Raw genomic sequence first — 57,671 nt, forward strand, 5'->3', positions numbered from 1 at the left:
AATTTCGTAGTAGCTGATAAACCAACTGGTGAAAGCAATAGCTCACCTAATACTAACAGGAAGATTGAGAATACAACCCAAAGTGGGTTTACTAACGTATCTTCTGGAGTTAAAACGATTGCTGCGATCATTACGAAGAATGAAATACCTGCAAAGAATAAAGATAAAGCAAATTTCTTCGGAGTTGATGGTCCGCGATCCGCTAATTTCGTCCACATAAGCGCAAACATTGGCGCTAAAACGATGATGAATAACGGGTTAAATGACTGGAACCATGCAGCCGGAATTTCAAAGCCCCATAAATTTAAGTTTGTACGAGTATCAATGAACGTTGCAATGACTGTTGAAGATTGTTCAGCAATTGCCCAGAACATTACCGCACAAATGAATAATGGGATATATGCTAATAGACGAGATTTTTCGTCTGCATTTGTTTTTGGACTACGATACATATAAATAATAAATAACGTAGGAATCATTACACCTAAGAATGTAATTAATAATGAGAAGTTTTCAATGCTTGCGTTACCTGTTTGGTAAGCTACAAAACCTAAAATTACAATAATTAAACCACCAATTGTGAAGTTACGTGTTGTCGTTTTCTTCTCTTTATCTGATAGTGGGTTAGGTGCTACAGAACCTGCTAAACCAAGGCTCTTTTGTGACATTAAGTAAACAACTAAACCGATGAACATACCTACCGCAGCGACACTGAATCCTGCATGGAAGCCCCAGTTTTTTTGGAATAAACCAACTAATAAAGGTGCCAGGAAACCACCCATGTTGATACCCATATAGAAAATAGAGAATCCTGAATCACGACGTGCATCATTTTCTGCATACAAGTCACCAACTACTGATGAAACATTTGGCTTTAATAAACCAGTACCAATGATGATAAAGAACATCGATAAGTATAATGCTGATACACCAAGCGGCAAGGCCAATAATATATGACCAATCATAATTAATATTCCGCCATAGAATATCGCTTTACGCATACCAGTAATACGGTCAGCGATCCACCCGCCGATAATACCTGACATGTAGATTAATGAACCGTAAATCGACATGATGATGTTAGCTTGCGTACGATCTAGTCCTAATCCACCATCTTTAACTGCATAGTACATGTAGAATAGTAGAATGGCACGCATACCATAATATGAAAAACGTTCCCAAAACTCTGTAAAGAATAGTGTAAACAACCCTTTAGGTTGACCGACAAAACCAGTTTGAGGAACGGACTTCACAATTTCTTCTTTTGAATACATTTGAAATCCTCCCGATTAATAAATATTCTGACAATAAACTCCGTCGTCTGTTGTCTGACATTTGAAATAATATACTTGAACACTTTAGCCTAATAGTTGATTAAAATCAACAAATAATCAAAATGTTATAATTTTATGTTTTTTCATTATTTTCAGATAAATAGAACAAATTACCACAACAGGATTTTTGTATTATAAAACAATTAATTCAGTAAAGAAATTATTTTGACTTTTCAACTAGATAAAGATTTAATAAAAAAAGCTAGAGTACGATGCAACCACAACGTACTTTAGCTTGTTATCTCCATTATTACTTTACCACATAAATTTCATACTTCTGATAATCCGCCTCTTTAAGTTCAAGCGTTAATAATGTACCCTCTTCTTCATATTCCGTTTCTAAAACAGTTGCCTGCTCATTTAAATAGGAAACAATTCCACCCTGATTATATGGAATAAGCATTTGACATGTAACATAATTAGCAAAAATTTGTTGTTTGATTTGTTGAAGCAACTCTTCCAGTCCTACATCTTCCTTCGCAGAAAGCCAAATATTGTCCCCGCTAACTAATGGATATTCCACATCAGCCAAGTCGGATTTATTGTATACATATATAGTAGGAATATTTTCAACATCAATCGCTTTTAATGTTTCATTCGTTACTTCCATCATAAAACGGTATTCTTCATTTGATACATCTACAACATGCAGCAGCAGGTCGGATTCTCGTGCTTCTTCCAATGTCGATCGGAATGCTTTTACTAAGTGATGTGGCAGTTTGCTAACAAAACCAACCGTATCAGTCAGTAAAAAGGATTTATTATCTTCCAGTTCAATATTACGGACTGAAGTTTCAAGTGTCGCGAACAACATATCCTTTTCAAACACTTGCTTTGTATCATCTTGCCCCGCCTTCGCAAGTAACTGGTTCATAATCGTGGACTTTCCTGCATTTGTATAACCTACAATTGATACGACAGGTACTGCATTTTTACGGCGTTGCTTGCGCTGTGTTTCACGCTGTTCTTTAACGGATTCAAGTTCTTTCTTGATTTTCGAAATCTGATCTTCAATTTTACGACGGTCAAGTTCAAGTTTTGTTTCCCCTGCACCACGGTTTTTAAAGCCGCCGCCTGTTCCTCCCCCTTGACGGGATAGTGAAGCATGGAGCCCAACTAGACGCGGAAGCATATACTGTAATTGAGCGAGCTCTACTTGTAATTGCGCTTCACGTGTTTTTGCACGGCGGCTGAAAATATCTAAAATCAGCATTGTACGGTCAATTACTTTACATTGTAAATCACGCTCTAAATTACGGATTTGTGACGGTGAGAGTTCATCATTAAAAATAATAATGTTGGCATCTGTTTCATCAAAGAACGCCTTAATTTCTTCAATTTTCCCTGTACCTACATAATGTGAAGGTGTCACACGTTCTAGATTTTGCGTCACCATGCCGACAACTTTTACATCTAAAGCTTGTGCTAAATTTTCCAACTCTTCCATTGAGTAATCAAAATGCTCATCCTTTTGTAAATTGACGCCAACTAATACACCGCGTTCAATTAATACTTCAACATCTTTCAAATTTTTGCCTCCTTGCTACCATCTATAGTTTTTCCCCATCGTAACATACAATTCAAAAGCCTGTACAATGACAACATATAAGCGCATTATGATACTATAGGGAAACAATATTTTGAAAAAAGAAAAGGCGGTTTTTATGGAATTCGAACAAATGAAAGTGCGGCTTCATGCACTCATTTCTAATAAAACACTACTTCAAGCAACTATTAGCCAGCCACGTCAAAAATCCAGTGACTTAAAACGGGTCAAACTCAAGCCCGTAGAAATTCGCGGAGAATATATGATCCAACTGGAATATCAATATGAGCGCATTTTAAAGCATGAAAATATAACAGTTGAAGATTTAGCCGCGAAGCTCGATGCTCTTTTTGAACAGTTCCGGCAAGTACATGCTGAGTTTCAGGAGCAGACTGTACAAGTGCAACTCTCGAAGAAAAATAAAGTGCTTTGGAAATCTGATCAAAATGCGACAACTAAACAAGTGAACTTATCCCATAACCGAAAAAAACAATATCTATTGGATGATTCCCGTATTCACCCGTTTTTAGTCCGTTTAGGAGTGCAGTCAGAGGATGGGAAAATAAAGAAACAGAAATACGATAAGTTTAAACAAATCAATCGCTTTGTTGAGTTTATCGATGATTCTTTAGCCCATTTGCCGAAAGATAAAACTATTCAAATACTAGATTTCGGTTCTGGTAAGTCCTATTTAACATTCGCTTTGTATCATTACTTAAAAATTGAAAAGGGTCTTGATATACATGTCACAGGCCTTGACCTCAAAAAGGAAGTGATTGAGGAATGTAACCGGATTGCAGCAGATTTACAATATGAAGATCTACAGTTTTTAGTTGGGGATATTAATGACTTCAATGAAGAAACTTCTGTAGATATGGTCGTAACCCTTCATGCTTGTGATGTTGCGACAGATATGGCATTAGCCCGTGCTGTAAAATGGGGCGCAAAAGTTATTTTAAGTGTTCCTTGCTGTCAACATGAATTGAACCGTCAGCTGCAGGCACCTGCATTATCGATTATGACACAGCATGGCTTAGTGAAGGAGCGCTTTGCCGCATTGGCTACGGATTCAATTCGCGCTGAACTTTTATCACTTGTCGGCTATGATACACAGTTATTGGAATTTATCGATATGGAAAATACTCCAAAGAATATTTTAATACGTGCTTATTTCACCGGGAAGAAGCCAACAAGTGAGCAGCGATTAAAATATAACGAATTTGTACGCTTTTTGAATGCGAAGCCATTTTTGGAAAATGAGCTACAAAATTTACTATAATACCAAAACAGTTTACTCGTTTAGTTGTATTTTTTCTATCTTTCGACTAAAAATAATTACTTATTCACCTTTTCCTTTTGTTACAGAATTGTAAAGATTGATAAGGTTAGAGTAAAATTTGTATAGATTTTTTTAAGTTTTTGTTATGATAATTGAGGTTAATTTTTAAAATTATTTTAATTATATATATCCAGGAGGCATTCCATGTTTAGTTCAAAGAAGCAAGATCCGTTTTTTTCAGCCTTATTGAAAATTGCTGAAAATATGCGTGAAGGTATCCATTATGCAAATGATTTCCGCATTGAAACGGTTGCAGACTTAAAGGAAATTAGCATTCGTATGAAGCAATACGAAACAGCAGGTGATAAATTAATTCATGAATTAATTGTCATGCTTAATAAATCATTTATGACGCCAATTGAGCGTGAAGATATTTTATCATTAGCAATTCGTATGGATGATGTGTTAGATGGTGCAGAAGGTACGATTGCACATTTCGAAATGTTTTCATTAACAGAAATCGATGAATCGATGCGCGATTTCCTAGCATATATTGCCAAATCTACTGATGAAATCGTTAAAGCGATGGAATTATTAAACAAAAAAGATCTTGTTGGGATGCGTCAACACGCAATTTTAATTAAAGATTATGAGCGTGAATGTGATGAAGTTTTACGTTCTTCTATTAAAAAGCTGTTTTTAAACGAAAAAGATCCTATTCGTCTAATTAAATTCAAAGATATTTATGAACAGTTAGAAGAAATTGCCGACTACTGTCAAACAGTTGCTAATACAATCGAAACAATTATTATGCGTAATGCGTAATTAATGAGGAGTCCTTTTAATGAATACACTACTTATCATTACTGTCCTAGTAGTCTTTTTTGCACTTGCATTTGACTTCATTAATGGTTTTCATGACACGGCAAATGCGATAGCAACATCCGTTTCAACACGTGCGCTACCTCCTCGAGTAGCGGTAGTCATGGCAGCGTTTATGAATTTCTTGGGTGCCATTACATTCGTAGGTGTTGCAAAGGCGATTGCGTCAGATATTGTTGACCCTTTTACATTATCTACACCTGATGCACCATTAATCGGTACTGTTGTTATTTTGGCCGCTCTATTATCAGCGATCACTTGGAACTTAGTCACTTGGTATTTTGGAATTCCATCAAGTTCGTCTCATACATTGATCGGTTCGATTGCAGGTGCTGCCATTGCAGCATCTGGAGTCGGGGTTTTAAACTATAGCGGATTCACAAAAATCATCATTGCTTTATTAGCATCACCAATCATTGCGATTTGTGCTGGTTATATAATGATGACAATAATGAAATTCATTTTTAAGAATATGAACCTATATAAAACAAATAAAGGTTTCCGTATTATGCAAATTTTCACTGCTGCCATTCAATCATTTACCCACGGGACAAACGATGCTCAAAAGGCGATGGGTATTATTACGATGGCACTGATTGCAGCGAATTTGCAAACAACGGATGATGTACAGGGTTGGGTACGTTTTGCCTGTGCTTTAGCAATGGGTCTTGGTACATCAATCGGCGGTTATAAAATCATTAAAACAGTTGGCGGCAAAATTATGAAAATCCGTCCTGTAAATGGTGCTGCTGCAGACCTTGCTTCCGCATCCATCATTTTCGGTGCAACATTAATTCACTTGCCTGTATCAACAACACATGTTATTTCTTCTGCAATTATGGGTGTTGGTTCAGCTCAAAATGTAAAAGGCGTAAACTGGGGTATGGCTCGTAAAATTGTCACAACATGGATTATTACAATGCCTATTTCTGCTGTAATGGCAGCGATTATTTATACAGTATTAAATCTATTCTTTTAGTAAAGAGGAGAGGTATGTTTCGAAATTTTTTTTCGGACAAACCTCCCTCTTTTCTTTTTTTCTATGAATCCATTACACTGTATTTATGGAAAAAGAAAGGCGGTAATTTATGAAACAGTTCGCAGCATTCATTACAAAATTTGCAAAACCGATCGTTCTACTATGGTGTGCAATTTTAGTTGTTCTAGCATTTTTTGCGCTTCAACTCCCTTCTAAACTGCAAGGGGATGGGTTTTTCTATGATGGCGACCACTCGTATGTAACGCACGAGTTATCGGATACATTCAATTTACCCGCAAAAACGATTTTTGTGCTGTTTGAAAATAAAACAGATGAGGAAATTTCGTCTGCCCTTGAAAGATTAGAAACAATTGAAGAAATTCAAACAATAACATCTCCTGTAGGTGTCGAAGAATTAAATAAAGACGGCTATGCCTATGGAATGCTGGAGTTTGATAATTCGGTAGATGATTACTTCCCTATTATTGACGAGTTGCGTGAAAAGCTCGGCGAAGTTAACGGTATTTCCATTACAGGTGAACCGGTTATTTCAAAGGATATTAATGTAGCAAGTCAAAATGATTTAATTAAAGCTGAAACGATTGGTCTTCCGATTGCTTTAATCGTTTTATTGTTAGCATTCGGTACGATTGTAGCTTCTTTACTGCCTATTTTAGTTGGCGGTGCCACGGTTGTCATCACACTTGGTCTATTGGCTCTTTTAGGCGATAGTGTGAACTTATCGATTTTCGTTTTAAATATCGTCCCAATGCTCGGGTTAGCTTTAAGTATTGATTTTGCTTTGCTGCTTATTAACCGTTACCGTGAAGAACGCAACACACAATCCATTGAGCAGTCAGTTCAAATTGCTATCCAAACAGCAGGACGATCGATTATCTTCTCAGCGCTTTGTGTCATGATTGGTCTTGGTGCAATGATCGTCATTGATGTGGAAATTTTCATGAACATCGCGCTTGGCGGATCAATTGTCGTGTTGCTGGCTGTCTTAACTGGTATTACACTTTTACCGGCAACATTGATGCTTCTTGGTGACCGTTTAAATAAAGGCCGTGTTTTCCGAATAAAAGCGACTGCCTCTCGTTGGCAGAAGTTCGCCGCCTTTGTCATGAAACGACCTGTCACAATTATTGTTGTGGCCATCATTCTGTTATGTGTTGCAATGGTGCCGATCAAAGATATCGAGTTAACGATCCCTTCTACGGAATCATTGCCGGAATCATATGAATCGCGCCAAACCTTTGATACGCTCGATGAACAGTTTGGGCTTGCCGATAATACACCGGTATTCCTTCTGGCAGAAAATGAAGATGCCGCTGCTTGGGATACGAAAGAAGGACGCGAAAAAATATTCGATATTCAGCAGCAGCTGTTGGATGACCCTCTTGTCGGTCGTGTAACATCGATGTTTACTGTAGCCAATATTGAGTCCGTTGAAATGTGGGAAATGGCGAACAGCAACCCACAAGCTCCCGGTGCACTGGATGAAGTGGCGGAAAACTTTATTCAGGAAGACAAAATGTATATGGTCGCTTATTTAAATGCTGAAGGTTCTTCATTTGAAGCTCAGGATTTTGTACGCGACTGGAGTGAAAAAGACTTAGGCGTCGATTTCGCTTTGTCCGGTCAAGCGAAATTCAATCAGGAAATCTTTGATGAGATTGCCGGCAAAGTACTTATTGCCATTGCGATTATCATTGTATCTACCTTCTTCATTTTAATGATTGCATTCCGTTCGATTTTAATTCCGTTGAAAGCAATCTTAATGAATATCCTTGGCTTAGGTGCGACATTCGGTATTCTTGTATACATTTTCCAATATGGCCATTTCGGTTTGGAAGCAACGACAATTGTATTGATTATTCCGGTGTTGACCTTCTGCTTAGTGTTCGGCTTAAGTATGGACTATGAAGTATTTTTAATTTCCCGTATTCAGGAAGAATATTTAAAAGGGGCAACTAATACGAAGGCAACGGTCGATGGACTTGTCTCGACAAGTAAAATCATTACATCGGCAGCGCTTATTATGATTGTCATTACAGGAGCATTCGCATTTACGGATGTCATGCCCGTGAAGCAAATCGGAGTCGGTATTGCGATCGCTATTGCTATTGACGCAACAGTCATCCGCCTGATGCTTGTCCCAAGCTTCATGAAACTGTTTGGCGACTGGAACTGGTGGCTGCCGTTTAAGAAGAATACGAGATAATGTTAATAAATAGTCGTCCGGCCTGTTGTAAGTGGGCTGGGCGGCTTTTTTTGTTTCTGTTATTAGAACATTTGTCGGGGGAATTAAAAATTCCGTTGCTTTTATTAGAAGACTGGGTGAAACTGGTGACTTTTCTTTTATTTATAGGGGGCCGGCTAACCGGGTTTGAGTTTATTAGAACAATTGGTGAAGATATTAGAAGAAATAGTGTGGATATTAATACTTCCGTTGCCTTTATTAGAAAACCAACACCACCGCCCCGCACCTCAAACAAAAAAATCCCCCCGCCGCTATACCGACGAAAAGGATTTTAGAAATTGAAGCAATCTGCCTAACCTAAATACAGCTGCTCCTCAAACGGAAGCATAACTGAACTTACATTGCTCGACTCTTCACTTTTGTTCAACTCGATTTGTTTCGGGTCTTTAGGTTCCCACAACATGTAAAATGCTTGAATTGCAATGACAATCACAATGGATGCTACTAAAATTGTACCGACGATAATTTTGACCATTTTATTTCCGGACATTTCTTTCGATGAATTCTGTTGTGTCATTCTTCAATTCCCTCACTTATCTATTTTGAAAGTCGGAAACCTTCCTCACGTAAATAAGCGACAGCGTCTTCACGCGTACCGAAAGATTCCTCTAAATTTCCTTGATGGTAAATATTCCAAGAACGATCATTAAACTCCAGCTCTAGTTTTGTTCCTTCACGCGATGTCCATGTCTCGACAATCGGTAAAATCTCTTCTTCTTCCTCAGATAAATAGTTAATCGAGTCGCGCACTATTTCACGTAACGCTTCTTCACTATAGTCGCGAATATTAACAAGCCCGTTATCGCCAGCTTCTTTTTCATATTTCAATAAGTCGCCTACGAAAACAAAGCCATTGCCGTTTGGATGCAACTTTTCTACAACAATCGATTTTTCGTAAAGACTTTCTTCAAAGTGGTAGTTCACACGTTTTAATGAAATTTCCTTTTTAGTCAACTGAGGAAATGATTCGATAATTTCTTGTTTTTGTTCAAATGTTAGCATTGTCTGCTCCTTTTAAATGTCTTTTCAATTATTAAGTATACAGTGTCCGGCGAAAATTAAAAAGCGAAGCATATGCTTATCACATATGCTCCGCAACTTAGCCATATAAACTAGGTTATATCGTCTTATTGGCAGTCTCTTTAATCTGTTTTCGTTCTTCATAAATATTTTGAACGATTACTTTAATGACACAGTACGTAGGGATCGCAATCAGAATTCCGATAAACCCGGCAATATTACCTGCTGCCAATACGATTGAAATGACTGTCAACGGGTGAATATCCAAAGATCGTCCCATAACATTTGGTGTGATTAAGTTACTTTCTACTTGCTGTGCGACAAGCGTTACAACACCAACCCAAATAACGTCAAACGGATTATTCAGAAGTGCTACAATCACTGCCGGTACAAGGGAAAGCCACGGACCGATAAATGGAATCATATTCATAAAAAATGCAAATAAGGCAAGTAATAATGAATATTCCAAACCAATGATTAAATAGCCAATATACATCATGATTGCGAGTAAAAAGCTGACCAATACTTGTCCTTGTACATAGCTTCTTAATACGTTATCAATTTCTTCTAATGTTTTTTTCACCCATGTGCGGCGTTCCCCAGAAAAGATACCATAAATCTGAGGAGCGAATTTTTCATGGTCTTTCAACATGAAAATGAAGAAAAATGGTGCTAATACTAATGTTAATGTGACGGTTACCGCCCCACTTAAGAAAGAAACAAGATATTTACTACTTGCGACAGCAATGTCTTGTATCGAATTGGTTACAGATGCTATAAACTCTTCTACTTGCGGAGGTAACATCGGAATATTTTCCTTATTATCTAAAATAAAATCAGCTGCTTCTTCAATATCCTTAGCGATCGTCGGTGCATTTTCAACAAGTCTGTTTACTTGGTTTGCAATTGGAGTACCAACCAAAATCAAAAAACTTGCGAATAAACCCGCAATTATAAGAACAATCGTTATTAAACTACCCCATCTCGGCATTCCCCGTTTTTCCAATATACGCTGTAACGGCTCTGAAATATAATAGAGCACCCCACCGAGTAATAACGGTACAAGTATTGTCGTAAAAATGATGATAATCGGATTAAATATCGAATGAATTTCAATAAAGTATTTAATAATTAATAATGTTAATAAAATACCTACGCCAACTTGGAACCACAGTTTTCTTGTCATCGGCTCACTCTCTTTCCCAAACTTTCTTTTACTTTATATTTTTACTATAACTATGTACGTTTTAGCATGCCATAAAGGTTCATAAAATACAAAAAATAAAAAAGGTTTCTTCCGCAAAGGAGTCTTTGCGGAACAAACCTCTTAACTTTTATAGCCTTTTATCGTCAATTGAATTTAAATAGTCTTCGATTGTACCTACAACCGACTCCACACAGCCTTCGTCAAATGGCGAGATTAAGCCCGCTTCTTCAACAAGTTTTGTGAAAGCAAATGACCCGCCAAGACTGCATAAATGCAGATAGTCTTTCCAAGCACCATCAAAGTCTTCGCGTGAACGTTTCCAAAACTGGAATGCACAAATTTGCGCTAACGTGTAGTCAATATAATAGAATGGGCTTGAATAAATATGACCTTGTCGTTGCCAAAAAGCTCCTGATTCTAAATAGTCATGACCGTCATAATCGCGATGCGGTAAATACTTCGCTTCGATTTCTTTCCATGCAGCATTGCGCTCTGCTGGTGTCATTTGTGGATTTTCATACACGACATGCTGGAATTCATCTACTGCTACACCGTATGGTAAGAATAGTAACCCGCTGCTTAAATGCGAGAATTTATACTTATCTGTTTGGTGCTTGAAGAATAGCTCCATCCAAGGCCATGTAAAGAATTCCATACTCATAGAATGAATTTCTGCTGATTCATATGTCGGCCATAAGTATTCCGGAATTCCAATATTTCGGCTTGAATACACTTGGAATGCATGTCCTGCCTCATGTGTCAGTACATCAATATCTCCGGATGTGCCGTTAAAGTTCGAGAAGATGTACGGTGATTCGTAGTCTTCGATAAACGTACAGTATCCTCCGCTTTCCTTACCTTTTTTCGCAACTAAATCCATCAGGTCATGCTCGATCATATAGTTGAAGAACTCGCCTGTTTCCTTAGATAGTTCTTCGTACATTTTTTTACCGTTATCGATAATCCATTGCGGGTCACCTTGAGGTACGGCATTTCCTGTTAAGAATGTTAAGCCTTCATCATAGAATTTAAAGTCTTCCACACCGATGCGTTCTGCTTGGCGCTCATACAGTTTTGTTGCAAGCGGTACGATACTTTCACGCACTTGCTCGCGGAATTTGGCAACCATCTCTGCATTGTAGTCAACACGGTTCATATTGACATAGCCAAGTTCTACATAGTTTTTGAAGCCTAATTTTGTCGCAATTTCATGGCGAAGCTTCACTAAATCATCATAAATCTGATTGAACTTTTCTTTGTTTGAAGCATAGAAATCTGCACTCGCTTCACGTGCTGCTTTACGAACATCACGCTCTGTAGATTCTGCATATGGCCCAAGCTGTGCCAATGTCAAAGTTTTGCCATCAAATTCAATTTGAGCAGAAGCAACTAGCTTGCTGTATTCAGACGTTAATCTGTTTTCCTTTTGCATAAGCTCGATTACTGCAGGCGAGAAACCTTTTAATAAGTTCTCAGCTAATGCAAATAGTTGCGTACCCCATTTTTCTTCCAGTTGAGCACGGAATGGCGATTTTACTAGTTCCGTATAGTAATTAAATACAAGCTCATCTGCCATTGGGCTTACTTCATCGAAATGGTCACGCTCTTTTTGGTAATACTCATCGTTTGTATCAATTGATGCACGTACATAGACGATATTAGCCATTGTAGAAAATGTGTTGCGAATCGCATTTAATTTTTCAATAACTTCGCTTTGTTCATCTACAGTAGTTGCAGCTTTAAATTCCTCTAATAATGCTGCTGTCTGTTCTTTCATTTGTTCTAAATCCGGTCGTTTATAATCAAAGTCTTTAAATGTTACCAAACTCATTCACCCCATCTGTTCACTTCATTCGGAATTCGAAATTCCCTCTTTTATTATTTATGATTATGGCATAAATTGCAATTATTTTCAGAATATTTATCTAGCTTTATTTTAGGCTAATAGACATAAAAAATAAGCAGCCGAGAAAAGGTCTCAGCTGCTTATGCCAGTCATTATATTTTGAACTTATTCATTTCCAATACAACTTGTTGTGAATGGTTATCCAATTCTTCAACCGCTTTTGTTAAATCATCGACTACGAGTGTTTGTTCATCAGAAGCAAGAGCCAAATGTTTTGCATAGTCGGATGTATCATTTACTAAACGACTCATTTCTTCAGTCGAAGCTAAAATTTGTTCTGCACCTGCTGACATTTGCTCAACAACTGCTGAATCGTCCTGAATTCGATTATTGACATTCAATACAGAATTTAAAATTTGATCTAAGCGTTGACCAATTTCACCTACTGCCATCGTTCCTTCTTTAACATCTGTTGTTGTCATATCAATCTCAACTAGTAATCGATCCGTAATATGCGAGAATTTTTGGAGATGACCCGAAATTTCCTCCGCAGATGTACGGGACATTTCAGCCAGCTTCTTCACTTCATCAGCTACAACCGCAAATCCTTTTCCTGCCTCTCCGGCACGTGCTGCTTCAATTGCTGCATTAAGCGCCAGTAAATTCGTCTGATCCGAAATATTCGTAATGACTGTTACCATTTCTTTAATTGAGTGGAAGTTTTCTCCCATTTCTTTTACTAGCTTAGCCGTATTTTCTACCGATTTTTCTACCCCTTGAATCTGGCCAACTACCTTACCGGAACTTTGTGCACCATCTTCAACAAGGCTCGTCATATCGGAAGAAATCTCAGCAATCTCATTAAATGTATCGGCCAGTTTCTGAATGCCGATTGCCATTTCATTCATCGCAGCATTTACTTCATTATTGCTTACTTGCTGTAATGTCCCGCTGTGTGATATCGTGGCGATATTTTCCACCATTTTTTCATTTGATGTGTTCACACGTTCCGTAGATGTTTCGATTAGATCGACTACTTCTCCCAGCCCATCTGTACGTTCCTTCAATACTTGGAATGTGACTGATAACTCGACAAGCGAGCTTTGGAAGTTTTTTGCGAATGCTGTAATTTCATTATTCGTTTTAAAATTCAGCTTATCCAACATAGCCTGTGATTCAACAATATCACCTGAAGCTAGATTTTCTGCTGCTTTATTTAATGTTTGTAATGGCGATAACGCTCGACGGATATAAGTATAAATACCGATTAAAGCTACTATAAAAATAATAATGAAAATGAGCGCAATAATTGGGACAATCTCTTTTGCTACATTTTTTGTTAACGATGAAACATACGATGCATCGATATCAACACCTAAATAGGCAATCGTTTTCCCTGCATCATTTTTAATCGGAACAATACCGGTAATATATTCACCAAAATCACTGCTTAAAAGGTCTGATGCAAATTGGCCGTCTTCGATAACGCGCTCAATATGCTCGTACTTTGTAGAACCCGATGCGTCACCCAGCTTCCCGGCATTTTCAGTATCATCTGCCGGCATGCCATCAACTAAAAATGTAACTTCCCCATTTTCTTCTGGTACAAAATAGGTATAGGCATACATGACACCATTGTATTCGCGTAATTCATTCAACTGTTCACGTAATGCCCAATATGTTGCATTTTCTTCTGGTTCTTCAATAAGCTGCTCATACTTTTGTACATCTATGTAATTTACAATATTACTAGCTACTTCTATCGTACGTTCCTTCACTGATGACTGAACTGAACGTGCTGAATTAAACTGAAGCATAATAACTGTTAATAGTAAAATAACGGTGAAAATAATGCCAATCATCAATATGATTCTACTACCTAATTTATCCATTCTTTTCATAGCCTATTTAATCTCCTAATATAATATTTAATTGTTAAATTTATTTTGAATTAAAGATTAATTAAAAGCAATGTCTTTTAATGAATACTATATGTTATTAATGAATAATAAGAAAATAGAACTATCAATTTCCCGTTAGTTTCCAGAATTGATGAAAGCACAAAAAAAGCCCAAAGAATCATCTTTGGGCTTACATTTTTTATTCTCCTAAATCAGCATTGTGGTACACGCGTTGCACGTCTTCCAAATCTTCCAATGCATCAATCATTTTTTCGAATTTCACTAAATCATCACCAGTTAAAGCAACATCTGTCATTGGCAGCATCGTTAACTCTGCTACAGTAAATTCTTCAATGCCTGCACCCTTAAATGCTTCTTGTGTAGCATGGAATTGTTCCGGCTCAACATAAACGATAATTGTGCCTTCTTCATCCATAATGTCACGCATATCTAAATCCGCTTCCATTAAAATTTCAAGAATCTCATCTTCTGATTTATCTTCAATTCCGAATACAGCTGTATTTTGGAACATATGCGCCGCTGAACCAGATACGCCCATGTTACCGCCATTCTTACCGAATGCTGCACGTACTTCAGAAGCTGTACGGTTTACGTTGTTTGTTAATGCATCAACGATTACCATTGTACCAGCGACACCGAAACCTTCATAGCGTAACTCATCGAATTGCTCATCGCCGCCACCTTTTGCTTTGTCGATTGCTTTTTCAATAATATGTTTTGGTACAGAATAAGTTTTTGCACGTTCTAAAACCGTTTTCAGTGCACGGTTAGATTCCGGGTTTGGTTCACCTGATTTTGCTGCTACGTAAATTTCACGACCGAATTTAGCGTAAATACGGCTATTTGCTGCGTCTTTCCCAGCCTTTTTATCTTTAATGTTATTCCACTTACGACCCATTTTGTTCACTCTCTTTCATACTCTATTAGTAACGTTATTTAAAAACGAAAAAATATATTTAACTTATTTATTATACATAAACTTGAAATAATTTTAAATTACTCTGCATAAAAAAATGTTAAAACCTATAGCATTTTTTCTATGCTATAGGTCACGTTTATAATTGGGAAGCCTCTAAGCTAAATGTATCCCCGCCTTGAAGTGTACCGGCATTATAGCCTTTTTTGAACCAGCGCATCCGCTGCTCGCTTGTACCATGTGTAAAGCTTTCCGGGACAACATATCCTTGCGCTTCCATCTGTAATGTATCGTCGCCAATGGCATTTGCTGCCGTTAACGCCTCTTCAAAGTCGCCTTCTTCCAAATAGCCCTTGTCCTGAACATGGTGTGCCCATACACCTGAATAATAATCCGCCTGAAGTTCCAGACGTTTCACGGCTTCATTGTACTTGGCTTGTGATACTTTTCCGTTTAGCGCGTGTACTTGTTCGGATGTGCCCAATAATGTTTGGACATGGTGACCAACTTCATGTGCAACTACATAAGCCATCGCAAAATCACCCGGTGCATCAAACCGGTTTCTTAATTCTTTGTAGAAACTTAAGTCAATATATAGCTTATAATCTGCCGGACAGTAAAATGGTCCAACCGCAGCACTTTGCATCCCGCACCCAGAGCTTACACTATCCGTAAATAATACGAGCGTCGGGTTTTCGTAAGTCATCCCATTATCAGTAAACAATTGTTGCCATATATCTTCTGTATCCGCGAGTACTACAGAAACGAATTCCGCAAGTTCCTCTTCTTCAGCGGTCGGTTCATAGTTTTCAGAAGATGCACCGTTTTGTGTAATGCTCTTTGATACTTCCGAAACAACATCCCCTGCATCTCCGCCATTAAGTAATGTGAAAATAATGGCAATAATTATCCCGACTCCGCCAAGACCTCCGCCGATTTTCCCGGCACTCATCCCCCGACGATCTTCCACATTACTGCTTTTTCGTCTTCCTTTCACATCCATAGCTATTCCCTCCATATGAATCTTTACATACTTTGCCATATAATTACCCTTAACTGTGCTTCTTATAACAGACAGTAGAAAATAACATTAGTTAACCAACCAAAGAATAATAAAAAACGAAGCGGATGATGCCCACTTCGCTTTTCCTTATAAATCCGCTTCAATTTTTTCCATCAATGCCTCGCAGCCTTCTAAACATAGGTCGTACGTTTCCTGGAAATCTCCCGTATACCAAGGATCGGGAACATCTTTTTGATGTGTCGTCAAATCAAGGAAACGGAACACTTTTGCATCTGCTTCTGCACGCAGCATTTCAATCGTATTTTTCACGTTGCTTTCATCCATACAGACAATATAGTCAAAGCTGTCTAAATCGGAAGTGCGTAACTGTCTTGCAAGCATACCGGTTGTCATAATTCCGTATTCCTGTAATTTCGCCGTTGTCCCTTTATGCGGGGGTTCCCCAATATGGTAATTGCTCGTGCCTGCTGAGTCGACTGTAATTTTATCCGTTAAACCGCGTTTAGCGATTAAATCACGCATAACAGCTTCTGCCATAGGAGAACGGCAAATATTGCCCAAACATACGAATAGTACTTGCTTCATCTCTTTTCCACTCCTAATAAAGAAGCCGCACGAAAGTTTCCGCGCAGCTTCTGTTATTTTACTTCTGGGTGCATTTCTTTCAAATGCTCTGTTAATCGGTTCAGCTCATCTTCCAAAAATTGAACGGATTGTTCACGGCCTTCTTTTCCTGCGCCAACCGTAAATGGCTTACCGTAAATTAAATAGCCTTTTTGACGTTTGAATACACCTTTCGCATCTTTCGGACCGATATAAGCAGCCGGCAAAATTTCTGACTTCGCCAACTGGGCAATCGTCACTGCACCGGCTTTTAATTCCGAGTTTTCCGAGCTTCTCGTTCCACTCGGGAAGATTCCGACTACTTTTCCTTCTTTGATAAGCTGACGAGGGATTTTAATAACACTTGGTCCCGGATTGTCACGATCCACCGGGAATGCATTCAATCTCGTAATTAGCCAGCCTAACCCTTTTACATCAAACAGTTGTTTCTTAGCCATAAAATGTACTTCTTTTGGCAGCATCGATATCCCCAGGTTCAAAATATCGATATAGCCATTATGAGTACAGGCAACGACAAAGCCGCCTTCTTTCGGTATATTTTCTTTTCCATATACCTTTGCCTTGGACCCGTTAACCCCTAATATTCCATATACAACTCTTGCAATAAATTTATACACGTTTCATTCCTACCTTATCGTTAATCTCACTTCATTTTAATTGAAAGTACTACCTTCATTCAATGACTACTGTTTTGCCGTAGTTCCCGCAATTTGCTCGATTAATGGAGGCAGCCACTCTTCAAGCTGACTGAACGAAAATCCTAATTGCTCCGCCTTGTCAATTTTCATATACCATGTGGCTGGAATGGCGTATGGTGAACGGATTTCCTCTGTCCCAAGCAATGCTATTTTAGCACGTTCGCCTGACTTTTCTTCAATAAGAGAAATGAAGTCTTTTAAAGAAATGACCCCATTTGCTGTCGCATTAATCGGTCCTTCCACAACATGATCATTACCTGCCCACTGTAAAAAAAGGGCAGCTTCTGTTGCCTGAATGAAGGACATTTCTGCATCCATATTTAAAAATCCGATTGGTTCCTTATTAATTATGCGCTCAATATGGAAATGCAAACGGCGCGTATAATCATCTTCTCCCATGACGATTGGGAAACGAACTGCAACTACAGGAAACTCGGCAAATTTATAAAATACCGCCTCTGCCAGACGCTTTCCTTCACCGTACGTAAATTTATGTGTATCTCCCATGATGATGCCATATGAAGTCGGATCGAAATCTTCTTCAGAATGCGGCTTGCCATCTGCTTCATATACAGCTAATGTAGATGTGAAAACAAGCTTGCCGATTTTCCCATTGAACAGATCGCACAGCTGTTTTGCTTCGTTTGGCGAATAACAAATATTATCATAAACAATATCAAATGTACGGTTTTCCAATGCTTTCTCAAAAGCTGCCGTATCTTTTCGATCCACTTTAATATGCTCTACTGCATCGCCAAATGGATTTTCCGACATTCCGCGCGTGACAATTGTTACTTCATGCTTTTGCTCCAATAAAAGTTCCACTAATTTACGGCCAAAAAACCGGGTCCCGCCTAATACTAAGATTTTCTTCATCTACGATCACTCCATTCCAATTAATAGATCTAAATCAATTGTAATTTCCTGTAATTGAATACTTTCTTTATCGTCAATATGCCAGCCCATCGGTGTCATTTCAAGTAGATTTTGTACTAAATGGGATTCAAGCGGTACTGTATACGTAATTCTTTTTACTTCTGTATTTGCAAAGCTTGCTTTAAATCGCTCTACAGTTTGGGAATTTGTATAGCTTTCCTTTTCCGAATCTGCAAACGCCTGTTTACGCAGTTCTTTTAGGTAATTTTCCTGTGGCACGACTTTAATTACTTTACCGCCTCGCTTTAACAGACGTTTAAATTCATCGTAATTTGCTGGAGATAAGATATTTAAAATCGCATCAAAAGATTGCTCGTTGAACGGGCTATTCGCTAAATCACCGACACACCAAAGCTCTTCGGGATTATACTTTGCCGCTGCAATTATCCCTTCTTTTGAAATATCGATTCCTACACCAACTGGGCGATCAAGCTGTTGGCAAATACGATGTAAATGAGACCCCTCGCCACAACCTGTATCTAAAATTATCGGTTGATCTACAGTGATTTCCCGGGCAATTGCTGCTTGTAATCGATCATAGATACCTGCTTGAATGACAGTATGGCGAGAATCGAATAATTCTTTTCCATACATTGAGTGGACAGGACGGTTTAACATATAAACATAGCCTTGTTTTGCCACATCGAATGTATGATTTGATAGACAGCTCATTTTTCCTTCATTACTTATCTCTATTTCCTGTTTACAAATAGGACATGCAAAAAGTTGGCTATTGAATTGAAACTGCTGAATACTTAACGCTCGTTTTGATAATAGACCCATGATGGATCCTCCTTCATATGTGTTCGCTAGTATCGTACCATAAACTCATTCAAATAAAAAAAGGAAATAGTGGTCACTACTCCCTTCAAATACTTTCAATCTATAATAGTTGGCTCGTTGTCACAAATTCATAGCCTTCTTCTTTTAAATACAATATGACATCCTCTAATGCGTCTGCGGATTGCTGGTGAATATCATGCATCAAAATAATGCCATTGTCCTTTGCTTGTGCCTTTAAATTCGCCAATGTCTTTTTAGGTGTTTTATGCTGCCAATCAAGTGTATCGATATTCCACAGCACTGGCGTTAAATCAATCGACTCCCGTACTTTTTCATCCAATGCTCCAAACGGTGGACGATACATCGTAGGCGTCTTTCCTGTTGCATTACAAATTGCCTCGTTTGCCCGGTCAATTTCTGCCTGCATTTGTTGTACGTTTAGCTTCGTTAAATTTTTGTGGCTCCACGTATGATTGGCAATTTCATGACCGAAAGCATCCGCTTTTTTCACGACATCTGGATACTTTGCAGCATTTTGACCGATTACAAAAAATGTTGCTTTCACTTCATACTTTTGCAAGGTCATTAAAATTTGATTGGTCACATTTTTATGGGGACCGTCATCGAACGTGAGAGCAATTCTTTTATGACTGGCCTGCTGTTCTGCCTGTTTTTGCTGCTGGTCACTTTCTTGTACAACATCGGCCTCCTTATTATCCAATATATTTTCAACCTTTATGTATGTTGTACAATTTCTGCCCGGTGACCCTCCGTCATTCATATAATACGGCATCATTTTATTTAAGCTGCCGGACGACTTGTTTATATAATCATTGGAAGCGGACGGCTCATTATAAGTAGCACTTACCGTGACCGTTTTATTACTTGCATAAGTTGGCGGTGTATCGACCCATAGACGGAATCCGACAACTGTTAATATTCCACATAATATGCTGAGCACGGTTATTTTTTTGCCCATTCTACTACCCTCCTTTCCTCTTATATTTATTAGACGTATGAAGAGAGCAAAAAGTTGATAAAAATTTGGATTTTTTTATAAATTTTCCACATAAAAAAGCAAAGTAGAAAAAACTACTCTGCTCTCTTCCTTATTAATTTGTGGCTGTAACAGTTTTTGAACGTATTGTCGGATTTTTACCATGCATAAAGGTTTCTAATGTTGCGTACAAGTTTTCAATTTCTGTATCTGATAAACGTTTCCCTTCAATTGTTGTAGCCCATTTTTTTAATTCCGCAATTTTCAGCACTTCAACATTGGAAGATTGAATTTCAATCTGCTGGAATGAACAATCGTTCGCAAAAACTACCATTGTTTCAAAAAGCATACCATCTACTTCCGGCAACTGGTCTTTTAATGTATGGATTAAACGTTTTGTTTCATGGATTGGATTATTAAATACTTGTTTTTGATTTTTATGTAATAACTCAATCCATTCGATGCTCTGTTCCCGTCCGTTAATCCAGCCTGATTTCTTTTTCATATTCATTACATAAATCCCTGATTCATGAAGTAAAAGAGCATCAATTGTTTGAACTTCATTGTGAACAGGAAGCTGTAGATTCACCATTACTTTTTTTGTACCTTGAACATGCTCCAGTTCCTTTATAAGCTGATAGGATGTTCGGACACTTTTGTTCATAAGGACGTCAAAATACGAATAGCCGGTCAATTGATAAAATGTTGTATTGTCATGACTATATAATTTAAATATAAAGTAACCTATAATCGCAATTAGAACGACCAGTATAAATAGGGTCATTGCGCTCACTCCTTGCCTGCATCATCGCATTTCATTTTATATAACACTAAATACCTTCACTAAATTCCTAAAGGCTGTTGGGTGATGGCTTTATTACTGTTTATAACCGGTAAAAGCTGAGCCAGCTTTTGTATTTCATAAGTTGGGTGAATTGTTGATGGTACTGCATTCAACGGGTTAAGCCAGCATGTATCGATTCCGGCATTTGCACCGCCGATAATATCTGCACTGTAGGAATCCCCAATAATCATCGCCTTGTTCGGATCGAAATTCGGAATCCGTTCAAACACATAATCAAAAAATGGCTTCATCGGTTTTTGATAGCCAGTATTTTCCGAAACGAAAACTTGCTTAAAATAAGGTGCCAACCCTGTTACTTGGAGGCGTTTTATCTGTGTCTCCGCCAATCCATTCGATGTAATGTACAGTTCATAGTCAGGTGCCAATGTTCGAATCAGCTCCAGTGCACCTTCAACAAACACTTTACTTTCTGCTAAATAGCCACGGTATTCAGCGTCCAATACCCTGCCATCCACTTCAACGCCAAAATGCTTGAATGTCTTTCCGAATCGGGTTTCCATTAAAAAGTCACGAGTAATCAAACCTTCCTCAAGCGAGCGCCATAAACCGGTATTAATCTCTCGGTAAACAGCTTCGATTTGAGGTGTTAATGGTAGCTGATGTGCTTCAAATAATTTCGGCAAAGCTAATCTTTCTGCAGCTTTAAAATCCAGTAATGTATCATCTAAGTCAAACAATAAAAATTGATAATCCTTCATTTGTGTACTCCGTTTCCATTATACTAATATATTACCTTATCATAATCGAATCATAATTTTAACTATTTACACTACTCCTGATTTTCGATAGCATGAGTGTATTGCTCTATTTGAAGAAAGAAGGGTTCTTTTATGGGATTTGAGTTAGACCCACAACTAGTTATTATTTTAATTTGTTTTGGTTTTTTAGCAGCATTTATCGATTCTGTTGTGGGAGGCGGTGGCCTTATTTCACTGCCTGCATTAATGTTTGCAGGGCTAAGTCCCTCTGCAGCTGTTGCAACAAACAAACTCGCCGGGACAATGGGATCCTTAACGAGTACTATTACATTTTATCGGTCTGGAAAGCTGGATATTAAATCTGTCATGAAGTATTTCCCATGGGTTTTTATTAGCTCGATGATCGGGGCTTGGATTGTCCATTTACTTGATCCAAACTTATTGAAACCTTTAATGCTGATTATGCTGGCAGCTGTAGCTGTCTATACAATTTTCAAAAAAGATTGGGGCAGTATTTCGGCGGTCAAATCACTTTCAACGAAAAAGTATATTTTATTTTTCTTAGTGATTTCACTGATTGGTTTTTATGATGGATTTTTAGGCCCTGGTACTGGGTCATTCCTGATTTTTGCATTTCTGATGGTCGGCTATGATTTTTTAAAGGCAGCCGGTAATGCAAAACTCCTTAACTTTGGGAGTAATATCGGGGCGCTTTTAATGTTTATCTATTTAGGGCAGATTAATTATACATACGGTTTGATAATGGGGGCCGCTCAGATTGTCGGAGCGATTGTCGGTTCACGGTTTGCAATTAAGCGTGGAAGCGGCTATGTGCGTGTCCTTTTCATCATCGTCACAATTACATTACTTGCAAAAAATAGCTATGATTTCTTCCTGAAATGAATTTACTGGATGTCCAACGTATACTTGGGCATCTTTTTTCATTTAAAAAGCCCCAAAATATATTCGGGGCTGAGTTCTTATTGCATTTCTTTTGTAGGTCCCATTACTGGAGGCACTGCTAAGCCTGCTTGGCGAAGTAATACTGTCATTTGGCCAATATGATGTGTTTGGTGTGAGATTACTTTGCTGAGTAATTCACCGCGCTTCATCATTCCCCCAAAAGCAGGTACTTCTTCTAAAAGCTGTTCCTCTGTTAATGCTGCCGCTTCTTTTTTATACGCTTCGCGCACCATTTCATACTTCTCTGTAATTCCAGCCATTGTTTCTGGCTGTGGCATATCAGGACCTGGGCCCGGAATTTGCAATCCCGCAAAATGGCCGAATGCGCCTGCTACACTCACTAAATGCCATGATAACCATCCTAATGAATTGTGCTCATCTACGATGGCAATATGCATTTTGTCATCCGGAATAGCTTGCATTACTTTCAATGCACCCTTTGATGAAATCGCCCAATCTTTTACAAAATCTTCAGCTACACGATACATAAATTATTCCCCTTTACTACGATTTGTTTTTATCATACCGAATAAGATGGCATTGCGCTATCAATCAACCGTTAAGATTTTTGATTATGATAAAAAATCTAGCACGATGCTCCATATTTCTACTTTTTCATCAAAGGTTTTAATATTCTTCCCTGGAATCGGACTTGTTGATGGCATCTTTTTGTACGCTCGACCGTCCAATACTTCGAGACCTATATCTCTTTTAAAAACATCGAAGCTTTTCCCGCCATTAAATAGCACAAGCTGTATTTGCGGGTATTTTTTAAAAAGCTCTGAAAAGTTATTCGGTACCTCATTTTTTATTGTTGCATCAAGGCTGCCTTCGCGTTCACAGCTTTCAATTGAATCCCATAGCCCTATACGATGTTTACGAAGAAGTGCAATTCTTTCGTTATAGTCTTCCGGAATATCGGTTGCTAGAAGCTTTCCTATAATCGGCCAAAAATGATTCCGTCGGTTGCCGTAGTATTGCTGTTTTTCCAGTGACTGCTTTCCTGGCATTGAGCCAAGAATAAGCACTTTTGTTTTTCCATCCACAATCGGAGGTAATATATTTTGGATTAGCTCCATCACAACTCCCACCATTCTTTACAATTATTTTAATGATAAAAGAACCACATAAAAGTATGCGGTTCTTTCACTCTACTATTCATTTTTATATACAATTGTTCCATCAACAACGGTCAATAATGCATTCGCCTGTAGAATTTCTTCAGCGCTACAGTTCATTAAATCCGTATCGAGTATTGTAAAATCCGCATCATATCCTTTTCGGATATAGCCACGTTCGTCTTCTTTACAAATTGCCTCGGCACTTCCAACCGTGTACATTTTCACTGCCTCATAACGGGAAACTTTTTGCTCACGGTTATAACCTTCATGTGTATCTTTTGGCTTCTTTCGCTCGACTGCCGCATAGATTGTTTCAAATGGACTCATCGCTTCAATCGGCGCATCGGTACCTGCCGCACATATGAATCCCTCATCTATAAACGTTTTCCAAGCATAATGACGACCGGCACGGTTTTCACCAAGCTTCTCCGTTACCCATGGATAGTCTGATGTAACAAAGGCCGGCTGCAAATCCAATATAACCTGCAGCTTCTTCATTCGGGAAAGCTGTTCTTCTGATACGACGCAGCAATGGATCAGGCGATCACGCTTCCCGTCAGCTACAGGATATTTTTCTAGATACTGAAGCACCTGTTCCATTGCACCATCACCGATTATATGAATGGCTACCGCTTCATTATATTTTCGCGCTAACTGAATGAGTGCTTCCATTTGAGCATCCGTATGAATGAGCATCCCTTTATTATGTTCATCATTTGCATAGGGAGCCAATAGTGCTGCAGTAGATCCGCCTAATGACCCATCTGCGAAAATTTTCATCGCACCTGGTTCGATATATGGCTCATTAAATTGCGCATTATTCTTGATCATTTCCTCAAATACTGCATGATGACGTAATAAATTGACGCGGAAATGCTTCCGTTCACCAACAACGCGATGATAGGCAGTTAATGGATTCATATAATGACCATAATAACTCATTTCTTCAGTATGTCCGCCAGTTAAACCATAGGATTGCATATGTTCAATAGCCAGCTGCAAGGACTGCGCCAAGCTTTCAATATAGCTTTCCCCCTCTTGTTTGAATAGTGAAGATACTAGATTCGTTGCCTGTTCGTACAACAATCCGTTTAGCTCACCGTTTTCATGACGACCAATCTTTCCGCCTGCTGGATCTTCAGTATTTATTGTAACCCCCGCCAAATGGAGTGCAGATGAATTAACTAAAGCAACATGGTGACACACACGGTTAAGGAACAACGGGGTATTCGTGACAGCATCTAATTCTTCTTTTGTTGGAATACGGCCATCTGTAAATTGATTTTCATTCCAACCGTCCCCAATGAGCCACTGCCCATCCTGAAGTTGGTCTGCCGCATTTTTAACCAGCTGTACAAGCTCTACCCCACTTGTTGCTACTGTCAAATCAAGACGCATCAACTTTTCACCGTGTCCAATCATATGGAGATGACTATCTACAAAGCCAGGGTACATAACTGCGCCCTGCAAGTCGATAACTTCATCTGCATCTACTAGTAAATCGTCGAAAGCCCCTGTCTCCACGATTTTACCATCATGTACAAGCACTGCCTGCACGGTCGCACCTTCTTGTTCCATCGTATATATCGTGCCATTAGTCCATAGTTGCTTCATCTTCAGCTATCCCCCGTCTACATATCAAAATCTTGTCGTTTATATGGTAGTCCTATATTCATATGATCTAGCACTGGTTCATCCGATCCTTTATAAAGAAACGTTATATCCTGCAATTCAGGTAAGTTCTCAAAATAAGAACGCGCTAACGTTTCAACAAACATATTGGCACCTGCAGACCCTTGAATTGTATAAATATCATCACCTAAATTAAGCAATAAGCTTTTATCTTCGTTTTCCATCGTATAATCCAGCAGCTCTACATCATGTTCATTTACTTTTGAGTAAATAAACGGTACTAGTTCTTCTTCACCGCTATCATAATTTTCATCAAATGGAACGGTATTTTCAGCATTTTCATCTGATTTATATAATGTAATCTTTTCCTCTTTCACTTCAGAGCTACCCTGTGTCACATTATCTGAATTATTTCCCGGGACATTATTTACATCATCACTCGTCTCTTTTGTCCCGCATGCTGCGAGCACAAGCGTAAATAGCATGACTAGTAACAATTTCTTCATCGTTGCCTCACTCCTTTTGATGTATTACTTTCAAGATACAGAATTAACAAACAATTTTCAAACTTCCGGTGGCTTTTTTCTGTGGACCTTTTATACCGAAAAATGACTAGGCCTATTAAATTATAAGAAAACCAATAAATTACAACACTGAAAATAAAATGTTTTCAAAAAATATTGACAACAATAATTGCCTCCACTAATATTAAGGAACACTAAATAAATTAAAACGAGGAAAGGAGTTAAGGGATATGAACACATCAATTGTGAATGTACACATTTCAACAGCGACAATTTCATATTGCCCTAACCTGAACTTTTGTTTTAATTTTGCACGTACATGTAAATAAAAGGCACAGGTGTGGATTCCCCTGTGCCCTTTTTCGTTTTGACACCTTTTCGAAAAATCGGAATAGGTGTCTTTTTTGTTTACATTGTGCCGACGTTTAAATACGCCTTAAGAAATGTATCGTGCATTTTAGTGTAACAAAATTTTAGGAGGGCCTTATATGACTATCTTTTTGCAACGAAAACTATTAAAAATGGATCGATATGATGACGGGTAGCAACACGATCAACATTGAAGAAAGAGGGTATATGTAATGTTTAATGTATTTGTGAAATTAAAATGGTTTTTAAAAATGTATCGTAAGCAGTATACAATTGCGATTGTACTCCTTATGCTGGCGAGCTTTATCGAAGTTTTGCCTCCATGGATTTTAGGAGAAGCCATTGATGACATGACAAATGGAGATATGAATCAGATGCAGCTGATGAAGTATGTAGGCTTCGTTATTGGCGCTGCCATCGTGAGCTATGCTTTAAACTTCATATGGCAATATCAGTTATTTGGAGGTTCCATTACGCTTGACCGTATTTTGCGAAAAAAACTGATGCATCAATTTTTAAAGATGACCCCGACGTTTTATGAAAAAAACCGTACTGGTGACTTAATGGCCAAAGCTACAAACGATTTAAATGCAGTTACATTAACTGCCGGCTTCGGTATTATGACCCTCATTGATTCGACGGTTTATATGGCGCTGATTATTTTAGCAATGGGCTTTTTCATCTCTTGGAAGCTGACATTTTTTGCGATGCTCCCAATTCCAATCATGGCTATAATCATTCAATATTTAGGGAAAATTGTTCATGAACGCTATATGACAGCACAGGATGCATTCGGTGAGATGAATGACAATGTTCTGGAATCTGTTGCGGGAACTCGTGTAATCCGCGCATATGTTCAAGAAAAGAAGGATGAAGAACGCTTCTCGGAAATGAGCGAGAACATTTTTGCTAAAAACATGCGCGTCGCTTATATTAACGGACTCTTTATGCCAATTACGAAAATTGGAACTGGTATTTGTTATGTCATCGCATTAGGTTACGGTGCTGTTCTTGTTTCAAATTCTGAACTAACGGTCGGCCAGCTCGTTTCATTTAACGTATATTTAGGGTTGGCAATTTGGCCAATGTTTGCAATTGGCGAGCTTATTAACGTCATGCAGCAAGGAAGTGCTTCGCTAGACCGTGTACAGGATACATTGGAATATGAAGCGGATGTACAAAATCCTCCTTCACCAATGACGCATCATGTACCGAATTCTATCGGGTTTTCTGAGTTTACATTCCAGTACCCTCTATCTCAGGTGAAAAACTTGCAGCAAATTTCACTGAACCTGAAAAAAGGGCAAACTCTTGGTATTGTCGGGAAAACAGGTGCAGGTAAGACAACATTTATTCGTCAGCTGTTGCGAGAATATCCGTTAGGCAATGGGCAAATTGCCATTAATGATACGGACTTGGCACAAATGACAAAAGAACAAATATTGGACTGGATCGGCTATGTGCCACAGGACCATGTACTATTTTCCCGTACAATTCGTGAAAACATTTTATTCGGAAAAGAAAATGCTACGGACGGTGAAATCGAAGAAGCTATTCGACTGGCAGACTTTGAAAAGGATTTATCAAATTTACCGCTTGGCATTGAAACACTTGTCGGTGAAAAAGGCGTATCTTTATCAGGTGGCCAAAAACAACGTGTATCAATTGCACGTGCATTGATTAAAGATCCGGAAATTTTAATTTTGGACGATTCTTTATCTGCTGTCGATGCGAAAACAGAATCAAAAATTATTGAAAATATACAAACAGAGCGCGCTGGAAAAACGACGATCATTTCAACTCACCGCCTGTCAGGTATTCAGCACGCGGATGAAATTATCGTGCTGGATGATGGTTATATCGTTGAACGAGGTACACATGAAGAGCTCCTACGCTTAGGTGGTTGGTACAAAGAGCAATTTGACCGCCAGCAGCTTGAGGAGGTGGAGCAATGAGTACATCTAAACGACTGTACCTGTATGCTTTAAAATTTAAAAAACCGATTTTAATCGGGTTAGCTTTATTAACAATTGCGGTCGCAACTGATATTGCAGGACCGTTCATCGCAAAATATATTATCGACCATTACATGGAACCAGGGAATCTGCAAGTTGAACCAATCGCAATACTGCTGTCGATCTTCTTCTTGTTATCTGTGCTGACTGCTGTGTTCCGTTATTTAATGTTCATCTTTTTACAACGCGGTGCAAACTTTGTTATTCAGCAGTTACGAAAAGATGTATTCGGACATATTCAAAAGCTGCCAATTGAATACTTCGATAACTTGCCGGCCGGTAAAGTCGTTGCCCGTGTCACAAATGATACAGAGGCAATACGCAATCTGTATGTAACTGTACTTTCGCAATTTGCGAACAGCTTTATTACCATTGCAGGGGTATATATAGCTTTATTTATTTTAAATTGGAAAATGGCACTTTTCGCTCTATTACTCATTCCGATTGTTTATATTTGGATGATTTTATATCGAAAATTCGCTTCACAGTACAACCATATTATTCGAACAAAAATTGCGGATATTAATGCAATGATCAATGAATCAATTAATGGGATGACGATTATTCAGGCATTCCGCCGTGAAGAACAGATGAAGCAGGAATTCGACGAGATGAATGATGAACATTACAAATACAATCGTAAGCTTTTATTGCTGGACTCCGCGACATCACATAACCTTGTCAATATTTTACGTCTTGGAATGTTTGCCGTTTTCGTTTATTACTTCGGCACCCAATCCATGACATTACCTGAAGCTGTAACAGCCGGTACGCTATATGCGTTTGTTGATTATATTACGCGCCTGTTCAATCCGATTACGAACTTAGTCAACCAGTTCTCCCAGCTTGAACGATCTCTTGTAGCAGGGTCACGTGTATTTGAACTGCTCGATCAGCAAGGGGAATCTGTAAGTACAGAACGAATTGAACGTTATAAAGGGAATGTTGTGTTCGATCATGTATCATTCGCCTATAAAAATGATGAATATGTATTGAAAAATATTCACTTTGAAGCAAAAGAAGGCGAAACAATTGCACTTGTCGGCCATACAGGATCGGGGAAAAGTTCGATTATGAATTTACTATTCCGCTTCTATGATCCGCAAAAAGGCCGTATTATCATTGACGGGAAAGATATTACGAAGCTTCCGCGCCAAGCGATTCGTGAGCATATGGGAATCGTATTGCAGGATCCGTATTTGTTCACTGGAACGATTGCTTCGAATGTTAGCCTCAATGATAAGCGAATTTCAAGAGAAACCGTTGAAAAAGCGCTTGAAGCAGTCGGAGGCGAACGTGTTTTATCAAAATTCGAAAAAGGAATTGATGAGCCTGTAATCGAAAAAGGAAGTACCCTTTCATCCGGTCAGCGCCAGTTAATTTCGTTTGCGCGTGCGCTTGCATTTGATCCGGCTATCCTTATTTTGGATGAGGCGACATCAAATATTGACTCGGAAACAGAGGAAATTATCCAACATGCAATGGATGTACTGAAAAAAGGTCGTACAACGTTTATTATTGCCCACCGACTTTCCACTATTAAAAATGCAGATAAAATTTTAGTATTGGATCGTGGTGAAATTGTTGAACAAGGCAGCCATGATGAACTTGTTGCACTTGGCGGCAAGTATGAACTCATGTATCGCCTGCAATCCGGTTCATTAACTTCTTAAAAAAAGAAGCGTATAGCCCCTTTCATCAAGGAGCTATACGCTTTTTGCTATTCTTTAAGCTTTTTGTTCGGCCAGTATGACCATTTACCAAACACCGTAATTAGAGCCGGTACGAGTAATGGACGTACGACAAATGTATCAAGCAGTACCCCTACCGCTGTTACGATACCGAATTGTACTAATAGCTGGATTGGTAATGTCGCTAATACAAGGAATGTACCTGCTAAAATGAGTCCAGCAGATGTAATAACCGCACCTGTTGAAGCAATACCATTTGAAATGGCCTGCTTATGCGCAATACCACGCTTACGGTTTTTCCATATATCAGAAATCATGAAAATATTATAGTCGTTACCTAATGCGATAATAAATACAAAACTGTACAGTGGAATCGCACTAGCCATCGCTTCATGTCCTAAACCGTAATGGATAATCAACCAACCTGCACCTAAAGCAGAGAAGAAAGATATTACTACCGTTACCATTAATTGAATCGATGTGATTAAAGCACGTAAGTATGCTAATAATACGATGAAAATAATAATAATCATGACAGGTTGAATAATATTTTCATCGCCCGACTGAACGACTTTTGTATCTAGTTGAGAGCTCGTTTCGCCCCCGATCCAGAATTGGCCGTCTTCCAGATTGTTATCCGCAAGAATTCCTTTAACATCGTCCTTCATTTGTTCAACATCGTTCATCGCTTCATTCGAGTATGGATTTTTATCCAAATCAATTTCATAAAGTTGGATGTTGTTATTTGTTTCACCTGTACGCATTTCTTTTACGACACCGACATACGGGAGTCTTAACAGTTGTTCTGTAATATCCAGATCAGTATCTTCACTGTCTACTAACAACTGAACCGGTGCCAATTCACCTGGTGTAAAGTTTTCTTCAATGATTTTAAATCCTTCACGCGAAGGCATATCTTCAGGGAATGAGGAAATTAAATCGTAATTGTATTTAATATTTGTGGAAGTGAATGCTAAACCAATTAAAATTGCTCCTGCAACAATTATGACAAGCCATGGTTTCGAAGTAACAAATTCACCGACCGCGCGCATATAACGGTGATTAGGTTTACGTTGTTTATATGGTTTGTTTTTCTTTTCAGCATTTGCTTTTTCAGCTTCCTCTGTACGAGGAACAAACGGCCAAAACGCTGCGCGTCCTAAAATACCAAGAACAGCCGGAAGTAATGTTACTACTGCAAAACCTGTAATTAATACACCAAAGCTGAACGGAACAGCAAAACGCTGGAATGCGCCGTAATCCGCCAATGCCAATGTCGCTAAACCGATTACTACTGTTAAGCCACTCATTACAATTGCGCCTGTTGATTCACGAACAGCCGATGCCAATGCTGTAAATTTATTATCTTCGGTCAGCAGTATATCTCGGTAACGTGTAATTAAGAATAAACAATAGTCCGTACCTGCACCAAACAATAATACAATCATAATTGCTACCGCTTGTGCATCTTTAGCGATCCATCCGTTTTCAGCCATCACGCCCAATAATGGACTTACAACTAAATACGCTACCCCTACAACAATTAACGGGATAATCGCTAAAATTGGTGAACGGTAAATGACTAATAAGATGACTAAAATGATAATTACAGTGGCAACCATTAGTTGTACATCAGCTGCTTTGAAAAGATCTGTCGCATCAATCGAGATACCAACGGGTCCGGAGAATCGAGCATGAAGCCCTTCATCATCTAAATTAGTATCATATGGATTTTCGCCAAATTGATTTTCTGTACGTTCTTTAATAATCGCTAAATTTTCTTTTAGAACATCTGAATTTTTTTCTGTTGAGAAGAAAACAGGTGTGACAAGTGCTGCACCGTTCTCAGAAAGTGACCCCATCAATGCTTGAACGGGAAGGTCATGGAATGGCGGGATTGTTTCCTGCCCATCTAACGGTTCATCCGCCAGTTGCTTGTATAACCCTTTAATATTTGTCAAATCTTCTTCTGTAAGACCTGATTCGTTATACCAAGTAATTAATAGCGGAATCCCACTATCAGAAGAAAACTCTTCCTCCATAATTTTTCCCGCTTGAATTGATGTATAAGTATCAGGGATTTCATCGCCCACAAAGTTTTCAACACTATTAATTTGCGGGAAGATAAGTGCAAATAAAACAGCAAACATAATCCATAAAGCCAAAACGATCCAACGTGTTTTCTTACCGCCCATTACACTTCCCCATTTTTCCAATGGATGTTTAGACATCACATAACCTCCTCTTATTTTCCTCTTCCAAATATTACAAAGTAATTATGCTTTTTAATAATACCCCTTACTCCATATTATACAAACATTGTACAGCATACGAAAAACATTTGACAAGTACTTTCTTTTTCGGTTGAATAGAGTTTAACAAGGATTCCTTTTAGGAGGTGGTAAAATATGACTAAAAAAACTTACTCGATACAACAAGTATCCAACTTAACGAATCTTTCTAAACAACTGATCCGAAAATGGGAAGATCGTTATCAAATCATTCAACCTGATAGATTAGACAATGGATACCGCGTATATACGGAAGATGAAGTTCAAACGTTAATGCAGCTGAAACAATATATAAATAGCGGTATGACGATTAAACAAGCGGTAGATCACTATATCAAAAATAAGGATGTACCAGAAGCTGATCCTGTATCGTTTTTCCACAAGGCACTAATTCAAGCCGGCACCGAAGCAAACGAGCATGAAATTCTGCATTTACTCGAACAGGCTCACCATAAATTCGGTGTAGAGAAGCTGATACGGGACATTGTCGTTCCCTTCCTTCATGAAGTTGGACAGCTTTGGTGCGAAAAAGCATGGGGTGAATACCAAGAAGCAATAAGCAGTCAAACAGTGCGTGACTTTTTAAGCCACCTTCGTCGACATTTTTATGTTCCGGACGATGCGCCACTAGCATTAGGGAGCTGTCTACCTGGAGAGAGACATGAAATTCCAATGCAAATTCTGCTTATCCAATGTATGTTGCGGGGTTACCGCACACTAATGCTCGGCCCTTCACCGGCTCCAACAGCAATTCAATCCGCTATCGCATTAAAGAAGCCTGCCATTGTACTGCTGACAGGATCTACCGAGATTGCTTACAATGAATTTGCCCAGTCCATTCATACACTTGAAAAATTGGCACAAGTTCACGAGCATATTTCTTTTTATATTGGTGGCGCAGGAACAGAACTTTTTTATGAACAGTTCCAGTTAAAAGCATTAAAATTAGCAAGAACAATTGATGATATCCTTCCTCCTGCCAACCTTTAGCAATGTTCCATACCAAGCTCGCTGTATTTCTGTTTACAGCGAGCTTTTTGCTCACTTTTCCGAAAAGAAAAATTGACCACTTTGCCTGATTTGCAAAATGGTCAATCCTTTTGTAATTACTATTATTTAAAATTTATGCGTCTTTCGTTTCGTCCGGCTGGTTTTTACGCTCACTACCGGAAGTAGTCTTCGTGTTCGCACGATATTTCTCATCTTTTACTTGGTCATTCAATTCTTCCATCGGAATTGGATCCACAAATTTCATTTCCTCATCTATATCGAAAATGCTTTCCTTTTCGGTATTCAATAAATCCGGATTGTCGAGCTTTTTATGCTTTATTTTATCGTCTTTCATTTATAAAAGCCTCCTTTTCGAATAGTCTCTTATCTATTACCCGAAAATAGAGATGATTACACTTTTAGTTTTAAGCAAAACCCTTTTTTAACTTTTAAAATTTACGTTTTTCTCGGCCATCGCATGTTTTAATGTAGGCAAGGAAGAAGGTCCAATCCCATGCAATTGTAAAATTTCTTTTTCCGTATATTCAGCAAGGTGCTCCAACTCTGTAATGCCTGCGTTTATTAATGCATTACGCGCAGGTGAGGATAAACGAGATAAGAATCCTTCTGATGGTTTATTCGCCTGCTCACATTTAGGGCAAGTTCCACAATCTGTACTTTTATAATACCGGTGACCCATTGGACAAATACGCAATGTCCGTTCCCTTTCCACCATTCACATCAACTCCTGTTTCAGTTAAATTCTTATCTAATCACCATTATTCTACCCTTAAAAAAAATCCGTTGCACGATTTTACGTACAACGGATTTTATATTATGCTTCTACAAATTCACGTGAATCAACATTACGGATCATATAGTCAAATGCCCCTAAAGCAGCTGTTGCCCCAGAGCCCATTGAAATAACAATTTGCTTGTAAACCGTATCTGTGCAATCGCCTGCAGCAAAAATCCCCGGAACATTAGTTGCACCGTGCTTATCAATAATAATTTCACCATGCGCATTCATCTCTACTGCGCCTTCAAGGAACTCTGTATTTGGCAATAAACCAATTTGAACGAATACACCTTGTAATTCGATATGCTTTTCTTCACCTGTAACAACGTCTTTATACGTTAAACCATTTACTTTATCAGTTCCTGTAATTTCAGTAGTTGAAGCATTTGTAATAACTGTAACGTTTTTTAGACTGCGAACGCGTTCTTGAAGCACTTTATCCGCCTTCAACTCACTGTTACGTTGTAGCAAGATAACATGATTTACAATACCCGCTAAGTCGATTGCCGCTTCTACACCTGAGTTACCGCCACCGATTACCGCAACATCTTTCCCTTTGAAAATCGGACCATCACAATGAGGGCAATACGCAACGCCTTTATTTTTAAATTCTTCCTCACCAGGCACCTCAAGTTGACGATAACGAGCCCCTGTAGAAAGGATAACTGTTTTCCCTTTTAATACCGCTCCATTTTCTAACGTCACTTCAATTAGATCTTTTTTCTCGATTTTTGCTGCACGTTGTGATTTCATCACATCGATGTCATAGTCCAATACATGTGCTTCCAAGCTCGAAACAAATGCAGGGCCTTCTGTAGCCTTTGTCCCGATAATATTTTCAATTGATAACGTATCGTTAACCTGACCACCGAAGCGTTCTGCTACGATACCTGTACGAATTCCTTTACGTGCTGAATAAATAGCAGCCGCAGAACCTGCAGGACCGCCACCCACTACTAATACATCAAAAGCTTCTTTATCTGCAAATTCTGAGCCGTCCGATACTTCACCCAACTTCGTTAAAATATCTTCCAACTCCATACGACCGCCGCCGAAGTTTTCGCCGTTTAAATAAACAGTAGGCACTGCCATAATGTCTCGATCTTTAATTTCAGTCTGGAATGCTCCACCTTCAATCATTGTGTTCGAGATGTTCGGATTTAACACTGCCATAATGTTTAGTGCCTGCACAACATCCGGACAGTTATGACAAGTTAAACTCACGTACGTTTCAAATTTCAATGGATGCTTTATCGCCTGAATGCGTTTTACAACGGCTGCATCGATTTTTGGTGCACGGCCTGAAACTTGTAATAGCGCTAAAACTAATGATGTAAATTCATGACCAAGTGGTAATCCAGCAAAAGTAATACCAGATTCACTTTCGTCTATTTTATTGATACTGAAACTTGGTGTACGTTCTAATAATGCATGTTGCACCGTAATACGAGGAGACATCTTTTCCAACTCTTCAACTAAATTGAGCATTTCTTGCGATGTTTTGTCATCACTAACACTCACTTTAATTAGTAAATCACCTTCCAGCATTGATAAATACTGCTGTAATTGCGCTTTAATCTGATTATCTAACACTGCACAAGCTGCTGTATGAATACCACTTATTGTTCCCTCCCGAAAAATAAGTGGATTATTCTCTCTCAAATACAGCAAGCCTCTCACCTCTTTCCAATTAATTTTAAAGATAGAGAGCTTACCTTTCTTTCTCCAGTTAAAAACAGAGCGACAAAACCAAGCCATAACGGTTGTTTTTGTCGCTTACTTGTTTGTTATTTACTACTCAGATTAGATTTTACCTACTAGATCTAAGCTTGGCGTTAACGTTTCGCCGCCTTCTTCCCATTTAGCTGGGCAAACTTCACCTGGATTGTTACGTACATATTGAGCTGCTTTAATTTTGTTTACTAAAATAGAAGCGTCACGGCCGATACCGCCAGCATTAATTTCTAATGCTTGTACAACACCATCTGGATCGATGATGAATGTACCGCGCTCTGCTAAACCATCTTCTTCGTTTAACACGTCAAACGCCTTAGAAATTGTATGAGATGGGTCACCAATCATGATGTACTCAATTTTACCGATTGCTTCAGAAGTATCATGCCATGCTTTATGTGTGAAGTGTGTATCCGTCGATACTGAGTAAACTTCTACGCCTAAAGATTTTAAAGTAGCATATTCGTTTTGTAAGTCTTCTAACTCAGTTGGGCAAACGAATGTGAAGTCTGCTGGGTAGAAGCATACTACTGACCATTGTCCTTTGAAGTTTTCTGAAGTTACGTCGATGAATTCACCTTTTTGGAATGCTTTCGCAGCGAATGGTGCGATTTCTTTACCGATTAATGCCATTTTAAAATTCCTCCTATATAAATATCAATGAAATAATTATTATAAAATAATTATTATTACCATCTAAAATTATCTTATATTAGTTATATTTCGTCAACCTTCTACAACTTAAATTCCGTGAATTCTTCTATATAAATCACAAATTTACGTCACATAAGAACAAGAAAGGAATTTCTACGCAACAATATAGTACTTAAAAACAAAATCATGTCTTTAAAGCGTTATTTCTGTATATTCATCTCACTCAATTATAGTTATTAAATTTATAATATTATCCTCTCCAGCTACAACCTGCAGCAAGCACTCTTTATAATAGTCGCCATTCTCGTTTAACGTATCCTTAATACAATAAACGAGAAAACGGACCACTCTACTCTCAGTTTTTCCTTCCAAATAAAAAAAGTCGATGCAGAAAGCTTTCACTTTCTGCATCAACCTTTCTTTAACTAGTTGGTAAACGATAGGACAGCATTTTTATACTTAGCTAAAAATGCGGCTGCCTCGCTTTTATTTGTGTATTCGAACATACGAATGTCATTAGGATTATTGAACACTGTTACTACCCACATATTTTACCGCTCCCTTTCCATTCTTTATTTTGTATATGATAATATTGCGTTTTTATATTTTTCTAATTTTGAAGTCGCTTCAATTTTCGTCGTATATTCGAATATACGAATATCGTTTATATCATTAAATACTGTTACTACCCACATGTTTCATTTCTCCTTTTTTATAACACTGTATTATAAATAGTCGATTCTCCCGTGACAGTTGCAGATTGTTATATAACACACTTCCTGTTTTCTATTTTACTCTATTTTAATTAAAAAGAAACCTCCTAACCCCTATTTTCACAATACGTTCATAATTTATCTGATTTCTTTGAACACTTTGTGAAAGTCCTGAAATTCATGTTTTAAATAAAAAAGAGAAGAATAGAAGATAAGCTAGCAAGTTCTGTTCTAGTACAGAATAATAACGCTTACATAAGAAATTACGTTTATATTTATTTCTTTTTTTATGTAACAAAAAAGGGATGTACAGAAAATCTGTACATCCCTTTTCCTATTATGCTTTTCGCTGAATAATACCCATTGCGGTATTGGTCCAACGTTCTACCTCAGCTTGTAGATACGGATCATTGTTTGCTTTCTTCATAGCCTTCACAGTCGCATCGTGTGACACATCGCTCACTTGGTCCAATACTTCACCTGTATGTTTGACGGATTGAATGACAGACTGGACAGATTCTTTTTTATATTCAATATCTGCCATCATACGATTGACTGTTGTTGTTAATTTCGTTGTTTCGGTTTGAATAGGATTCAGCTGTTTTTTAATTCCTTCAGCATGTGCCAACAGCAGTGTAACAACTCTTTTTATTGGTCCAATTACAACAATAATACAGACGATTAACAGAACTACAGCAATTCCCAATATAACGAGGGCTGCTATTAACCACGGATTCATAAAATATGCCTCCTTATTAAAATTCCTTTATTCCTTACATATACCCAACTTACTCCTAACAATACACTAAATATTTTGTCATGTAAGTTAAAAAGAAACGGAAAATTTTTATTTTATTCATGCCCTTTTATAAATAACGTCTTGCACCTGAGTAGTTCTTTTTATAAACACCATTGTTCATTGATTCGATTTTCACTTTCGATGCGTAGTGTGGTGCATGCAACATTTTGCCGTCACCGATATAAAGGCCAACATGGTACACTTTCCCCTTGCCGCCATTATACGCAAAGAATACAAGGTCCCCAGGCTTTAAATTTTTCTTCGCAACAGCTTTACCACCTGTTGCCTGATAGAATGAATCCCTCGGAATCATGATGCCGTGTGTGCGGAATACCGCATATAAAATACCCGAACAGTCATAGCCCCAGGAAGAGGTTCCTGCCCAAAGATATGGTAAGCCCAAATAACGCTTCGCTTCGTTAATGATTGTATTAGCTGTCGGTTTTGGAACATCGCTATAGGATGCATAAGATTTTGCCGCACTTTTCTTTAGTAGTTTAACCCCGTCACCCGGTGTTTCTACATAATAGTATTTTGAAGTCTCATCAATTACCGGCAAAATTGTTGCATAACTGATTTGTAAAAATTTCGTTTTCGCATCTTTTTCTAAAAGATTCGTTTTATCTGCAGTAATAATCGCAATGCCGCAATCATCATAATTTTTGTTCGTTGCCACAACATGAGATTGTGGAACCCATCCAGGATAACCTGCCTTTAAATATGGTACATATTGATCTTTTGCCGCGACACGTTGCCATTTCCCTTTTGTTTCAAGCAATGATACTTCATCGCCATACAACGCTTGGGTATCTGTACGTCCAACAAGCCATTTCTTTTGAGATAAACTTAATGATGAGATCCATTTTTGCATTTCTACCGGGTTTTTTGTCGAAGGATAATCAACAGCACGCGCCTGGTTAGGTTTATTCCATAAATTTGTTACTGCAACATCAACTACATAACGTTTTTTCGCTGTTTCTTTTACACAGCTTTGGAACACAGGCTGTTCTGGTTCAGTAGGTCTTAATGATGGCTCAATAATTCTTGCAAGGTAAGAAACAAAATCCCCGCGAGTCATCATTTCGCTCGGATTGAATTTTTGATTTTTTGCCGGGTATACAATTTTATTTGCTATTAATGCTTGAATTGCAGGTACAGCACTATGATTTTTTGTAATATCCGTATATGGAATTGCCTCCGATCCACTTAACTGAAACGCAGGTACCAAAATCTTTACCGCCTGTGCACGCGATAATTTTGCATCCGGATTAAATTTACCTTCAAACCCTGTCATCATGCCAAGCTCAGTTATTGCTGCAATGACAGGCATTCGCGAATCATCTGCAGGAATGTCTAAATATGTAGGAATTGTACTCATTTCTAAATCAATTTGCAGTGTACGTACGATAAACTCAGCCACTTCATAACGTGTAATCGGATCATCTGCACGAAAATTATCGTTTGGTGACAGTACCACTCCACCTAAATTATTTAACACTGTAAGTTCTTCATTTAATTTAGAGTCATCTTTTACGTCCGAAAACATTTGGGCATAGCCTATATTCGTAGCTGCTGCTAACAGGAAACAAATCACCCCAATTTGAAGTAAAATTTTCCTCATTCTTTTTATGTTCCTACTCTCCATTTTTCCTTAACCTCCATAATATAAAAATTTACCTATCAATCTCTATACGCTCTTACCCTTCCTTTCTAAATAATAGTATTTATTGTAATTTTTTTCTATGTTATTTCGTTACTATTTTTAGATTTTTACAAATTTTTATTATCCCCTCTAAATTAATTAGTTCATATTTAGTCAATTTTTTTCACGTGGAACATAATGTGACAACTTTCGATAAATTTGCACATTATTTTTTATCGCAAATTCATCATTTTAATTTTTTCGAATCTTTTCATTGCATGTTACGTTACGTCAGCTTTTATACTACATATAAGGAGTGAGGGAAATGTATTCAATCGGGGAATTTTCTAAAAAGACCGGCATTACGATTCGTACTTTGCGTTATTACGGAGAAAAGGGTTTATTAATACCTGCCAGTATTTCTGAAGGCGGACAGCGCTATTATAATGATGCTAATATCATCACTGTCCAAAAGATCGTGACTTTCAAATATCTTGATTATTCTCTAGAGGAAATTAAAGAGCTGCTCAAAAAAGATGATTCTTTGCTTCAATCTTTGGAACATCAAAAGTTGCAGTTAATAAAGAAGAAAAAACAGCTGGAACAAATGCTTGCAACAATTGATACAGCCATTCACATTCACCAGGAAAATTCGGCTGTCGACCCCACTACATTACTGCTCATCATTCATAGTTTACTGACAGAGGATGCCCAGAAGGATTATTTAAGACAGTATATTCCGGAGCCGCTAATTGAACAGATATACAGTTTTTTAGATATGAATTTTATCGAAATTAATCGACGTTATATTGAAAGTCTCTATGAAATTAAACAGGCTTTCCTGCATCCGCCAGAAGACACGGAACTAACACAACTGATTGAACAGTTATTTTCCATTATTCCGCCAGAACTGACGAAAAGTTTAGCGCAGGAATTTGAAAAACATCCAAATATTGATTTTGATAATTGGTTATTTACAATTCCGCTTTCTAGTGAGGAAGAAAATTGGCTCTTGGATCAAGCTGCACGATTGAAAATACTAGAGGGGGTTATTACATGAACTTTCAGCTAAAGCAATTATGGGAACTCATTAAAAAAAGCAAATTCCCCAAAAAACTCGTCATCATTGTTTTTATATTAAGTATTATCGAAACACTCGCTTCACTTGCTGTACCATTATTTACGATGAATATGATCAACGATTTTTCGACTATAGGTTTTGCTTGGACAGCGGTCACTGCCGTTGCTCTAATTTTAGTCATACAGGCGGTTCTTAGTGGGTTGACTTATTTTCTAATGCGTATGCTCGGGGAACGGATAGTCGCGAATTTACGAAATACACTTTGGCAGCATATTTTACATTTAAAAACCCCTTACTTTGATGCCCACGAATCCGGGGAAACGATGAGCCGTATTACACAAGATACAAGCGTCGTAAAAGAACTTGTAACAGATCATCTAGTAAGCTTTGTATCGGGCATTTTTTCTATAATCGGTGCGATTGCAATTTTACTTTGGATTGACTGGAGAATGACGCTTCTTATGCTAATAGCCGTACCGCTTGCGATATTTGTTACATTGCCACTTGGACAAAAAATGCATAAAATCGCTAAAGCCAATCAAGACGAACTCGCTTTATTCAGTGGGCATCTTGGACGGGTATTATCTAATATCCGACTTGTAAAATCTTCCCAAACCGAACCATTGGAAAAAGAACGGGGTGAAAACCGGATTGAACAGCTTTACCGATTTGGTTTAAAAGAGGCCAAAATCCTCGCTATTTTATCACCGATTATGACGCTCATTATGATGATTGTGCTGATTCTTTTATTCGGATATGGGGGCACACAAGTATCTTCAGGAGCAATTTCTTCAGGGGAACTTGTTGCGATTATGATTTACCTTGTGCAAATCATCATTCCATTTACACAAATGGCAACTTTTTTCACAGCCTTACAGAAAGCACTTGGTGCAACAGAACGTATTCAATCAATCATTGCTCAGGCAACCGAAAAGATATCCGGTCTTTCAATTCCTGCGGTGGCACAAGATATCATTTTTCAAAATGTAAAGTTTCAATATGCCGAGCAGCCTATTTTAAAAGGGATGAACTTTACGATTCCATCTGGCAAAACTACCGCATTTGTAAGCAGTAGCGGCGGCGGGAAAACGACGATGTTTTCGTTAATTGAGCGCTTTTATGAAGTAACAGAGGGCAAAATTTTATATGGACAGACAAATATTGAAAAGTATGATTTATACGAATGGCGGAAACTGTTCGGTTATGTGACACAAGACGCGCCCCTTATGAATGGATCGATCCGCGAAAATGTTTTATATGGTCAAAACGAATCAACTGAAGAACAGGTAGTGGAAGCATTGCGAGCCGCCTATGCCTACGATTTTGTAATTGCACTTGAACAAGGAATCGAAACAGAAGTTGGTGAAGGCGGCATTAAACTGTCAGGAGGACAAAAGCAGCGGATTGCGATTGCCCGTGCAATTCTACGCAATCCTCAAATATTACTGCTTGATGAAGCGACATCGAATTTGGACAATGAATCTGAACGTGAAGTCCAGCTTGCTTTACAGGCATTGATGAAAAACCGAACGACTGTCATTATCGCACATCGTCTTTCTACAATTACAAATGCCGACCAGATTTTATTATTTGAAGACGGGCAGCTGTCAGGTGCAGGTACTCATGGAGAGCTTATTATCTCACATTCATACTACAAGCAGCTATGGTCTAAAATGCAAGTGATTTAGCATGAAAGGTGCTCGAAGGAAACTTCGCAGCACTTTTTCCTCTATAGAAAAACACGCCAAAAGTTAATTTACTTTTGACGTGCTGTATTTTATTTCTAAGCTTTCAATTGAGCAAACTGTATATGTTTACAATGTTTTTTCAAGATATCCAATACTTCATTTAAAAAACTAATTTCATCTTTTTCAACCATCCAGGCGTTTTCGTCATGCTGAGCAACATACGTACTGCTTACATATGGGGCATTTTCCGCTGTAATCAGACGCACATAACCGAATGTCATACCGGCTTCTTTATAATCCACTCTCAATATATCTTCGTATGAAATAGTTTTCATCCGAGGTTTAGATTTATTTATAAATAGAAACTTTTCACCAGCATAGTCAATTGTTATTTCTGTTTTATCAAGTATCACCTTGTAGCCACCAAATAATTTAAAGCTATATGTTTTCATCGTTAACGACTCCATTTCAACTATCATTAGTTTTATTATACGGATTATGCCGATGAGTTTCTAACTTTTACATAGATTACTGAGCTAAAAGATCCTCAACTGTTATTTTCCCGTTGCTTGTTTTTAATTGTATGGTGTTTTCTCTAGTACCGTGCGAATAATGCGATTTTTTTTCATTATAAATAGATACGGATCCCCAAGCAGTCCAACTATCAATTTCAATATTTTTAAGCTTTCCTTCTGTACTCAATACTATTTGACCATTATCAGATTCAAAATTTAATGGTGATTGGACAGTTTTTAACTGTGCAACAATCCGGCCATTTCGTGACTGTGCTTTGATTTTCCCTAAAACATTCTTAATTTCGACACGTCCATTATCTGACTCAAACTGAAGCTCTTGACCCGTTACATCCTCTGCGATAATCCGGCCATTATTGGAACTTGCTTTAACATGTTCAATGTTAGTTTCTGTGAGCACCACTCGCCCGTTAGCCGAATGAGCATCAAGAACTTTCCCTTGAATATGGTCTGTTAAAATACGGCCGTTATCTGATTTTAGATAAAATTGCTGTGCGATAGTTTCAGACACCTTAATCCGTCCATTGTCATTATGAATCACAAGCTTTTCATACTGTTTTTTAGGCAGATAAACCACTGTATCTATTGTATTGATCGTCCCTATTATCGTAATAAACCAAAAACGACGGACCTGCTCCTGACGCTTTATAGAGATGAAAAGTGTGTCATCTTTTATTAGCATAGATGCTTCAGTCAACTGGTCCTTATCCTTTGTTTCAATAAGTGCCTCGTCAGCGTCAGTTGGAACAATTACAACATTCACACCATTAGCCTCAATATCTACATTTCGATACGGAATTGGCTTATCATTTTTCATAACCGCCACATTTTCCATAAAGTCTTCTTCATCATATGAAGCAAGGAGCTCTTCAGCCAGCTCTTCAATATTTCCGAATGATTTTATAATTTCTTCAGTTGTCTTTCCTTCTGCACGGCCATTTTCGAAGTATTCTTCAAAGTCTCTGCGTATGTCATCTCTTTCTTGCTGTTGTAATTTTACTAAATGGTTATCAAGTAAATCTAAAAACTGTTGTTCATTCATTTTTATTTGCTCCCTTGAATTAAAGTATTTACACCCGAAATAAAACTTTCCCATTCATTACGTAAGCTCTGTAGTTGTTCAATCCCTAGATCGGTAATCTGATAATATTTACGCGGCGGGCCTTCTGTTGATTCCATTAAATATGTTGTAAAAAGACCGTCTTTTGTTAACCTGCGTAACAGCGGGTATACCGCTCCTTCTGATATTTCAATTTGTGTAGAAATTGCTTGCACAAGCTCATATCCATACATATCTTTCTTTTCTAATAAGGCGAGGACACATAAATTCAACACACCTTTTTTAAATTGAGGATTCATTATTTCACCTCACTACTATTTAATATACAATAGTGTAACAAACACTACTATTCATTGCAAGGTAGTGAACAAAAAATAATTGTGCTAAGATTTATCCTCAGCACAATTTTTGTTCGTTAAAACCTTCTATAAGGTCTGTCGTTCGAATAATGGATTGCCGTCCACATTAATGTCGCAATTAATACTAACTCGAAGGCATTTGTAATCGCGTCACTGCCAATATCAATCGGAACTGCGCTACCGATCGTCATAACGATTGTACCGACAAGCATCCACCACCATTTTCTTTTCCGGACTAGCATGATTGCGGCGATTAATAAGGCGACAAGTACAATCAAAATCATTGGTGGCGGTCCGGATGCTGCTGCTGTTGTACTGTAGCTAAGTACACCAAATGATTCCTCCGGAGCTAATTCCAGTCCACTCAGTTCCGCAAAATATTCAATAATCATGGCAATAATCCATAAAACGCCAAATGTAAAAGGAACCCATTTCTTATAGGCAAAATGAAGGTTTGCTTCTTTCATTACAAACAATGAAAAAAGTATTAAAGTTGGTGTAAATATTGCATGAAGCCAAAAACGGCCATAGCTCAGGGTTTCAAGAAGGCTCCCCTCTCCGATGAGATGGCCTAACGCTAATATTGCATTATCATAAATCAGGGCAGCAATAACCAAAAACAAAATGGCAGATGCAGTTTTTTTATGTTTTGCCATTCCCCAGACGAAGATGGCAATATAGGCAATCGTGAAAAATCCGAAAATATAAGGATCCATCATATCCCTCCTCTTAGTTTCTATCTTTCCCCTTTACCCCTAAATTAAGTTATTAAAAATTTCAAGATTAGAAACAGAAACGAGCGGGAAATATTCTTTACATAATACAAGGGGGGACTATTTATGGAATTACACAATGGTTTATTGTTTTGGCCAACGACACTTTTAAAAGAACCACACACAAACCCACCAATTAAACCTCATTATGATGCAATTATCGTAGGTGCCGGAATGAGTGGACTACTAACGGCGAAAGCACTAATTGATGAGGGCTTAACGGTAGCCGTTTTAGAACGAAACAAGCTCGGCTCCGGCAGTACTTCTGCCAATACAGGACTACTCCAATATTCAAATGATATTCAATTACATGAACTAAGTGATTTAATCGGAGAAGAGGATGCTGTACGTTTTTATAAACTTTGCTTTGAAGCAGTTGACCAGCTCGAAAAAATTGCGCAACCTTTAAAAGATCAGGCTGATTTCATTCGACGTCCAAGTATCTGTTTTGCCAGTGAAAAAAAAGATGTGTCAAAGCTTGAAAAGGAATGTGAAATATTAGTAAAGCACGGATTCCCTGCTGAACTTTGGAATGAACTTGTCGTAGAAAAGCGCTTGCCCTTTAAAGCACCTGCAGCTTTGTACACACATAATGATGCGGAAATGAACCCTTATAAATTCGTTGTTTCATTAACTGAGCAGCTTATCGCTAAAGGGCTGGATTTATTTGAAAATACGTATGCCAATATTATTGAGGATGAGGGAAATGAGATTATTTTGCATACAATGAACGGAATCTTTAAAACATCCCGTATTGTATACACAACCGGTTACGATCGTCTTCCTTATGGAAAAATGAAGGGTGCTGACATTAACCGCTCTTATGCGATTGTAACAGAGCAAAAACCCGGCTTTGAGGGCTGGTATGAAAATGCACTCATTTGGGAAACTGCTCGCCCGTATTTATATATGCGAAAAACAGTGGATCACCGCATTATAATTGGGGGATTAGACGAAAAGAGAGCCGAGCCTGCCAAACATGAAACAACAGTGGACGCAATGGCAAACGTGCTGCTTGATAAACTTCATGAATTATTGCCTGACGAGAACTTCCATGCACCCTACAAATACTGTGCTTCCTTCGGTGAATCATTAGACCATCTCCCCTTTATCGGACAGCATCCAGAACAGCCGAAGCATTATTACCTGCTCGGATTTGGAGGTAACGGCACGGTTTATAGTATGCTTGGCTCTCAAATTATTGCCGATTTAGTCATGAACCGCCCGAATGACGATGCCCGTCTGGTGACATTGGACAGAAAATATGGAATTAAATAACCAAAAACTCCTATTGCTAGAATTGCATTTTTAAATTTTGCCTCTTTGTTATAAGCTATAAGTAGAAGGGAGGCTTTTTCATGGTTTTTAAATCGAAGGTGGATATTTGGATGGCTATTATATTTATTCTTGTGCCAATCTCAATGATATACGGGGTCATTACCGAGCCAAGTGCTGTTTTACTGCTCGTAACAGCATTCGTTATTGTCTTATTATGCATACTGTTTTTTGGTACAAAATACGTCATCGAAAAGGACGAACTCATCGTATACGCCGGTATTTATAAAAAGCGAATTCCTATTCAACAAATACGCAGCTTACGTCCATCGAAAAATCCTCTATCAGCTCCGGCTATGTCAATCGACCGTATTGAAATAACCTTTGATCCGCATATTCAAGTCATTCTTGTATCTCCAAAGGAAAGGGAGCTGTTTGTAAATAAGCTTCTTGAAATCAATCCAAGTATTACAGTCAAATCATAAAAAAATCCACGCAAATTGAATGATCAATCTGCGTGGATTTTTTACACGAGTATCCCCTTTTCACTTAAACGTTGCGAAAAATCATCAATCGTTAATGGACGGCTATAATAGTAACCCTGTACAAATTCACAATCAAACTCCCGTAAAAGGTGCAAGTCTTCATGTTCTTCGACACCTTCCGCAACTACTTTTAAATTAAGTGCACGTGCCAAGGAAATCATCGCTGAAACCATGGCAATATCTGCGTTGTTTTTATACATTTCGTGGATGAACGTACGATCTATTTTCAATAAATCTACCGGGAATTTCTTCAAATAGCTTAATGAAGAATATCCTGTCCCAAAGTCATCAATAGCTAACGTAATATCCATTTCACTTAAATGTTTGATTGTATTGAGCAAATCTGAATTTTGATCTAAAAAACTCATTTCTGTTATTTCGATTTCCAGTGCACTAGGTGAAATCTCATGCTCCTGTAAAATTTGATTTAAACGCTCGATAAAATTATCCGCTTTCAAATGGCTTGGCGAAATATTAACAGCTACTCGAAGATTCAAATTATATTGCTTATTCCATTCTGTTACTTGGCGACCGGCTTTAGCGATAACCCACTCACTAATGTCACTGATCAGTCCAAAATCTTCTGCAAATGGGATGAACTGATCCGGTGGTACAAAACCAAGTTCATCGTCAAACCACCGAATGAGTGCTTCCATACCTTCAATATTATTTGTTTGTAGATTCACTTTCGGTTGGTAATACAGTTCAAATGCCTGATTTTTAATGGCATCATGTAACTTTGTTTCCAATGTCAGTAGTTGGTTATGTGAAAAGCGCTGTTGTTTTTTATAAATGACAAACCCTTTATTATTGCTTTTTTTCGCCTCATACATCGCAATATCTGCATATTTTAATATGTCTTGTGCTGAGTGACCATGCTCCGGGTAATTTACAGCTCCGATACTGATCGATGCATAAAATGCATAGTTATTTAAATTGAATTGGTGTTTAAATAGCGCTTGTATATCTTCTGCAGCATTTTCAAGTAGTGTCGCATCTCTTAATATACAGATAAATTCATCTCCACTTAATCGATAAAAAGTCATAAGCGGGCTATTCAATGTTTTTGTTCGCTCCGCAATTTCTACTAAAAACAGATCTCCAACTCGATGCCCTAAGCCATCATTAATGTTTTTAAATCGGTTCACATCAAATAACATAAGTGAAAATGGCTGTTGCTCAACTTCGATCAACGTTTTTAAATCATTAAGCAACATCCGGCGATTTGGCAGTCCTGTCAAGTCATCATGGTGTGCAATATGTATCATTTCCCCAATTTTCTTTTGTGCGGTAATATCTGTACGAATCGAAATATACTGATAGGGTTTTCCTTTTTCGTTCAAAAAAGGCACAATCGTCGTCTGTACCCAATATGTTGAACCATCCTTTGCGCGGTTGCATACTTCCCCATGCCACGTTTTACCCGAACCTATCGTACGCCACATTTCCTTAAAAAAAGATTTTGGGTGATAGCCTGAATTTAAAAGTCGGTGATCTTTACCAATGAGTTCACAACGTTCATATTTGGAGATTTTACAAAATCGGTCATTTACCATCGTGATAATGCCTCGTTGATCTGTAACAGCCAAAATGGACGACTCGTCTAATGCAACTTTAATATTTTGTAATTCTTCTACCGTCAGTTGCATTGAACTTAGTACATTTGTATCTTCTGTTTTCACCATATATCCACCAACTTCTATTTAGTGATTCTTTTCTAATGTATTTTCTAAAAATTTGAACTCTTTAATCCATAATTATAGTTCTTAATTAACGATTTTGGTAGTTCTTTTAGATAATTTCGACTATTTTTTATAATTTTTTACTTTTTCTCTCTCTTTTTTAAGTGTTTTTCAATTTCTATCTAAATTTTACTAGAAATTTTTTATCAAGGTTCTCTATTAAATGTTCAACATCCCCCTCCTTTTACCGGAATATTCTGATAAGATTATAGTAATTTCCATTGAAAGGATTGATAAAAATGAAAACATTTATGAAAGTGATTGAAAAGTAATCTTTCTACTCTTTTCAATCGAATATAAACATAATATAAAACTATTTGAAAAGAGGAAAACGATGTATACAGATCAGGAACTAATCATCCGACCAATAATTGAGGAAGATATGGAGCGTTTATGGGAACTAATTTATAAAGATGAGCAGCCCGAATGGAAAAAATGGGATGCGCCGTATTATCCGCATAGAGCGATTCCTTATGAACAATTTATCCAGACAAGGCAGGATTGGATTGGTGACAACAGCTTTTGGGTTATTGAAGTATCCGGTGTCGTTCGAGGAATTATCTCCTACTACTGGGAACACGAACCTTCAAAGTGGATTGAAATGGGCATAGTTCTACATGAAGGGCAATCGTGGGGAAAAGGGATTGGAACACGGGCATTAAAATTATGGATTGCGCATTTATTTCATACAATGCCATTAGTGCGTGTTGGTTTAACGACATGGTCAGGCAATGAACGCATGATTCGTGTTGGCGAAAAACTGGGGATGCAGCTAGAAGCAAGAATCCGTAAAGTCCGCTATTACGAAGGGCACTATTATGACTCGATTCGCATGGGGTTACTCAGAGAAGAATGGGAAGCATTGAATAAAGAATAATTTTTCAGGGGTGGAGAAGATGAGCGTAAAAGAGAAACTGCAAGCAAACTATGAGGATATGGTCGAAATCCGAAGACATCTGCATATGTATCCGGAGCTTTCATTTAAAGAAGTTAATACACCAAAACTCGTTGCCGAAAAGCTTCGTTCTTATGGGATTGAAGTGAAAGAAAATGTTGGCGGTAATGGAGTTGTAGGCTATTTAGAGGGTGCTTTTGATGGACCGACAATTGCGTTTCGCGCAGATTTTGACGCACTCCCGATTCAAGATGAAAAAGAAGTACCTTACAAATCAAAAGTCGATGGAGTAAGCCATGCTTGTGGTCATGATATCCATACAGCCGCACTGCTCGGTTTGGCAAAGTCACTTGCTGATAACCGGGACGCACTTCATGGCAATGTCGTATTCATCCATCAATGTGCGGAAGAAGTCGTACCAGGTGGTGCAAAGGCTATGGTAGAGGCAGGTTGCCTAAATGGTGTCGACTATGTATACGGTTCTCATGTCTCATCCTGGAGCGAATTAGGCACTGTGCTGTTTTGTGAAGGCTACGCAATGGCAGCTGCCGACTTTTTTGAACTCACTATTCAAGGTAAGGGCGGGCATGGCGCATCTCCTCACGAAACAATCGACCCTATCGTTGCAGCAGCACAGTTTGTATTTGGTGTGCAGCCAATCGTCAGCAGAAATACTGACCCGATTGAATCTGCTGTTATTACAATCGGAAAAATTGAAAGTGGCACAGTTGGCAATGTCATTCCTGATAAAGCCCATTTAACAGGGACTGTTCGTACATTCAATCCGGCGATTCGCGATATGGTAGAGCAAAAGTTAAACAACTTATGCAAAGCGATTGAAATTCAGTACGGTGCTACGCTTGAATTTAACTATACTCGAGGCTATGACGCCGTATATAATCACCCGACTGAAACAGCTATGCTTCGCGAAGCTGTCTCAATAAATTTGCCAGACTTGCAAGTATTGAATGCCCCACCTCGCATGGGAGCAGAAGATTTCACCTATTATTTACAGGAAAAGCCCGGCACGTTTTTCTTCACAGGCGGCGGCAATCCGGAGATCAATGCAGTCTACCCGCATCACCACCCACGATTCGATGTGGATGAACAGTCAATGTTGAATATTGCCAATGTGTTTGTGGAGGCATTAAAGCTTCATGGGGTTATAAAATAATTTAGACTTGAACTGCCAGATTCTCTATGGAGGTTATAGAAAATGAAAAAAGAAAAGAACGAGCTTTTTGAATGGATTAAAGTTATTGCCATAACCGCCTTGTTTGTTGTAGCTATTCGTATGTTTATTTTCACTCCGATTGACGTGAAAGGTGCTTCCATGATGCCGACATATGAAGACGGAGACCGAATTATCGTCAATAAAATCGGGAAATCGCTTCATGATTTCAATCGGTTCGATGTCATTGTATTCGATGGCTTAGAAAGCGAATATTTTATTAAACGGATTATCGGACTTCCAGGTGATCATATCGAATATAAAGACGATGTACTTTATATAAATGGTCAGGAAATCGACGAGCCCTATTTGGATGAATATAAATCTGCTCTTAACGATCCTGGCGACTTGACTCCTGATTTCACGCTGGAAGATTTAGTTGGGGTATCTGAAATTCCGAATGACTATTATTTTGTTATGGGTGATAACCGCCGTAAAAGTAGTGACAGCCGAGATCCACGCATCGGTCTTGTCTCTAAGGAACATATTCTTGGCTCTACATCTATCCGTTTTTACCCGCTCGACTCATTGGGTTTAGTAAAATAAAACAGCTATGTCGCGATTGCTTTAAGTAACAGTCGCGGCTTTTTTAATCAGACCGAATAACGGCAACGATAAAAAGGGAGTGCAAAAGCTATTTCACTTTTACACTCCCTTCTCCTATAATTCAAGCTTGTACAGCTGATCATCCTTATCTCCACGTTTACCGCGTCCTTTGCGATCCATACCGTTTCACCGATTTAAAATTCAATAAAAAACGGGTGCTTCGTTGTGTCCAAACAATATTCTATTCTTTGTCGAAAGTTTCCGAATGTCACCATTTCCAGGGCCTCTTCAATTGGGAAATACCCGACTTCCAGACTTTCCGGTGAAGTTGTCGGTGTCCCCCCAATTGGTTTCGCTAGGAAAAGCGTATCGCATATAGATTTCTCTACATTTTGAAAAATACCGCAGAATTTGAGTATTTCCACATCTATTCCCGATTCTTCTTTTGTTTCCCTAATCGCTGCAGCTGTCAAAGATTCGCCTTCTTCCACTTGACCGCCCGGCATTTCCCATCCTCGTTTAGGTCCTTTAATAAGCAGAACCTCATTTTTACTGTTCAGTATAATCGTAGCTGCAGACACAATATGTTTAGGGGTTGTATTTATTACTTGCTGAATTTGTTCCAACCTCATCAGTCCTTTTAAAAGTATCTATATCGCTTATTTTAAAAGTTTCTATAGAGGAAATTTAAAACCCTGCCATTAAGAGCATCTTTCTTAAATCCTGCATTTCCTAATTAACAAACAACGATACAAACGCAACGCCAAATAAAATTACTGACACAACCCAAAAGAGAATTCCTGATTGTTTATTTTGAGTCCGTCTGTACTCTCTGTATCCTATTATTCCATACATCGCACTCATAAAGACAAACATAAGCGGCTGCAGGTGGAAGCGATCTGTAACCAAACTATAAATACCAATCAATGCAGCCAAAAATGCTAAAGCTATTTGAAAGGTAACAAGTATATCGACTTTCATTTCCTTCATTTATAACCCCCACCTCAATGCATGATATGTAATTAAGTTATTCCTTAAAATATTCCTCCGCTAAAATAGCTAAGTAATCCATATCTTCATATATATCATCTTTTAAAAATTCCTGTCTGTGGCGTCCTTCCTAAACCATACCAGACTTCTCCATTACCTTTCTTGAAGCGATATTTCTAACCATGCAGCGGCTGTAAATTCTATTTAATTGATGTTCCTCAAATCCGTAATCAATTATTTTTTTGCATGCTTCTGTTGCATAGCCATTACCCCACTCCGAGACATCAATAAAATAGCCCACCTCTGCATTACGGTGATTTTTTGAAATCGTAACGAGCCCGCAATTCCCGATATAATGGCCATTTTCTTTTAAAAACACAGCAAACTCATAGGCTGTCCCTTGCTCAAAGCTTTTTTGCAAATAGGAAATCCACTGACCGACAACTTCGCGTGGATAAGGATGCGGAATCATGACCATTGTGTCCGCAATCTCCCTATGCTTTACTACTTCAAAAATAGCGTCCGAAAATTCAACTTCATATGGCTTTAATATAAGTCTTTCCGTTTCTAAAATCATTTCCTCATCCCCCTAAACTATTTAATGAAATATTCCATGTAAATATCATTTTCCTTAAAACCGATTTTTTTGTATAACGGCTTGCCCATAGGTGAAGAAATCAAAAATATGTGATGTACATTTCTTTCTTGAGCTTCTGCCAGTAACCGCTCAACCAACTGTTTCGCAAGCCCCCGACCTCTGCTTTCCGGTGTTGTATACATATTCAAAATATACCCGCGAATGCCTGTGGGATTGGAATAACTAGGGGGAAAGGAAATAAACTGAATGCCCCCTGTAGCAATCGCACCATTCCCTTCCTCAATAATCCATTGAACAATTTGGTCAGAGTTCAATTGCTTCTCAAAAAAGCTCCTTAATTGTTCATCGATATTGGAAGATACGGTTTGCCCTTCCTCCACTAATAATCGCTTACGTAAATCTATTAATAATTCCATATCATCTTTAGTAGCCAATCGGTATTCCATTCATATCCACCTTTCTGATTTTTTTGATGCTCTTTTATTTCCTATCCATAATGACGAGCTTTTTCGTCTTGAACTTTTCTGAAACAGCATAAATAAGTGTAATTATAAGTGCTGTAATACTTGGATAACCTATCATCACAACAATATTTGTATGTTCAACTAAACTGAATTCTCCCCACTCAAGCCATAGACGCCAGCCCATTCCAAGAGCACTGAATAGTAGCGAAATGAAAAAAACCATTTGCGTTTTGCGAACAAAAATCCCGACAAAGACATTCGCAACAACAATATAAATAAGGAAAACTATAAATGTAGAAACTAAATCAAACCCCTTTAAATTTGGAATAACCTTAGTAAAAGATATTCCCGTAAAAAATAGGATCGTCATGAGATTAAAAATTAAGAAATGTTTTCTATACTTTTCTATTTTTTTATAATCCTCCGTACCGAACATTCCATTCACCTCTTTTACTTATTGTAACAATTAATGGAATATATAGGAGTGGAAATTGCTAAACACACTTTGAAACTTTCGGAATTTTCTAACGTCTATTATACAAATATCTGAAAGAAGGAGGATTAACATGCAGAAATTAAACATAATCTTTTTAAGAACGGTTATTATATCAACTGGTTTACTTGTATTGTCATTATGTGTATTTGTTTTGCCGAGTTTAGCTCAGGAAACTGCGCATTTAAATCCTAAAGTGGCTTACCTGCAATATCCGATTTTATTAGGTATGTACGCGACCGCAATTCCATTTTTCTATGCGCTATATGAAACATTGAAGATGATTACACTTATTGAGCGGGAATCAGTTTTTTCTATTCTTCTTGAACAAGGATTAAACTATATAAAATATTGCGCCTATATCATTCTTGTTTTATATATTTCGGGCTTCTTCCTGCTCGATTATACAAATGCACTGCCTCCGTTAGTGGCGTTGATCGGTATTGTTATCATTTTAATTACGATTCTTGTTGCTACAGGCGCGGCATTTTTAAAATATGTACTTATAAAAAGTCGATTGAATGTGAATTAAAAACAACCACTCCGGTAATCTTTCGGAGTGGTTGTTCGAGTTCTATTATTTTATTTCACTAATTTCCAATAGCTTTTCTGCCGTGCCGTTCACACTTCCATATGCATCATTCAGTTCATGCATACTTGTAGCAAACTGTTCCGTAAACGCTGCGATTTGGCTTGTTGTTCCACTTACATCTTCAATGGAAACGCGAATATTATTAAGCTGCGCAGCAATTTTTTCTGCGCTTTCTTTGCTGTTCTGCGCCATTTTTTGAATTTCCTTCGCTACAACTGCAAAGCCTCTTCCATGCTCGCCAGAACGTGCAGCTTCAATCGATGCATTTAATCCTAAAATTTGTGATTTCGATGCAATTCCTTTTACAAGCTCGACCATGTGATTGATTTCCCCGATATCTGCGGTCATCGTTTCTGTAGATGTGACAAGCCCGTCCAAACGGCTCGATACGTCCATGCTCGCTGAGGTTAACTCTTCATTCGTAGCCGTCATTTCTTCTACCGCACTCGATAACTCTGTCGCTAATTGGCGCATGGAATCCATTTTTCCATTTGAAATAATGGCACTCACGACCCCAATTATTTCTCCGCCATCAAAAATAGGCTGTGCTGTTGAAATATAAGCAAACCCGAATTTTTCGGGACCCTTCTCTTCTCTTAAAAAACGTTTGGATGTCAATGCCCGCTCTGTAACGGTACCTCGGAAATTCTCCAATTTCATCCCTACAGTAATTTTCAGATCAATGAACTGACCCGGCTGATATCCGACAACCTCTTCTTTATTCGCTACAACGATACAAGCATCTTCCGGAAAAGTTGCCTGATATAACTCCATCGTATCTACCACTGCTTGTAATTTTGTATGCATCATCCATCTCCCCTTTAGAAGTATTATATACTAAATAATAATATATAAATATTTCAGTTTCCAAAATATCATTCTGTCACTAACCAACATTTTCCCATAAAAAAATTCCCTCTTCTATAACATAGAAGGGGAATCTTTCATTATTCTTCCATCGCTGCAGCTGCAGTCAGCATATTATCATAATCTTCTTCATCATAGACCAGATTATAGATTTTCCAGAGACCGTCTTCTGTTTTCTTTAAGTAAGCCGTACCGGATAAATCTAATGTCATCTCAAGATTAAAATTGATTTCCGGGTCAGTCATCTTAATATGAACTTTTAAATCATCAATTTTTACTGCGGCAAAACGTTTATTCAGTGTAATCAACTTACTTGAATACTCGCCGATTTTTTGGGATGAACTCGAACCAGTTGAAAAATCTGCATCTTCCAATAGCAATTGGCTATCAAGTGAATAAGCTAAATAGTAGCCTGTTGTTGTTTCACGATAGAGCGCATCCATACCTTCTGCGTTTTCCTTGTCTGAAGAAAACTCAAATTCTTTATCAATATAGCTATTCACTGTCGCAATGATTGAAGCTTCATCTTCTGCTTCACCACTCTCTAAATGCAGCGCACGGTCAATCATCAATACTGCGTGAGAACGCTTTGCATAATCATTCGGTTTAAATGTTTCTCCGTAGCCATTTACAATACCGGCACCTGCTGTTTTCACAATCGCCTCATAAGAATAGCTATTTGGATTTACATCGTTAAACATTTTTCCTGTTTTTGAAAAATCAACTGTTCCATTAAATGCACGATAAATCATCGCTGCCATTTGAGCACGTGTAATTTTATCGTTCGGTTTAAATGTACCATCTTCTTTTCCGGTAATAATGCCTTTACTGCTCGCAATTTGAACAAAATCATAATACCATGCAGATGTCTTAACATCAGAGAATTCTTTCTGAATATCGCCGTTTGTCAAGTTCATTGCGTTCACTAAAATCTTCGTAAACTGTGCACGCGTAATACTATTTTCAGGCTTTAAGAGTATTGAAGTATATTCGTATACTTCACCATCTTCTTCATAAACTGTCGGTTCTTCGTATCCGTCGATAATATCTGCATATAAGAAACGTTCCAACTGCTCATATGCACCATGTTCATAACTTACATCATCCATGTAATACTGATCGGTCGTTTTTTCTGCTGCCGACGCTGGCGTTACAGTTATAAAACAAGCTGTAAAAACTAATAAAATTGCTAATTGAAGTACCTTCAATCTAGTTAACCCCACTTCTCCAAATTCTATAATACCTTAACATATTACTTAAACAGAGTTTATATGAATACAAGTATATTTTGGTAATATATTCGAGAAATAAATTAGTAGCCTAAATAGTAGTAAAAGAAGAATGCGACAGCAAAGTTAGGAACTGCCATCGTCAGGGAACGCCATGCAATCTTATTTCTTTGAATCCAGCTTTCTTTCGTTTCCATTGCCATGTTTGCCCGCATCCGGTCACCATTGACAAACGCACCGGAAAAAATGCATGCCACAATAAGAAAGACAAAACCAATCCCGCTCGTAATATTGGAAATCATATGAACATCCCAAATAATAATACAAAGCAAAATTCCTATTAAAGACACCCCTGTACCGATTAGAAAAAATTTCATATTATTCCCCCTTTCCCTATATACCGCATTCTTTTGGAAATGGTTTCAAAATAAATTGATATTATGGGAATTTTGTCAGGCATCGTCTGGAATTAAGTAATAATGTACAATACTTAAAAATCCTTTCGCCGAGTTTTTCATTGCATGTTCATCGATATTAAATTTTGGGTGGTGATGAGGAAATTGTGTAGTGGGGGCATCTGTAGCTGAACCAGTATAAAAATATACTCCGGGAACTTGTTGCAAATAATACGCAAAATCTTCACTTGCCATAATGGGGGGCATCTCGACGACATTTAAATGGTTAATATTATCAAGCAAATCTCTTACAACTTTTGTTTCTTTCTCGGTATTGACTAATTGCGGATATCCTCTTGTATATTCCAGCTCATAAGTAGCACCATAAGTTACTGTGACATTATTAAGAATATGTGTTAAAAGTGTTTGGACTTTTTCCTGTTGTTCCTGGTTAAATGTACGAACTGTCCCCTCAATTGCAGCTTCTTCGGGAATCACATTTATTGTACCCCCGGAGTTGAACACAGTAATTGCTGCCACTACCGGTTGTACCGGA

Annotated in this window: 59 protein-coding genes (2 of these 59 cut by a window edge); 16 read left to right on the top strand and 43 right to left on the bottom strand. The window is 38.1% G+C overall.

All coding sequences use genetic code 11. The annotated features are described in order from the left end of the window. Both ACQKN3_RS18435 and hflX read right to left on the bottom strand, forming a co-directional pair. A protein-coding gene (locus tag ACQKN3_RS18435; protein WP_251691231.1) for a peptide MFS transporter crosses the window boundary here: on the bottom strand, positions 1-1,274 show its 5' portion. It extends 211 nt beyond the left edge of the window; only the first 1,274 of its 1,485 coding nucleotides appear in the window; its start codon is at positions 1,272-1,274; its stop codon lies beyond the left edge, outside the window. 310 nt (positions 1,275-1,584) lie between these two features. Further along, positions 1,585-2,862 carry a GTPase HflX gene (hflX, locus tag ACQKN3_RS18440; RefSeq protein WP_427713854.1) on the bottom strand — a complete coding sequence of 426 codons (1,278 nt, stop codon included), beginning with the start codon at positions 2,860-2,862 and terminating at the stop codon, positions 1,585-1,587. A gap of 136 nt (positions 2,863-2,998) precedes the next feature. Here hflX and ACQKN3_RS18445 point away from each other — a divergent pair, with 136 nt between their 5' ends. From ACQKN3_RS18445 to ACQKN3_RS18460, 4 genes are all read left to right on the top strand, one after another. Next, on the top strand, positions 2,999-4,159 hold the full coding sequence (locus tag ACQKN3_RS18445) for a class I SAM-dependent methyltransferase (RefSeq protein ID WP_427713857.1): 1,161 nt from the start codon (positions 2,999-3,001) through the stop codon (positions 4,157-4,159). Between the two features lie 204 nt (positions 4,160-4,363). After that, the gene (locus ACQKN3_RS18450) at positions 4,364-4,984 is read left to right on the top strand and encodes a DUF47 domain-containing protein (RefSeq protein WP_008405849.1); all 621 of its coding nucleotides are present in this window, start codon (positions 4,364-4,366) and stop codon (positions 4,982-4,984) included. Positions 4,985-5,003: 19 nt separating this feature from the next. Continuing rightward, positions 5,004-6,020, top strand: a complete 1,017-nt coding sequence (locus ACQKN3_RS18455; protein ID WP_251691225.1) for an inorganic phosphate transporter — start codon at positions 5,004-5,006, stop codon at positions 6,018-6,020. 109 nt (positions 6,021-6,129) lie between these two features. Then, positions 6,130-8,247, top strand: coding sequence for an MMPL family transporter (locus ACQKN3_RS18460; protein ID WP_251691223.1), 2,118 nt, complete (start codon positions 6,130-6,132; stop codon positions 8,245-8,247). Between the two features lie 331 nt (positions 8,248-8,578). Here the strand turns inward: ACQKN3_RS18460 and ACQKN3_RS18465 are convergent, their stop codons facing one another. The 14 genes from ACQKN3_RS18465 to ACQKN3_RS18530 form a co-directional block, all read right to left on the bottom strand. Beyond that, positions 8,579-8,803 carry a hypothetical protein gene (locus ACQKN3_RS18465; RefSeq protein WP_251691221.1) on the bottom strand — a complete coding sequence of 75 codons (225 nt, stop codon included), beginning with the start codon at positions 8,801-8,803 and terminating at the stop codon, positions 8,579-8,581. Between the two features lie 20 nt (positions 8,804-8,823). Then, positions 8,824-9,288, bottom strand: a complete 465-nt coding sequence (locus tag ACQKN3_RS18470; protein ID WP_251691219.1) for a hypothetical protein — start codon at positions 9,286-9,288, stop codon at positions 8,824-8,826. Between the two features lie 115 nt (positions 9,289-9,403). After that, on the bottom strand, positions 9,404-10,492 hold the full coding sequence (locus tag ACQKN3_RS18475) for an AI-2E family transporter (protein WP_014822503.1): 1,089 nt from the start codon (positions 10,490-10,492) through the stop codon (positions 9,404-9,406). A gap of 148 nt (positions 10,493-10,640) precedes the next feature. Further along, positions 10,641-12,344, bottom strand: a complete 1,704-nt coding sequence (locus ACQKN3_RS18480) for a M3 family oligoendopeptidase (RefSeq protein WP_427713863.1) — start codon at positions 12,342-12,344, stop codon at positions 10,641-10,643. 167 nt (positions 12,345-12,511) lie between these two features. Beyond that, positions 12,512-14,260: a methyl-accepting chemotaxis protein gene (locus ACQKN3_RS18485; protein ID WP_427713865.1), complete on the bottom strand. Its 1,749-nt coding sequence runs from the start codon at positions 14,258-14,260 to the stop codon at positions 12,512-12,514. Between the two features lie 199 nt (positions 14,261-14,459). After that, on the bottom strand, positions 14,460-15,179 hold the full coding sequence (locus ACQKN3_RS18490; RefSeq protein ID WP_251691214.1) for a YebC/PmpR family DNA-binding transcriptional regulator: 720 nt from the start codon (positions 15,177-15,179) through the stop codon (positions 14,460-14,462). Between the two features lie 157 nt (positions 15,180-15,336). Beyond that, positions 15,337-16,200 (bottom strand): KPN_02809 family neutral zinc metallopeptidase, encoded by an 864-nt coding sequence (ypfJ, locus tag ACQKN3_RS18495; protein WP_427713869.1) that lies wholly within the window; start codon positions 16,198-16,200, stop codon positions 15,337-15,339. Between the two features lie 147 nt (positions 16,201-16,347). Continuing rightward, on the bottom strand, positions 16,348-16,806 hold the full coding sequence (locus tag ACQKN3_RS18500) for a low molecular weight protein-tyrosine-phosphatase (protein WP_251691212.1): 459 nt from the start codon (positions 16,804-16,806) through the stop codon (positions 16,348-16,350). Positions 16,807-16,859: 53 nt separating this feature from the next. Continuing rightward, positions 16,860-17,462 carry a lysophospholipid acyltransferase family protein gene (locus ACQKN3_RS18505; RefSeq protein WP_251691210.1) on the bottom strand — a complete coding sequence of 201 codons (603 nt, stop codon included), beginning with the start codon at positions 17,460-17,462 and terminating at the stop codon, positions 16,860-16,862. A 66-nt stretch (positions 17,463-17,528) separates the two neighbouring features. Beyond that, positions 17,529-18,419: an NAD-dependent epimerase/dehydratase family protein gene (locus tag ACQKN3_RS18510; protein WP_427713872.1), complete on the bottom strand. Its 891-nt coding sequence runs from the start codon at positions 18,417-18,419 to the stop codon at positions 17,529-17,531. Positions 18,420-18,425: 6 nt separating this feature from the next. After that, the gene (locus ACQKN3_RS18515) at positions 18,426-19,262 is read right to left on the bottom strand and encodes a putative RNA methyltransferase (protein WP_427713875.1); all 837 of its coding nucleotides are present in this window, start codon (positions 19,260-19,262) and stop codon (positions 18,426-18,428) included. A 100-nt stretch (positions 19,263-19,362) separates the two neighbouring features. Then, positions 19,363-20,241: a polysaccharide deacetylase family protein gene (locus tag ACQKN3_RS18520; protein ID WP_427713877.1), complete on the bottom strand. Its 879-nt coding sequence runs from the start codon at positions 20,239-20,241 to the stop codon at positions 19,363-19,365. A gap of 133 nt (positions 20,242-20,374) precedes the next feature. After that, positions 20,375-21,043: a nuclease-related domain-containing protein gene (locus tag ACQKN3_RS18525; protein ID WP_427713879.1), complete on the bottom strand. Its 669-nt coding sequence runs from the start codon at positions 21,041-21,043 to the stop codon at positions 20,375-20,377. A gap of 59 nt (positions 21,044-21,102) precedes the next feature. Beyond that, positions 21,103-21,822 carry a YjjG family noncanonical pyrimidine nucleotidase gene (locus tag ACQKN3_RS18530; RefSeq protein WP_427713882.1) on the bottom strand — a complete coding sequence of 240 codons (720 nt, stop codon included), beginning with the start codon at positions 21,820-21,822 and terminating at the stop codon, positions 21,103-21,105. A gap of 132 nt (positions 21,823-21,954) precedes the next feature. Between ACQKN3_RS18530 and ACQKN3_RS18535 the strand changes: the two genes are divergently transcribed. After that, complete coding sequence (locus ACQKN3_RS18535; RefSeq protein WP_251691199.1) at positions 21,955-22,725, top strand: TSUP family transporter; 771 nt, start codon at positions 21,955-21,957, stop codon at positions 22,723-22,725. Between the two features lie 77 nt (positions 22,726-22,802). Here ACQKN3_RS18535 and ACQKN3_RS18540 read toward each other — a convergent pair whose 3' ends face one another. From ACQKN3_RS18540 to ACQKN3_RS18555, 4 genes are all read right to left on the bottom strand, one after another. Further along, complete coding sequence (locus ACQKN3_RS18540; protein ID WP_427713884.1) at positions 22,803-23,273, bottom strand: DinB family protein; 471 nt, start codon at positions 23,271-23,273, stop codon at positions 22,803-22,805. A gap of 84 nt (positions 23,274-23,357) precedes the next feature. Beyond that, the gene (locus tag ACQKN3_RS18545; protein WP_427713887.1) at positions 23,358-23,864 is read right to left on the bottom strand and encodes a DNA-deoxyinosine glycosylase; all 507 of its coding nucleotides are present in this window, start codon (positions 23,862-23,864) and stop codon (positions 23,358-23,360) included. A gap of 75 nt (positions 23,865-23,939) precedes the next feature. Continuing rightward, positions 23,940-25,520: an amidohydrolase gene (locus ACQKN3_RS18550; RefSeq protein ID WP_427713890.1), complete on the bottom strand. Its 1,581-nt coding sequence runs from the start codon at positions 25,518-25,520 to the stop codon at positions 23,940-23,942. A gap of 17 nt (positions 25,521-25,537) precedes the next feature. Beyond that, on the bottom strand, positions 25,538-26,044 hold the full coding sequence (locus ACQKN3_RS18555; protein WP_251691191.1) for a fructose-2,6-bisphosphatase: 507 nt from the start codon (positions 26,042-26,044) through the stop codon (positions 25,538-25,540). 599 nt (positions 26,045-26,643) lie between these two features. On the opposite strand from ACQKN3_RS18555, the gene ACQKN3_RS18560 reads away from it, so the two are divergent. Both ACQKN3_RS18560 and ACQKN3_RS18565 read left to right on the top strand, forming a co-directional pair. Continuing rightward, on the top strand, positions 26,644-28,386 hold the full coding sequence (locus ACQKN3_RS18560; RefSeq protein ID WP_427713893.1) for an ABC transporter ATP-binding protein: 1,743 nt from the start codon (positions 26,644-26,646) through the stop codon (positions 28,384-28,386). Continuing rightward, complete coding sequence (locus tag ACQKN3_RS18565; RefSeq protein ID WP_251691188.1) at positions 28,383-30,119, top strand: ABC transporter ATP-binding protein; 1,737 nt, start codon at positions 28,383-28,385, stop codon at positions 30,117-30,119. The genes ACQKN3_RS18560 and ACQKN3_RS18565 overlap by 4 nt, the downstream gene beginning before the upstream one ends. Positions 30,120-30,166: 47 nt before the next feature. Here ACQKN3_RS18565 and ACQKN3_RS18570 read toward each other — a convergent pair whose 3' ends face one another. Next, a complete protein-coding gene (locus ACQKN3_RS18570) occupies positions 30,167-32,368 on the bottom strand; it encodes an MMPL family transporter (protein ID WP_251691186.1) in 2,202 nt (733 codons plus the stop codon). 177 nt (positions 32,369-32,545) lie between these two features. Between ACQKN3_RS18570 and ACQKN3_RS18575 the strand changes: the two genes are divergently transcribed. Continuing rightward, a complete protein-coding gene (locus ACQKN3_RS18575) occupies positions 32,546-33,418 on the top strand; it encodes a MerR family transcriptional regulator (protein WP_251691184.1) in 873 nt (290 codons plus the stop codon). A 133-nt stretch (positions 33,419-33,551) separates the two neighbouring features. Here the strand turns inward: ACQKN3_RS18575 and ACQKN3_RS18580 are convergent, their stop codons facing one another. From ACQKN3_RS18580 to ACQKN3_RS18615, 8 genes are all read right to left on the bottom strand, one after another. Next, positions 33,552-33,773, bottom strand: a complete 222-nt coding sequence (locus ACQKN3_RS18580; protein WP_251691182.1) for a hypothetical protein — start codon at positions 33,771-33,773, stop codon at positions 33,552-33,554. Positions 33,774-33,860: 87 nt separating this feature from the next. Beyond that, positions 33,861-34,154, bottom strand: a complete 294-nt coding sequence (locus ACQKN3_RS18585; RefSeq protein WP_427713899.1) for an RNA polymerase alpha subunit C-terminal domain-containing protein — start codon at positions 34,152-34,154, stop codon at positions 33,861-33,863. 99 nt (positions 34,155-34,253) lie between these two features. Then, positions 34,254-35,810 carry an alkyl hydroperoxide reductase subunit F gene (gene ahpF, locus ACQKN3_RS18590; RefSeq protein WP_427714007.1) on the bottom strand — a complete coding sequence of 519 codons (1,557 nt, stop codon included), beginning with the start codon at positions 35,808-35,810 and terminating at the stop codon, positions 34,254-34,256. A gap of 210 nt (positions 35,811-36,020) precedes the next feature. Next, positions 36,021-36,584, bottom strand: coding sequence for an alkyl hydroperoxide reductase subunit C (gene ahpC / locus ACQKN3_RS18595; protein WP_087618112.1), 564 nt, complete (start codon positions 36,582-36,584; stop codon positions 36,021-36,023). A gap of 446 nt (positions 36,585-37,030) precedes the next feature. Beyond that, on the bottom strand, positions 37,031-37,153 hold the full coding sequence (locus ACQKN3_RS18600) for a hypothetical protein (RefSeq protein ID WP_427713902.1): 123 nt from the start codon (positions 37,151-37,153) through the stop codon (positions 37,031-37,033). A gap of 24 nt (positions 37,154-37,177) precedes the next feature. Next, complete coding sequence (locus tag ACQKN3_RS18605; protein WP_285848962.1) at positions 37,178-37,300, bottom strand: hypothetical protein; 123 nt, start codon at positions 37,298-37,300, stop codon at positions 37,178-37,180. Positions 37,301-37,655: 355 nt separating this feature from the next. Continuing rightward, entirely contained in the window at positions 37,656-38,057 is a 402-nt protein-coding gene (locus tag ACQKN3_RS18610) for a DUF948 domain-containing protein (protein WP_427713905.1), read from the bottom strand. A gap of 127 nt (positions 38,058-38,184) precedes the next feature. Beyond that, the gene (locus ACQKN3_RS18615) at positions 38,185-39,738 is read right to left on the bottom strand and encodes an NlpC/P60 family protein (protein WP_427713908.1); all 1,554 of its coding nucleotides are present in this window, start codon (positions 39,736-39,738) and stop codon (positions 38,185-38,187) included. A gap of 346 nt (positions 39,739-40,084) precedes the next feature. Here ACQKN3_RS18615 and ACQKN3_RS18620 point away from each other — a divergent pair, with 346 nt between their 5' ends. Both ACQKN3_RS18620 and ACQKN3_RS18625 read left to right on the top strand, forming a co-directional pair. Beyond that, positions 40,085-40,819, top strand: coding sequence for a MerR family transcriptional regulator (locus ACQKN3_RS18620; protein WP_427713910.1), 735 nt, complete (start codon positions 40,085-40,087; stop codon positions 40,817-40,819). Then, on the top strand, positions 40,816-42,528 hold the full coding sequence (locus ACQKN3_RS18625) for an ABC transporter ATP-binding protein (RefSeq protein ID WP_427713913.1): 1,713 nt from the start codon (positions 40,816-40,818) through the stop codon (positions 42,526-42,528). Before ACQKN3_RS18620 ends, ACQKN3_RS18625 begins: the two co-directional genes overlap by 4 nt. A 95-nt stretch (positions 42,529-42,623) precedes the next feature. On the opposite strand, the gene ACQKN3_RS18630 is transcribed toward ACQKN3_RS18625, so the two are convergent. The 4 genes from ACQKN3_RS18630 to ACQKN3_RS18645 all read right to left on the bottom strand — a co-directional run bounded on the left by ACQKN3_RS18630 (position 42,624) and on the right by ACQKN3_RS18645 (position 45,196). Continuing rightward, entirely contained in the window at positions 42,624-42,980 is a 357-nt protein-coding gene (locus ACQKN3_RS18630) for a hypothetical protein (RefSeq protein ID WP_427713915.1), read from the bottom strand. A 76-nt stretch (positions 42,981-43,056) separates the two neighbouring features. After that, complete coding sequence (locus ACQKN3_RS18635) at positions 43,057-44,103, bottom strand: DUF4097 family beta strand repeat-containing protein (RefSeq protein WP_427713918.1); 1,047 nt, start codon at positions 44,101-44,103, stop codon at positions 43,057-43,059. Between the two features lie 2 nt (positions 44,104-44,105). Beyond that, a complete protein-coding gene (locus ACQKN3_RS18640) occupies positions 44,106-44,420 on the bottom strand; it encodes a PadR family transcriptional regulator (protein WP_427713920.1) in 315 nt (104 codons plus the stop codon). 116 nt (positions 44,421-44,536) lie between these two features. Beyond that, positions 44,537-45,196, bottom strand: a complete 660-nt coding sequence (locus ACQKN3_RS18645) for a phospholipid phosphatase (protein WP_427713922.1) — start codon at positions 45,194-45,196, stop codon at positions 44,537-44,539. 123 nt (positions 45,197-45,319) lie between these two features. Here ACQKN3_RS18645 and ACQKN3_RS18650 point away from each other — a divergent pair, with 123 nt between their 5' ends. Next, positions 45,320-46,531, top strand: a complete 1,212-nt coding sequence (locus ACQKN3_RS18650; protein WP_427713924.1) for an NAD(P)/FAD-dependent oxidoreductase — start codon at positions 45,320-45,322, stop codon at positions 46,529-46,531. An 80-nt stretch (positions 46,532-46,611) separates the two neighbouring features. Beyond that, positions 46,612-47,013, top strand: coding sequence for a PH domain-containing protein (locus ACQKN3_RS18655; RefSeq protein ID WP_427713927.1), 402 nt, complete (start codon positions 46,612-46,614; stop codon positions 47,011-47,013). Positions 47,014-47,054: 41 nt separating this feature from the next. On the opposite strand, the gene ACQKN3_RS18660 is transcribed toward ACQKN3_RS18655, so the two are convergent. Continuing rightward, positions 47,055-48,758 carry a sensor domain-containing protein gene (locus tag ACQKN3_RS18660; protein ID WP_427713930.1) on the bottom strand — a complete coding sequence of 568 codons (1,704 nt, stop codon included), beginning with the start codon at positions 48,756-48,758 and terminating at the stop codon, positions 47,055-47,057. Positions 48,759-49,149: 391 nt separating this feature from the next. Here ACQKN3_RS18660 and ACQKN3_RS18665 point away from each other — a divergent pair, with 391 nt between their 5' ends. Genes ACQKN3_RS18665 through lepB form a run of 3 tightly spaced genes read left to right on the top strand, consistent with a single transcriptional unit; the run spans position 49,150 to position 51,487 of the window. Then, a complete protein-coding gene (locus ACQKN3_RS18665) occupies positions 49,150-49,692 on the top strand; it encodes a GNAT family N-acetyltransferase (RefSeq protein ID WP_427713933.1) in 543 nt (180 codons plus the stop codon). Positions 49,693-49,711: 19 nt separating this feature from the next. Beyond that, positions 49,712-50,884, top strand: coding sequence for a M20 metallopeptidase family protein (locus ACQKN3_RS18670; RefSeq protein WP_427713936.1), 1,173 nt, complete (start codon positions 49,712-49,714; stop codon positions 50,882-50,884). Positions 50,885-50,926: 42 nt separating this feature from the next. Next, a complete protein-coding gene (lepB, locus tag ACQKN3_RS18675; protein ID WP_251691152.1) occupies positions 50,927-51,487 on the top strand; it encodes a signal peptidase I in 561 nt (186 codons plus the stop codon). Positions 51,488-51,681: 194 nt separating this feature from the next. Here lepB and ACQKN3_RS18680 read toward each other — a convergent pair whose 3' ends face one another. The 5 genes from ACQKN3_RS18680 to ACQKN3_RS18700 form a co-directional block, all read right to left on the bottom strand. Further along, positions 51,682-52,113 carry an NUDIX hydrolase gene (locus tag ACQKN3_RS18680; RefSeq protein WP_427713939.1) on the bottom strand — a complete coding sequence of 144 codons (432 nt, stop codon included), beginning with the start codon at positions 52,111-52,113 and terminating at the stop codon, positions 51,682-51,684. A gap of 106 nt (positions 52,114-52,219) precedes the next feature. After that, positions 52,220-52,477: a DUF3953 domain-containing protein gene (locus tag ACQKN3_RS18685; protein ID WP_251691149.1), complete on the bottom strand. Its 258-nt coding sequence runs from the start codon at positions 52,475-52,477 to the stop codon at positions 52,220-52,222. Positions 52,478-52,607: 130 nt separating this feature from the next. Beyond that, on the bottom strand, positions 52,608-53,054 hold the full coding sequence (locus ACQKN3_RS18690; RefSeq protein ID WP_427713943.1) for a GNAT family N-acetyltransferase: 447 nt from the start codon (positions 53,052-53,054) through the stop codon (positions 52,608-52,610). Between the two features lie 17 nt (positions 53,055-53,071). Beyond that, complete coding sequence (locus ACQKN3_RS18695) at positions 53,072-53,521, bottom strand: GNAT family N-acetyltransferase (protein WP_427713944.1); 450 nt, start codon at positions 53,519-53,521, stop codon at positions 53,072-53,074. A gap of 34 nt (positions 53,522-53,555) precedes the next feature. Then, the gene (locus ACQKN3_RS18700; protein ID WP_427713946.1) at positions 53,556-53,975 is read right to left on the bottom strand and encodes an ABC transporter permease; all 420 of its coding nucleotides are present in this window, start codon (positions 53,973-53,975) and stop codon (positions 53,556-53,558) included. Positions 53,976-54,105: 130 nt separating this feature from the next. On the opposite strand from ACQKN3_RS18700, the gene ACQKN3_RS18705 reads away from it, so the two are divergent. Then, on the top strand, positions 54,106-54,564 hold the full coding sequence (locus ACQKN3_RS18705; RefSeq protein ID WP_427713948.1) for a DUF2975 domain-containing protein: 459 nt from the start codon (positions 54,106-54,108) through the stop codon (positions 54,562-54,564). Positions 54,565-54,609: 45 nt separating this feature from the next. On the opposite strand, the gene ACQKN3_RS18710 is transcribed toward ACQKN3_RS18705, so the two are convergent. The 4 genes from ACQKN3_RS18710 to ACQKN3_RS18725 form a co-directional block, all read right to left on the bottom strand. After that, positions 54,610-55,431 (bottom strand): methyl-accepting chemotaxis protein, encoded by an 822-nt coding sequence (locus ACQKN3_RS18710; RefSeq protein ID WP_251691139.1) that lies wholly within the window; start codon positions 55,429-55,431, stop codon positions 54,610-54,612. Between the two features lie 140 nt (positions 55,432-55,571). After that, a complete protein-coding gene (locus ACQKN3_RS18715) occupies positions 55,572-56,699 on the bottom strand; it encodes an S-layer homology domain-containing protein (protein ID WP_427713951.1) in 1,128 nt (375 codons plus the stop codon). A 104-nt stretch (positions 56,700-56,803) separates the two neighbouring features. After that, positions 56,804-57,097, bottom strand: a complete 294-nt coding sequence (locus tag ACQKN3_RS18720) for a DUF5316 domain-containing protein (RefSeq protein ID WP_251691136.1) — start codon at positions 57,095-57,097, stop codon at positions 56,804-56,806. A gap of 75 nt (positions 57,098-57,172) precedes the next feature. Then, positions 57,173-57,671, bottom strand: partial view of a M20 metallopeptidase family protein gene (locus ACQKN3_RS18725; protein WP_427713953.1) — the end only. Its footprint extends 683 nt past the window's final position; the window shows 499 of its 1,182 coding nt (coding positions 684-1,182); its start codon lies beyond the right edge, outside the window; the stop codon is at positions 57,173-57,175.

Source organism: Solibacillus sp. NPDC093137 (assembly GCF_050280445.1).
In the GTDB taxonomy this organism is placed as follows: Bacteria; Bacillota; Bacilli; order Bacillales_A; family Planococcaceae; genus Solibacillus; species Solibacillus isronensis_B.

What these genes read in the sequence shown, in the direction of transcription:
- ACQKN3_RS18515 (WP_427713875.1), bottom strand. Translation starts at nt 19,262, where the DNA reads ATGGGTCTATTATCAAAACGAGCGTTAAGTATTCAGCAGTTTCAATTC.
- ypfJ (WP_427713869.1), bottom strand. Translation starts at nt 16,200, where the DNA reads ATGGATGTGAAAGGAAGACGAAAAAGCAGTAATGTGGAAGATCGTCGG.
- ACQKN3_RS18565 (WP_251691188.1), top strand. Translation starts at nt 28,383, where the DNA reads ATGAGTACATCTAAACGACTGTACCTGTATGCTTTAAAATTTAAAAAA.
- ACQKN3_RS18550 (WP_427713890.1), bottom strand. Translation starts at nt 25,520, where the DNA reads ATGAAGCAACTATGGACTAATGGCACGATATATACGATGGAACAAGAA.
- ACQKN3_RS18615 (WP_427713908.1), bottom strand. Translation starts at nt 39,738, where the DNA reads ATGAGGAAAATTTTACTTCAAATTGGGGTGATTTGTTTCCTGTTAGCA.
- ACQKN3_RS18460 (WP_251691223.1), top strand. Translation starts at nt 6,130, where the DNA reads ATGAAACAGTTCGCAGCATTCATTACAAAATTTGCAAAACCGATCGTT.
- ACQKN3_RS18625 (WP_427713913.1), top strand. Translation starts at nt 40,816, where the DNA reads ATGAACTTTCAGCTAAAGCAATTATGGGAACTCATTAAAAAAAGCAAA.
- ACQKN3_RS18570 (WP_251691186.1), bottom strand. Translation starts at nt 32,368, where the DNA reads ATGTCTAAACATCCATTGGAAAAATGGGGAAGTGTAATGGGCGGTAAG.
- ACQKN3_RS18630 (WP_427713915.1), bottom strand. Translation starts at nt 42,980, where the DNA reads ATGAAAACATATAGCTTTAAATTATTTGGTGGCTACAAGGTGATACTT.
- ACQKN3_RS18500 (WP_251691212.1), bottom strand. Translation starts at nt 16,806, where the DNA reads ATGAAGCAAGTACTATTCGTATGTTTGGGCAATATTTGCCGTTCTCCT.
- ACQKN3_RS18720 (WP_251691136.1), bottom strand. Translation starts at nt 57,097, where the DNA reads ATGAAATTTTTTCTAATCGGTACAGGGGTGTCTTTAATAGGAATTTTG.
- ACQKN3_RS18580 (WP_251691182.1), bottom strand. Translation starts at nt 33,773, where the DNA reads ATGAAAGACGATAAAATAAAGCATAAAAAGCTCGACAATCCGGATTTA.
- ACQKN3_RS18685 (WP_251691149.1), bottom strand. Translation starts at nt 52,477, where the DNA reads ATGAAGGAAATGAAAGTCGATATACTTGTTACCTTTCAAATAGCTTTA.
- ACQKN3_RS18540 (WP_427713884.1), bottom strand. Translation starts at nt 23,273, where the DNA reads ATGTATCGTGTAGCTGAAGATTTTGTAAAAGATTGGGCGATTTCATCA.
- ACQKN3_RS18660 (WP_427713930.1), bottom strand. Translation starts at nt 48,758, where the DNA reads ATGGTGAAAACAGAAGATACAAATGTACTAAGTTCAATGCAACTGACG.
- ACQKN3_RS18690 (WP_427713943.1), bottom strand. Translation starts at nt 53,054, where the DNA reads ATGATTTTAGAAACGGAAAGACTTATATTAAAGCCATATGAAGTTGAA.
- ACQKN3_RS18545 (WP_427713887.1), bottom strand. Translation starts at nt 23,864, where the DNA reads ATGGAGCTAATCCAAAATATATTACCTCCGATTGTGGATGGAAAAACA.
- ACQKN3_RS18655 (WP_427713927.1), top strand. Translation starts at nt 46,612, where the DNA reads ATGGTTTTTAAATCGAAGGTGGATATTTGGATGGCTATTATATTTATT.
- ACQKN3_RS18475 (WP_014822503.1), bottom strand. Translation starts at nt 10,492, where the DNA reads ATGACAAGAAAACTGTGGTTCCAAGTTGGCGTAGGTATTTTATTAACA.
- ACQKN3_RS18490 (WP_251691214.1), bottom strand. Translation starts at nt 15,179, where the DNA reads ATGGGTCGTAAGTGGAATAACATTAAAGATAAAAAGGCTGGGAAAGAC.
- ahpC (WP_087618112.1), bottom strand. Translation starts at nt 36,584, where the DNA reads ATGGCATTAATCGGTAAAGAAATCGCACCATTCGCTGCGAAAGCATTC.
- ACQKN3_RS18585 (WP_427713899.1), bottom strand. Translation starts at nt 34,154, where the DNA reads ATGGTGGAAAGGGAACGGACATTGCGTATTTGTCCAATGGGTCACCGG.
- ACQKN3_RS18700 (WP_427713946.1), bottom strand. Translation starts at nt 53,975, where the DNA reads ATGTTCGGTACGGAGGATTATAAAAAAATAGAAAAGTATAGAAAACAT.
- ACQKN3_RS18555 (WP_251691191.1), bottom strand. Translation starts at nt 26,044, where the DNA reads ATGAAGAAATTGTTACTAGTCATGCTATTTACGCTTGTGCTCGCAGCA.
- ACQKN3_RS18710 (WP_251691139.1), bottom strand. Translation starts at nt 55,431, where the DNA reads ATGCATACAAAATTACAAGCAGTGGTAGATACGATGGAGTTATATCAG.
- ACQKN3_RS18520 (WP_427713877.1), bottom strand. Translation starts at nt 20,241, where the DNA reads ATGGGCAAAAAAATAACCGTGCTCAGCATATTATGTGGAATATTAACA.
- ACQKN3_RS18635 (WP_427713918.1), bottom strand. Translation starts at nt 44,103, where the DNA reads ATGAATGAACAACAGTTTTTAGATTTACTTGATAACCATTTAGTAAAA.
- ACQKN3_RS18530 (WP_427713882.1), bottom strand. Translation starts at nt 21,822, where the DNA reads ATGAAGGATTATCAATTTTTATTGTTTGACTTAGATGATACATTACTG.
- ACQKN3_RS18665 (WP_427713933.1), top strand. Translation starts at nt 49,150, where the DNA reads ATGTATACAGATCAGGAACTAATCATCCGACCAATAATTGAGGAAGAT.
- ACQKN3_RS18600 (WP_427713902.1), bottom strand. Translation starts at nt 37,153, where the DNA reads ATGTGGGTAGTAACAGTGTTCAATAATCCTAATGACATTCGTATGTTC.
- ACQKN3_RS18525 (WP_427713879.1), bottom strand. Translation starts at nt 21,043, where the DNA reads ATGACCCTATTTATACTGGTCGTTCTAATTGCGATTATAGGTTACTTT.
- ACQKN3_RS18455 (WP_251691225.1), top strand. Translation starts at nt 5,004, where the DNA reads ATGAATACACTACTTATCATTACTGTCCTAGTAGTCTTTTTTGCACTT.
- ACQKN3_RS18620 (WP_427713910.1), top strand. Translation starts at nt 40,085, where the DNA reads ATGTATTCAATCGGGGAATTTTCTAAAAAGACCGGCATTACGATTCGT.
- ACQKN3_RS18695 (WP_427713944.1), bottom strand. Translation starts at nt 53,521, where the DNA reads ATGGAATACCGATTGGCTACTAAAGATGATATGGAATTATTAATAGAT.
- lepB (WP_251691152.1), top strand. Translation starts at nt 50,927, where the DNA reads ATGAAAAAAGAAAAGAACGAGCTTTTTGAATGGATTAAAGTTATTGCC.
- ACQKN3_RS18445 (WP_427713857.1), top strand. Translation starts at nt 2,999, where the DNA reads ATGGAATTCGAACAAATGAAAGTGCGGCTTCATGCACTCATTTCTAAT.
- ACQKN3_RS18610 (WP_427713905.1), bottom strand. Translation starts at nt 38,057, where the DNA reads ATGAATCCGTGGTTAATAGCAGCCCTCGTTATATTGGGAATTGCTGTA.
- ACQKN3_RS18465 (WP_251691221.1), bottom strand. Translation starts at nt 8,803, where the DNA reads ATGACACAACAGAATTCATCGAAAGAAATGTCCGGAAATAAAATGGTC.
- ACQKN3_RS18605 (WP_285848962.1), bottom strand. Translation starts at nt 37,300, where the DNA reads ATGTGGGTAGTAACAGTATTTAATGATATAAACGATATTCGTATATTC.
- ACQKN3_RS18705 (WP_427713948.1), top strand. Translation starts at nt 54,106, where the DNA reads ATGCAGAAATTAAACATAATCTTTTTAAGAACGGTTATTATATCAACT.
- ACQKN3_RS18560 (WP_427713893.1), top strand. Translation starts at nt 26,644, where the DNA reads ATGTTTAATGTATTTGTGAAATTAAAATGGTTTTTAAAAATGTATCGT.
- ACQKN3_RS18650 (WP_427713924.1), top strand. Translation starts at nt 45,320, where the DNA reads ATGGAATTACACAATGGTTTATTGTTTTGGCCAACGACACTTTTAAAA.
- ACQKN3_RS18535 (WP_251691199.1), top strand. Translation starts at nt 21,955, where the DNA reads ATGGGATTTGAGTTAGACCCACAACTAGTTATTATTTTAATTTGTTTT.
- ACQKN3_RS18470 (WP_251691219.1), bottom strand. Translation starts at nt 9,288, where the DNA reads ATGCTAACATTTGAACAAAAACAAGAAATTATCGAATCATTTCCTCAG.
- ACQKN3_RS18640 (WP_427713920.1), bottom strand. Translation starts at nt 44,420, where the DNA reads ATGAATCCTCAATTTAAAAAAGGTGTGTTGAATTTATGTGTCCTCGCC.
- ACQKN3_RS18485 (WP_427713865.1), bottom strand. Translation starts at nt 14,260, where the DNA reads ATGAAAAGAATGGATAAATTAGGTAGTAGAATCATATTGATGATTGGC.
- ACQKN3_RS18480 (WP_427713863.1), bottom strand. Translation starts at nt 12,344, where the DNA reads ATGAGTTTGGTAACATTTAAAGACTTTGATTATAAACGACCGGATTTA.
- ACQKN3_RS18575 (WP_251691184.1), top strand. Translation starts at nt 32,546, where the DNA reads ATGACTAAAAAAACTTACTCGATACAACAAGTATCCAACTTAACGAAT.
- ACQKN3_RS18510 (WP_427713872.1), bottom strand. Translation starts at nt 18,419, where the DNA reads ATGAAGAAAATCTTAGTATTAGGCGGGACCCGGTTTTTTGGCCGTAAA.
- ACQKN3_RS18645 (WP_427713922.1), bottom strand. Translation starts at nt 45,196, where the DNA reads ATGGATCCTTATATTTTCGGATTTTTCACGATTGCCTATATTGCCATC.
- ACQKN3_RS18450 (WP_008405849.1), top strand. Translation starts at nt 4,364, where the DNA reads ATGTTTAGTTCAAAGAAGCAAGATCCGTTTTTTTCAGCCTTATTGAAA.
- ACQKN3_RS18670 (WP_427713936.1), top strand. Translation starts at nt 49,712, where the DNA reads ATGAGCGTAAAAGAGAAACTGCAAGCAAACTATGAGGATATGGTCGAA.